The 56,651-nt window shown below is 68.0% G+C and carries 53 protein-coding genes and 2 pseudogenes (1 of these 55 running past the window's edge); 29 read left to right on the forward strand and 26 right to left on the reverse strand.

The features are described from left to right. Positions 1-288: 288 nt before the first annotated feature. A complete protein-coding gene (locus tag H512_RS22595) occupies positions 289-660 on the reverse strand; it encodes a response regulator (RefSeq protein ID WP_053239581.1) in 372 nt (123 codons plus the stop codon). A gap of 143 nt (positions 661-803) precedes the next feature. Here H512_RS22595 and H512_RS22600 point away from each other — a divergent pair, with 143 nt between their 5' ends. Continuing rightward, positions 804-1,565, forward strand: coding sequence for a Crp/Fnr family transcriptional regulator (locus H512_RS22600; protein ID WP_036790187.1), 762 nt, complete (start codon positions 804-806; stop codon positions 1,563-1,565). A gap of 3 nt (positions 1,566-1,568) precedes the next feature. Here H512_RS22600 and H512_RS0105175 read toward each other — a convergent pair whose 3' ends face one another. From H512_RS0105175 to H512_RS0105220, 9 genes are all read right to left on the reverse strand, one after another. Next, complete coding sequence (locus H512_RS0105175) at positions 1,569-2,258, reverse strand: pentapeptide repeat-containing protein (protein ID WP_026782564.1); 690 nt, start codon at positions 2,256-2,258, stop codon at positions 1,569-1,571. A 34-nt stretch (positions 2,259-2,292) separates the two neighbouring features. Then, positions 2,293-2,820 (reverse strand): adenine phosphoribosyltransferase, encoded by a 528-nt coding sequence (locus H512_RS0105180; RefSeq protein WP_026782565.1) that lies wholly within the window; start codon positions 2,818-2,820, stop codon positions 2,293-2,295. A gap of 180 nt (positions 2,821-3,000) precedes the next feature. Beyond that, on the reverse strand, positions 3,001-3,861 hold the full coding sequence (locus tag H512_RS0105185) for a cytochrome c1 (RefSeq protein ID WP_026782566.1): 861 nt from the start codon (positions 3,859-3,861) through the stop codon (positions 3,001-3,003). Between the two features lie 19 nt (positions 3,862-3,880). Further along, positions 3,881-5,158 carry a cytochrome b gene (locus H512_RS0105190; protein WP_026782567.1) on the reverse strand — a complete coding sequence of 426 codons (1,278 nt, stop codon included), beginning with the start codon at positions 5,156-5,158 and terminating at the stop codon, positions 3,881-3,883. A gap of 22 nt (positions 5,159-5,180) precedes the next feature. Beyond that, positions 5,181-5,738, reverse strand: coding sequence for a ubiquinol-cytochrome c reductase iron-sulfur subunit (petA, locus tag H512_RS0105195; protein WP_026782568.1), 558 nt, complete (start codon positions 5,736-5,738; stop codon positions 5,181-5,183). A gap of 295 nt (positions 5,739-6,033) precedes the next feature. Further along, positions 6,034-7,929, reverse strand: a complete 1,896-nt coding sequence (locus tag H512_RS0105200) for an ABC transporter ATP-binding protein (RefSeq protein WP_036790191.1) — start codon at positions 7,927-7,929, stop codon at positions 6,034-6,036. A gap of 457 nt (positions 7,930-8,386) precedes the next feature. Next, positions 8,387-8,779 carry a hypothetical protein gene (locus H512_RS0105205; protein WP_026782570.1) on the reverse strand — a complete coding sequence of 131 codons (393 nt, stop codon included), beginning with the start codon at positions 8,777-8,779 and terminating at the stop codon, positions 8,387-8,389. 96 nt (positions 8,780-8,875) lie between these two features. Beyond that, positions 8,876-9,268: a hypothetical protein gene (locus tag H512_RS0105210; protein WP_026782571.1), complete on the reverse strand. Its 393-nt coding sequence runs from the start codon at positions 9,266-9,268 to the stop codon at positions 8,876-8,878. A gap of 654 nt (positions 9,269-9,922) precedes the next feature. After that, the gene (locus tag H512_RS0105220; protein WP_156899368.1) at positions 9,923-11,767 is read right to left on the reverse strand and encodes an ABC transporter ATP-binding protein; all 1,845 of its coding nucleotides are present in this window, start codon (positions 11,765-11,767) and stop codon (positions 9,923-9,925) included. A gap of 342 nt (positions 11,768-12,109) precedes the next feature. Between H512_RS0105220 and H512_RS0105225 the strand changes: the two genes are divergently transcribed. The 8 genes from H512_RS0105225 (at position 12,110) to H512_RS0105260 (ending at position 17,737) form a co-directional block, all read left to right on the forward strand. Beyond that, positions 12,110-12,583, forward strand: coding sequence for a tRNA (cytidine(34)-2'-O)-methyltransferase (locus H512_RS0105225; RefSeq protein WP_026782573.1), 474 nt, complete (start codon positions 12,110-12,112; stop codon positions 12,581-12,583). A gap of 81 nt (positions 12,584-12,664) precedes the next feature. After that, positions 12,665-13,318: a glutathione S-transferase family protein gene (locus H512_RS0105230; protein ID WP_026782574.1), complete on the forward strand. Its 654-nt coding sequence runs from the start codon at positions 12,665-12,667 to the stop codon at positions 13,316-13,318. Between the two features lie 75 nt (positions 13,319-13,393). Next, positions 13,394-13,828 carry a BA14K family protein gene (locus H512_RS0105235; protein ID WP_026782575.1) on the forward strand — a complete coding sequence of 145 codons (435 nt, stop codon included), beginning with the start codon at positions 13,394-13,396 and terminating at the stop codon, positions 13,826-13,828. Positions 13,829-13,922: 94 nt separating this feature from the next. After that, positions 13,923-14,840 carry an oxygen-dependent coproporphyrinogen oxidase gene (gene hemF / locus H512_RS0105240; protein ID WP_053239582.1) on the forward strand — a complete coding sequence of 306 codons (918 nt, stop codon included), beginning with the start codon at positions 13,923-13,925 and terminating at the stop codon, positions 14,838-14,840. 97 nt (positions 14,841-14,937) lie between these two features. Then, complete coding sequence (locus H512_RS22605) at positions 14,938-15,261, forward strand: hypothetical protein (protein WP_053239583.1); 324 nt, start codon at positions 14,938-14,940, stop codon at positions 15,259-15,261. A 157-nt stretch (positions 15,262-15,418) separates the two neighbouring features. Beyond that, a complete protein-coding gene (locus tag H512_RS0105250) occupies positions 15,419-16,186 on the forward strand; it encodes a DeoR/GlpR family DNA-binding transcription regulator (protein WP_026782577.1) in 768 nt (255 codons plus the stop codon). Between the two features lie 20 nt (positions 16,187-16,206). Next, complete coding sequence (locus H512_RS0105255; protein WP_026782578.1) at positions 16,207-17,346, forward strand: MFS transporter; 1,140 nt, start codon at positions 16,207-16,209, stop codon at positions 17,344-17,346. Between the two features lie 10 nt (positions 17,347-17,356). Further along, positions 17,357-17,737, forward strand: coding sequence for a glyoxalase/bleomycin resistance/extradiol dioxygenase family protein (locus H512_RS0105260; protein ID WP_026782579.1), 381 nt, complete (start codon positions 17,357-17,359; stop codon positions 17,735-17,737). 3 nt (positions 17,738-17,740) lie between these two features. On the opposite strand, the gene epmA is transcribed toward H512_RS0105260, so the two are convergent. Continuing rightward, positions 17,741-18,790, reverse strand: a complete 1,050-nt coding sequence (gene epmA, locus H512_RS0105265; protein ID WP_026782580.1) for an EF-P lysine aminoacylase EpmA — start codon at positions 18,788-18,790, stop codon at positions 17,741-17,743. Positions 18,791-18,896: 106 nt separating this feature from the next. On the opposite strand from epmA, the gene efp reads away from it, so the two are divergent. From efp to ftsZ, 18 genes and pseudogenes are all read left to right on the forward strand, one after another. After that, a complete protein-coding gene (efp, locus tag H512_RS0105270) occupies positions 18,897-19,466 on the forward strand; it encodes an elongation factor P (protein WP_026782581.1) in 570 nt (189 codons plus the stop codon). 149 nt (positions 19,467-19,615) lie between these two features. Beyond that, positions 19,616-19,777 (forward strand): entericidin domain-containing protein, encoded by a 162-nt coding sequence (locus tag H512_RS0105275; protein ID WP_026782582.1) that lies wholly within the window; start codon positions 19,616-19,618, stop codon positions 19,775-19,777. A 532-nt stretch (positions 19,778-20,309) separates the two neighbouring features. Further along, positions 20,310-20,765 carry a division/cell wall cluster transcriptional repressor MraZ gene (gene mraZ, locus H512_RS0105280; protein WP_026782583.1) on the forward strand — a complete coding sequence of 152 codons (456 nt, stop codon included), beginning with the start codon at positions 20,310-20,312 and terminating at the stop codon, positions 20,763-20,765. Continuing rightward, a complete protein-coding gene (gene rsmH, locus H512_RS0105285; RefSeq protein ID WP_026782584.1) occupies positions 20,762-21,772 on the forward strand; it encodes a 16S rRNA (cytosine(1402)-N(4))-methyltransferase RsmH in 1,011 nt (336 codons plus the stop codon). The genes mraZ and rsmH overlap by 4 nt, the downstream gene beginning before the upstream one ends. After that, entirely contained in the window at positions 21,769-22,146 is a 378-nt protein-coding gene (gene ftsL / locus H512_RS22610) for a cell division protein FtsL (protein WP_053239584.1), read from the forward strand. The genes rsmH and ftsL overlap by 4 nt, the downstream gene beginning before the upstream one ends. Further along, positions 22,143-23,876, forward strand: a complete 1,734-nt coding sequence (locus tag H512_RS0105295; protein ID WP_026782585.1) for a peptidoglycan D,D-transpeptidase FtsI family protein — start codon at positions 22,143-22,145, stop codon at positions 23,874-23,876. Before ftsL ends, H512_RS0105295 begins: the two co-directional genes overlap by 4 nt. A 120-nt stretch (positions 23,877-23,996) precedes the next feature. Then, positions 23,997-25,433 (forward strand): annotated as a pseudogene (locus H512_RS27865) (UDP-N-acetylmuramoyl-L-alanyl-D-glutamate--2,6-diaminopimelate ligase); the annotation flags it as partial. A gap of 36 nt (positions 25,434-25,469) precedes the next feature. Then, positions 25,470-26,870: pseudogene (locus H512_RS27870) on the forward strand (UDP-N-acetylmuramoylalanyl-D-glutamyl-2,6-diaminopimelate--D-alanyl-D-alanine ligase); the annotation flags it as partial. 119 nt (positions 26,871-26,989) lie between these two features. Beyond that, positions 26,990-28,093 carry a phospho-N-acetylmuramoyl-pentapeptide-transferase gene (gene mraY / locus H512_RS0105305; RefSeq protein ID WP_026782587.1) on the forward strand — a complete coding sequence of 368 codons (1,104 nt, stop codon included), beginning with the start codon at positions 26,990-26,992 and terminating at the stop codon, positions 28,091-28,093. Between the two features lie 13 nt (positions 28,094-28,106). Further along, positions 28,107-29,516: a UDP-N-acetylmuramoyl-L-alanine--D-glutamate ligase gene (murD, locus tag H512_RS22615; protein ID WP_053239585.1), complete on the forward strand. Its 1,410-nt coding sequence runs from the start codon at positions 28,107-28,109 to the stop codon at positions 29,514-29,516. Beyond that, positions 29,516-30,673, forward strand: coding sequence for an FtsW/RodA/SpoVE family cell cycle protein (locus H512_RS0105315; protein WP_026782588.1), 1,158 nt, complete (start codon positions 29,516-29,518; stop codon positions 30,671-30,673). The genes murD and H512_RS0105315 overlap by 1 nt, the downstream gene beginning before the upstream one ends. A gap of 3 nt (positions 30,674-30,676) precedes the next feature. Further along, complete coding sequence (locus H512_RS0105320; RefSeq protein WP_026782589.1) at positions 30,677-31,804, forward strand: UDP-N-acetylglucosamine--N-acetylmuramyl-(pentapeptide) pyrophosphoryl-undecaprenol N-acetylglucosamine transferase; 1,128 nt, start codon at positions 30,677-30,679, stop codon at positions 31,802-31,804. Then, a complete protein-coding gene (murC, locus tag H512_RS0105325; RefSeq protein ID WP_026782590.1) occupies positions 31,801-33,213 on the forward strand; it encodes a UDP-N-acetylmuramate--L-alanine ligase in 1,413 nt (470 codons plus the stop codon). Before H512_RS0105320 ends, murC begins: the two co-directional genes overlap by 4 nt. After that, positions 33,213-34,157 carry a UDP-N-acetylmuramate dehydrogenase gene (gene murB / locus H512_RS0105330; protein WP_026782591.1) on the forward strand — a complete coding sequence of 315 codons (945 nt, stop codon included), beginning with the start codon at positions 33,213-33,215 and terminating at the stop codon, positions 34,155-34,157. The genes murC and murB overlap by 1 nt, the downstream gene beginning before the upstream one ends. A gap of 24 nt (positions 34,158-34,181) precedes the next feature. Further along, positions 34,182-35,105 carry a D-alanine--D-alanine ligase gene (locus H512_RS0105335; protein WP_026782592.1) on the forward strand — a complete coding sequence of 308 codons (924 nt, stop codon included), beginning with the start codon at positions 34,182-34,184 and terminating at the stop codon, positions 35,103-35,105. 8 nt (positions 35,106-35,113) lie between these two features. Next, positions 35,114-36,010 carry a cell division protein FtsQ/DivIB gene (locus tag H512_RS22620; RefSeq protein WP_053239586.1) on the forward strand — a complete coding sequence of 299 codons (897 nt, stop codon included), beginning with the start codon at positions 35,114-35,116 and terminating at the stop codon, positions 36,008-36,010. Then, complete coding sequence (gene ftsA, locus H512_RS0105345; protein ID WP_026782593.1) at positions 36,007-37,323, forward strand: cell division protein FtsA; 1,317 nt, start codon at positions 36,007-36,009, stop codon at positions 37,321-37,323. The genes H512_RS22620 and ftsA overlap by 4 nt, the downstream gene beginning before the upstream one ends. A 134-nt stretch (positions 37,324-37,457) precedes the next feature. Next, a complete protein-coding gene (ftsZ, locus tag H512_RS0105350) occupies positions 37,458-39,266 on the forward strand; it encodes a cell division protein FtsZ (RefSeq protein WP_026782594.1) in 1,809 nt (602 codons plus the stop codon). Positions 39,267-39,340: 74 nt separating this feature from the next. On the opposite strand, the gene H512_RS0105355 is transcribed toward ftsZ, so the two are convergent. From H512_RS0105355 to H512_RS0105365, 3 genes are all read right to left on the reverse strand, one after another. Further along, positions 39,341-40,291 carry an ABC transporter substrate-binding protein gene (locus H512_RS0105355; RefSeq protein ID WP_026782595.1) on the reverse strand — a complete coding sequence of 317 codons (951 nt, stop codon included), beginning with the start codon at positions 40,289-40,291 and terminating at the stop codon, positions 39,341-39,343. A gap of 91 nt (positions 40,292-40,382) precedes the next feature. Beyond that, positions 40,383-41,381, reverse strand: a complete 999-nt coding sequence (locus H512_RS0105360; RefSeq protein WP_053239587.1) for an ABC transporter permease — start codon at positions 41,379-41,381, stop codon at positions 40,383-40,385. Beyond that, positions 41,378-42,898, reverse strand: a complete 1,521-nt coding sequence (locus tag H512_RS0105365) for a sugar ABC transporter ATP-binding protein (protein ID WP_026782597.1) — start codon at positions 42,896-42,898, stop codon at positions 41,378-41,380. The genes H512_RS0105360 and H512_RS0105365 overlap by 4 nt, the downstream gene beginning before the upstream one ends. Before the next feature lie 440 nt (positions 42,899-43,338). Between H512_RS0105365 and H512_RS0105370 the strand changes: the two genes are divergently transcribed. Then, the gene (locus H512_RS0105370; protein WP_026782598.1) at positions 43,339-44,340 is read left to right on the forward strand and encodes a LacI family DNA-binding transcriptional regulator; all 1,002 of its coding nucleotides are present in this window, start codon (positions 43,339-43,341) and stop codon (positions 44,338-44,340) included. A 103-nt stretch (positions 44,341-44,443) separates the two neighbouring features. Here H512_RS0105370 and H512_RS0105375 read toward each other — a convergent pair whose 3' ends face one another. From H512_RS0105375 to H512_RS0105410, 8 genes are all read right to left on the reverse strand, one after another. Next, complete coding sequence (locus H512_RS0105375) at positions 44,444-44,743, reverse strand: AzlD family protein (RefSeq protein WP_026782599.1); 300 nt, start codon at positions 44,741-44,743, stop codon at positions 44,444-44,446. Then, entirely contained in the window at positions 44,740-45,456 is a 717-nt protein-coding gene (locus H512_RS22625; protein ID WP_053239588.1) for an AzlC family ABC transporter permease, read from the reverse strand. Before H512_RS22625 ends, H512_RS0105375 begins: the two co-directional genes overlap by 4 nt. 127 nt (positions 45,457-45,583) lie before the next feature. Then, complete coding sequence (gene pncA / locus H512_RS0105385; protein WP_026782600.1) at positions 45,584-46,207, reverse strand: bifunctional nicotinamidase/pyrazinamidase; 624 nt, start codon at positions 46,205-46,207, stop codon at positions 45,584-45,586. Between the two features lie 33 nt (positions 46,208-46,240). Then, the gene (locus tag H512_RS22630; RefSeq protein ID WP_084798316.1) at positions 46,241-46,765 is read right to left on the reverse strand and encodes a GNAT family N-acetyltransferase; all 525 of its coding nucleotides are present in this window, start codon (positions 46,763-46,765) and stop codon (positions 46,241-46,243) included. 32 nt (positions 46,766-46,797) lie between these two features. After that, positions 46,798-48,462 carry a DNA repair protein RecN gene (recN, locus tag H512_RS0105395; protein WP_026782601.1) on the reverse strand — a complete coding sequence of 555 codons (1,665 nt, stop codon included), beginning with the start codon at positions 48,460-48,462 and terminating at the stop codon, positions 46,798-46,800. Positions 48,463-48,471: 9 nt separating this feature from the next. Next, positions 48,472-49,299 carry an outer membrane protein assembly factor BamD gene (locus H512_RS0105400; RefSeq protein ID WP_036790197.1) on the reverse strand — a complete coding sequence of 276 codons (828 nt, stop codon included), beginning with the start codon at positions 49,297-49,299 and terminating at the stop codon, positions 48,472-48,474. Between the two features lie 216 nt (positions 49,300-49,515). Then, positions 49,516-50,445 (reverse strand): UDP-3-O-acyl-N-acetylglucosamine deacetylase, encoded by a 930-nt coding sequence (gene lpxC, locus H512_RS0105405; protein ID WP_026782603.1) that lies wholly within the window; start codon positions 50,443-50,445, stop codon positions 49,516-49,518. A gap of 227 nt (positions 50,446-50,672) precedes the next feature. Next, a complete protein-coding gene (locus H512_RS0105410; RefSeq protein WP_026782604.1) occupies positions 50,673-52,487 on the reverse strand; it encodes an aminopeptidase P family protein in 1,815 nt (604 codons plus the stop codon). Positions 52,488-52,831: 344 nt separating this feature from the next. Between H512_RS0105410 and H512_RS22635 the strand changes: the two genes are divergently transcribed. Next, positions 52,832-53,032: a hypothetical protein gene (locus H512_RS22635; RefSeq protein ID WP_036790203.1), complete on the forward strand. Its 201-nt coding sequence runs from the start codon at positions 52,832-52,834 to the stop codon at positions 53,030-53,032. Positions 53,033-53,042: 10 nt separating this feature from the next. On the opposite strand, the gene H512_RS0105420 is transcribed toward H512_RS22635, so the two are convergent. The 4 genes from H512_RS0105420 to H512_RS22645 all read right to left on the reverse strand — a co-directional run. Continuing rightward, the gene (locus H512_RS0105420) at positions 53,043-53,915 is read right to left on the reverse strand and encodes a 50S ribosomal protein L11 methyltransferase (protein ID WP_026782605.1); all 873 of its coding nucleotides are present in this window, start codon (positions 53,913-53,915) and stop codon (positions 53,043-53,045) included. A 404-nt stretch (positions 53,916-54,319) separates the two neighbouring features. After that, complete coding sequence (locus H512_RS22640) at positions 54,320-55,954, reverse strand: bifunctional metallophosphatase/5'-nucleotidase (RefSeq protein ID WP_053239589.1); 1,635 nt, start codon at positions 55,952-55,954, stop codon at positions 54,320-54,322. A gap of 90 nt (positions 55,955-56,044) precedes the next feature. Continuing rightward, complete coding sequence (locus H512_RS0105430; protein WP_026782606.1) at positions 56,045-56,575, reverse strand: dihydrofolate reductase family protein; 531 nt, start codon at positions 56,573-56,575, stop codon at positions 56,045-56,047. Positions 56,576-56,600: 25 nt separating this feature from the next. Beyond that, positions 56,601-56,651 carry the end of an ATP-dependent helicase gene (locus tag H512_RS22645; protein ID WP_053239590.1) on the reverse strand. It continues 2,373 nt past the right edge of the window, so the window shows 51 of its 2,424 coding nt (coding positions 2,374-2,424); its start codon lies beyond the right edge, outside the window; its stop codon occupies positions 56,601-56,603.

Genomic DNA, 56,651 nt, shown 5'->3' on the forward strand with positions numbered 1-56,651 from the left:
CTCATCAGCCTGCCAGCGGCAAGCTGACACGTTCCCGGCTCTGTCCGGAAGGCACGGCGAGCGCCGAAGCTACACCACGCCCTGGGACACGATCATTGGGGACGTTCAATTGGTGGGATTGGCAGAGAAGACGAAGCTTTGTCCCTTGAGAGCAAAACCATTCCAAGGCAGTCAATAGCACGGAAACCCTTCGGACGGACGACGCCGTCCTCTATCTCGCCTATATGAAGGTCCGGGTCGGTAGGCAGCCGGTTATGCGACAGACAATCCTTGAACAGCCGAGGCTGGCTATTCCCTCGTAGATCCCGCGGCAGCCCTGCCGGCAAGAAAGGTCAGCAGCTCCTTCACGTTCCAGACCTTGTGAATTACCAGCGATCCCGCGAGATCCGGCGGCAGAAGGTCCGGCGCGGTCATGCCGGTCGTGAACGCGAAGGGGATCTCCCGACGCTTCAGCTCGCGGCCGAGGTCGAAGGACGCCTCGTTCAGGTAGACGTCGAGCAGCGCCGCCTGGGGCTTCGTCCGGTCGAGACTGTCGAGAGCGCCGGTCGCGTTCGAGAATGGCCCGATGACCTTGAACCCCCGCGCGACCAGAAGATCCTCCAGATCCATGGCAATCAGCGGCTCGCCCTCCAGGACGAGAATTCGCATGCCGCCGATCATGTATCACCCCCGCGATCTTCATGGCGCTTGAAATATTTCTGACTTTGATATTAAGGATATTAGTCACGAAGATCGTTCCTGTATGTTCAAAAATGAACACAGCAAGTTGATCTTTTGCGGCTTTTACATCCGTAGGAGAACGTATGGCGGCGATCGCGACGTTCGAGGGCCGGACCGGCAACACGCTCATCGATGCGTTGCGCCCTCGGGAATGGAATCTTCTGGTTCCGCATTTGCAGACCTGGGCCGGCGCCATCGGCCGAACGATGCAGGCGCCGGGCAGTCAGGTGGAATGGGCCTATTTCCCGATCGGCAAGGCGATGGCCTCCTATCGGATCAGCTTCGGCGACGGGCGCGAGGTGGAGACCGCCGTCATCGGCCGGGAGGGCGCCGTGGGCGGCATCGTCAGCCACGGCCACCTGCCGGCCTTTGCGCTTGCCGTGGTGCTGTTCGGCGGCACGTTTGCCCGCGTATCGATCAAGGACCTCGAGACCCTGAAGGCCGAGGAGCCGGCCATCGCGGCGCTGTTCAACCGCTATGCCGACTGTCTCCTGGCCCAGGTGTTCCAGTCGAACGCCTGCAATGCCTCCCATACGCTGGAGCAGCGCGCCGCCCGCTGGCTGATTGCCGCCTGCGAGCGTACCGGCAGCGATGAACTGACCCTGACCCAGGAACAACTCGCCGGGCTGCTTGGCGTCGGGCGCAGCTACACGACGCGCGTCATCGGACGGTTCAAGGCAGAAGGCGTGGTCGAGACGCAGCGGGGACGTCTGACGGTGGTCGATCCCGAAAATCTGGCGGCCATGGCCTGCGACTGCAACACCATCATCCGCAGCCATTTCGATACCGTGCTGAAAGGCGTCTATCCGCGGCCCATGGGCGTTCCGGAGGTCGTCCCCTCCTGAGATCTACATCACCCTGAGGCCAAGCTCCTGCAACAGCATGGTCGCCTGAGCGCGGGAGATGACCGCACCGCGAAAGTGCGCGGCGTCGCCGAGCCGGATGCCGCCGAGATCGGCGCCCCGCAGGTCAGCGCCCTCGAAGCGGGCGCGTGTCAGCTGTGCGTCGCGCAGGCTGCAATTCTCGAAGACCGCGTCGCGGAAATCGGCGCCTTCCAGCAGGGCGCCGGACAGGTCGACCTGTACCAGGCGCCGGTCGCGGAACGACACGTTCGGCAGGCGGGCGTCGATCGCCATCACCTCATCGAAGGTCAGGTCGACGGTGCGGGCATCGGTGAAGTCGGCGCCGGTCAGCTTCACGCGGCGAAAGGCGGCGGAGGTGACAACGGTCTGGCGGAAGACGGCGTTGTTGAAGTCCGAGGCGACGATCTCGGCGTCCACCAGATCGGCGCGGCCGAAGTCGGCGAAGGCGGCCTTGCAGCCGGACCAGCGGGTCTCGGCCAGCCGCGCACGGGCGAACTTGCAGCGGCCGACGTTGCAGTTCTCGAACTGCCAGCCGCCGAGGTCGATCTCGCCGAAGGCGAGGCCGGCGAGTTCGGCGTGGAGGATGCGGCGCGGCGCGCCGGCCGAGAGCAGGCGGTCGAGGGCGGCCTGATCGACGCTCTCGCCGGCGAGATCGATGGTCGGCAGTTCGGTCATGGCCTTGCCCGTCTCGCGTGGGCGCCGCTTCGCCTCACTCGCCCTCGAAGGCGATCAGCGTGCGGACGGAGACGTTGAGGGCGCGGAGCCGGTCGGCGCCGCCGAGCGCCGGCAGGTCGACGATGAAGCAGGCCGCCTCCAGCTCGCCGCCCATCTGGCGGATCAGGTTGGCGGCGGCGCTGGCCGTGCCGCCGGTGGCGATCAGGTCGTCGACCAGCAGCACCCGCTCGCCGGGCAGGATGGCGTCCTTGTGCATCTCGATCTCGTCGATGCCGTATTCGAGGCTGTAGGCGATCGACACGGTTTCGTAGGGCAGCTTGCCCTTCTTGCGGATCGGCACGAAGCCGGCGCTGAGCTGGTGGGCGACGGCGCCGCCGAGGATGAAGCCGCGCGCCTCGATGCCGGCCACCTTGTCGATCTTGCCGCCCGCCCAGGGCTGCACCAGCTCGTCGACGGCGCGACGGAAGGCGCGGGCGTTGCCGAGCAGCGTCGTGATGTCGCGGAAGATGATGCCCGGCTTGGGATAGTCGGGGATCGCGCGAATGGTATCGGCCAGATTCATGGAGAGACGTCCCGGAGAAGTTACGGCCCGTTCTAGACAGCCGGGCCCCCGGCCGCAACATCTTCACACGGATCGCTGCCGCCGGAGGCGATTTTCTCCGGCGGTATTTTCCGGCGGACACGAAAAAGGGCCCGTCGCCGGGCCCTTTCACGAGAACGGTTGCCGGCCAGCTTCAGCCGGTCAGTGCGGAACGCCGCGCCAGACCTGCCGCTTCGCGAAGTAGAGGATGCCGGCGAAGACGATCAGGTAGAGCATCACCTTGAGGCCCAGCGCCTTGCGGGCGTCGAGATGCGGCTCGGCCGCCCACATCAGGAAGGCCGCGACGTCCTTGGCATACTGTTCCTTGGTCTGCGGCGTGCCGTCGGTGTACTCGAGCAGGTCGTCGTCGATCGGCGGCGGCATGCGCAGCGAGATGCCGTTCATGAAATGCGGGTTGTAATAGGTGCCCTCGGGCACCTCCACGCCCTCCGGCGGCGGGTCCTGGTAGCCGGTGAGCAGGCTGGCGATGTAGTCCGGCCCCTGCTCCTGATAGGGCCAGAACATGTCGAACACGAACTGGGGGAAGCCACGGTGCACGGCGCGCGCCTTGGCGATCAGCGACAGGTCGGGCGGTATGGCGCCACCGTTGGAGAAGCTGGCGGCTTTGTCGTTGGGATAAGGCGAGGGGAAGGGATCGGACGGCAGGCGCGGCCGCTCGAACATCTCGCCCTCGTCGTTGGGGCCGTCCATGATGGTGAATTCGGCGGCGAGCGCCTTCACCTGCTCCTCGGTGAAGCCCGGCCCGCCCTCGTCGGCGAGGTTGCGGAACTTGACCAGCTTCATCGAATGGCAGGAGGAGCAGACCTCCTTGTAGATGTGATAGCCGCGCTGAAGCTGCGCCTGATCGTACTGGCCGAAGAAGCCGGCGAATGACCACTCCTGGCGGGTGGGCTTCAGCAGCGGGAATTCGGTCGCCGTCTCCTCGGCGGCGGCGAACGAGGTGGAAAGCGCGATGCCGAGGCCGATCGCGGCGGCGGCCCAACGGATCATCTTGGCGGTCATGATTTCTCTCCGTCGGGCGTCAGTGGGCCGATCCCGCCGCCGATTTGGCGAGGATCGCATCGTTGATCGACAGGGGCAGCGGCTTCGGCTTCTCGATGTAGCCGAGCAGCGGCAGGATGATCAGGAAGTAGGCGAAGTAATAGGCCGTCGAGAGCTGCGCCCAGCGCACCGCCTGCATGCCGAGGATAATGTCGTCGGTCTTCACCGAGCCCAGATAGCCAAGGAACAGCGCGTTGACGGCGAACACCCAGAAGGCCACCCTGAAGATCGGCCGGAAGTTGCCCGAACGCACCTTGGAGGTGTCGAGCCAGGGCAGGAAGGCCAGCACGGCGATGGCGCCGAACATGGCCAGCACGCCGCCGAGCTTCGCATCGATCGGTCCGATATTGAAGTCGATGGCCCGGAGGATGGCGTAGAACGGCAGGAAATACCATTCCGGCACGATGTGGGCCGGCGTCGCCAGCGGGTTGGCCTCGATGTAGTTGTCGGGATGGCCGAGGAAGTTCGGCTGATAGAAGACAAACCAGCCGTAGAAGATCATGAACAGCACGATCCACAGCACGTCCTTCGACGTGGCGTAGGGCGTGAAGGGCACGGTGTCCTTGTCGCTCTTGACGTCGATGCCGAGCGGATTGTTCTGGCCGGCGACGTGCAGCGCCCAGATGTGCAGCACCACCACGCCGGCGATCAGGAACGGGATCAGGTAGTGCAGGGAGAAGAAGCGGTTGAGCGTGGCGTTGTCCACCGAGAAACCGCCGATCAGCAGCGTCTGGATCGGCTGGCCGATGATCGGGATGGCCGTGAAGAAGTTGGTGATGACGGTGGCGCCCCAGAAGGACATCTGGCCCCAGGGCAGCACGTAGCCCATGAAGCCGGCGGCCATCATCAGGAGATAGATGATGACGCCGAGGATCCACAGGATCTCGCGCGGGGCCTTGTAGGAGCCGTAGTAGAGGCCGCGGAAGATGTGGATGTAGACGGCGATGAAGAACATCGACGCGCCGTTGGAATGGAGATAGCGGATCAGCCAGCCCCAGTTGACGTCGCGCATGATGCCTTCCACCGACTGGAAGGCGACGCGGCTGTCGGCGGCATAGTGCATGGCCAGCACGATGCCGGTGACGATCTGCACCACCAGCATGGCGGACAGGATGCCGCCGAAGGTCCAGAGCGCGTTGAGATTGCGCGGCGTCGGATAGGAGACGGCGGTGTCGTGCAGGAGGCGAACGACGGGGAGACGCGCCTCGAACCACTTCCCAAGGGCGGTCTTGGGGACGTAGGTCGAATGACCGGACATGGATTACCTCGTCGGGAAGGGATCAGCCGATGCGGATCTTGGTGTCGGTGAGGAAGGCGTAGGGCGGGATCGGCAGGTTTTCCGGCGCCGGACCCTTCCGGATGCGGCCGGCCGTGTCGTAGACCGAGCCGTGGCAGGGGCAGAACCAGCCGCCGAACTCGCCGGACTCGTCGAGCGGAATGCAGCCGAGATGGGTGCAGACCTTGGTCATGACGAGGATGTTCTCCTTGCCGGCCGCGGCGCGGTTGGCATCGGTGGCGTCGGCGTTGGCGTCGGCATTGGCGTTGCGGGCCAGCGGGTCCTTGAGATCCTCAAGCTTGACCGCCTTGCCTTCCTCGACTTCCTTTTCGGTGCGGTTGCGGATCACCACCGGCTTGCCGCGCCACATGATGGTGATGGCCTGTCCGGGCTCGACGCCGGCGATGTCGACCTCGACGGCCGCCAGGGCGCGGGTGGAGGCATCGGGGTTCATCTGGTCGATGAACGGCCAGGCCGCGGCGGCAACGCCGACCACGCCGAAAGCACCGGCGGCATGCAGGAGAAAGTCGCGGCGCGTGGGTTCTGCCGGGGTCTCAGCCAAGATCGCTTCCTTTCGCGTGGGGCGGCGGCCAGGCACTCGGCCGGCGGCCGTTTCGCCATCCCGCCGGCGCCACCCCGTCCGTGACGGTCGATGCGGGATTGAAGAGGAGTCCAACAACACGTTCCAACCCGCCGCGGCCGGCGCGACTACGCCTTGCTACGGATGGCTGTCGGCCCTCTTTATGCATCAACGCGGAGCGTTGTCCAGTTGGTCCGCCTGAGAATTTGGTCTGATTTTTGGATTTATTCCAAAAAGGTGCGGGCGCCGTTGCCGGTGTCCGGCAGCCGGCGTCCGATCAGCCGACGTCTTCGTCCTCGAGGTCGAGGAAGCCGCCCGTCTGGCGGCTCCAGAGGCCGGCATAAAGACCGCCGCTCGCCACCAGCTCGGCGTGGCTGCCCATCTCGACGATACGACCGCGATCCATCACCACCAGGCGGTCCATGCGGGCGATGGTGGAGAGGCGGTGGGCAATGGCGATCACCGTCTTGCCCTCCATCAGCACGCCGAGACTTTCCTGGATCGCCGCTTCGACGTCCGAATCGAGCGCCGAGGTCGCCTCGTCGAGGACGAGGATGGGGGCGTTCTTGAGGAGCACGCGGGCGATGGCAATCCGCTGCCGCTGGCCGCCGGAGAGCTTGACGCCGCGCTCGCCGACATAGGCGTCGTAGCCGAAGCGGCCCTTGCCGTCTACGAGATCGGGGATGAACTCGTCGGCATGGGCCATGCTGACGGCGGCGTACATCTCCTCGTCGGAGGCAGTGGGGCGACCGTACTTGATGTTGTCGCGGATCGATCGGTGGAGAAGCGAGGTATCCTGGGTGACGACGCCGACGGCGGCGCGCAGCGAGTTCTGCGTCACGCCGGCGATATCCTGGCCGTCGATGCGGATGGCGCCCTGGTCGAGATCGTAGAGACGCAACAGCAGGCTGACCAGCGTCGATTTGCCGGCGCCGGAGCGGCCGACCAGGCCGATACGCTCGCCGGGCGCGATGTCGAGCGTCAGCGCATCGATGGCCCGCCGGCTGCCGTCGCGGCCGCCGCCATAGCCGAAGCCGACGTGATCGAACTCGACGCCGCCGCCCGTCACGGCGAGCGGCTTGGCGTCAGGGCGGTCGGTGACCAGCTGCGGCCTTGAGAGCGAGCGCACCGTGTCGTCGAGCGTGCCGACGCTTTCGAACACGTCGGAGAGGCTCATGGTGGCGAGGCGGGAAAGCTGCTGGATCTGCAAGGTCATGGCGATCACCGAGGCGATGTCGCCGGGCGTCGCGAGACCGTGGCTCCAGAGCAGCACGCCGACGAGGCCGCTGGCGGCGAGCAGCAGGCCGTTCAGGAAGGTGAGCAGGCTGGAGAGGCCGGTCAGGAGCCGCATCTGCTTGCCGGTGGCGGTGATGCCGCTTTCGAGCGCCTCGCGCACATAGGCGTCCTCGCGCGTCGAGGCGGTGAACAGGCGCACCGTCAGGTAATTGGAGTAGCCGTCGACCAGCCGGCCGGAGAACACCGAGGCGGTGTCGGCCACCTCGCGGGCGGCGGCGCGGCTCTTCGGCACGTAGGCGTAGACGAGGATGGCATAGGCCACGGTCCAGACGATCAGCGGCGCGGCGAACAGCGGATGCCGCACCAGCAGGTAGCCGACGACGCCGGCCATGTAGAGCGCGACGAACAGCAACTGGTCGGCGAACAGGCGGATCAGCGAGCGGATGGCCTGGCCGGTCTGCGTCACCTTGGTGGCGATGCGTCCGACGAAATCGTTCTGGAAGAAGGAGATGTCGGCGCGGGCGACGAACTCGTGGGTGCGCCAGCGGACGAGCGTGCCGATGTTGCGCGACAGCACCTGATTGCGGACGAGCTGGGCGAGGAAGGTGACCAGCGGCCGGGCGACCAGCAGCAGCAGGATGAACAGCACGACGATGCGCCAGTCGATGACGCGGGAGCCGCTCTTGTCGGCCGCCGTCACCGCGTCGATCAGCCAGCCGATGCTGATCGGCAGCACCACCTCGATCAGCGACAGCAGAAGCGTCAGCACCGCCATGACGGCCAGCGGCCAGCCGGTCTCGCCGAGGAAGAAGCGCAGGATGCGCCACTTGGTGGTGGGCGGCGTCAGCGGGTGCAGGCCGGCGGTCGGCTTGAACGGGTCGATGCGGCTCTCGAACCAGGCGAACAGGCGGGCGATGGGCGAGGGGAGCGACGGCATGAAGCGAATGTGGCCGTCTGGCGGGAGCGCGCAAGGGGGAGCTGCGGCATCGCGGAAAATTTCTCGTGAGGGGGGCCTGAGCGTCCGGCGCATCTCGGAGATCGCATATATTTGAGATGTGCATAGTGTGACCGGGAGCGGTGCACCACACCGGCAACAAGGTCTGCCTGCCCCCGGTTTCCAGCTGCTCCGACCGGTCGGGGTGGCCGGATTGCGCCCCGCTTCTGACGTTCTCAAACGCCGCGGGCAATCCCGAAAGCTACCATTCCATCATAGAGATGAAAGTCGAGGATCTAGCCGACGTCGCAGCGACGAGAACGGAGCGAGTACGGCGAAGAGTGCGTAATTTAGGCGGACGGCGGGGCGCGATATCGGCATCGCGCCCCGTCCTGCCTGAGGTCTTCGCCTTCGCGGGGATGACAATTTATTGATATAAAATAGAATTTTATGCGGCGCCCTAGCGGATCGCGCCCATGGCCCTAAGCCGTTCCATGCGGACACGAACAACCTCGTCCCAGGCGAGCTTCCAGGCTTTTTCCCGAGTTTCCACTGTAAAGCTACCCAGCTTCGAGATGGGCATGCCATCTGCCCTCGCGCGCATTTGGAATGTCAGTTCGGCCGCCTCGCACGCGTGATAGCCAGCAACGATCGGGACATCAAGGTCGTCGTTCTTGAACCATTGCGGGTTGTCAAAAGCCCGCTTTCTCGCCTGATCGACGACGCAGTCCACGTAGGTTTGGGCTTCCGGATAGTCGAAGGCGGACGCAAAATGGATTCTGGGTGTCGTATTGCACGATGTCAGAGCGAGACAGCCGGCCAACGCAAGACCGATAAAACCGAGTTTAGCCACGAATTTTCTCCCCCGAATGTGATCCCACGCTCGCCATATCCGCTGCCTGCCCCTCGACAGGTCTCCATGAAACTGTCGCGGTGGCGCCCCCTTGCCTCATCGGACCGCACCTTCGGCCTTGAGCTGCGCCAGGCGGATACGGGCGACCTCGTCCCAGGCAAGGTCCGAAGCCTTGGTTCGAAGTTCCACAGTAAAGTCGACAAGCTTGATCGTGGATATGCCGTCCGCTCTGGCGCGCTGTCTGAACTTCATCTCGACTGCCTCGCAGTCGTCATAGGTGTCGATGAGCACGGCATCGATGCCCTGGTTTTTCAATTGCTGCTTGTTGCCAAGAGCCCGCTTTCTCGCGTGATCGACGAAGCAACTCACGTAGGCGTTGGCTTCCGGATAGTTGAAGGCGGACGCAAGACGAAGTCTAGACGTCGAACTGCACGACGCCAGAGCGAGACAGCCGGCCAGCGCAAGACCGGTGAAGCCAAGTTTGGTCACGAAATCTCCCCCCGAATGTGATCCCCACTCTTGCCATATCCGCCGCCTCCCCTCGGCGAATACCTATGAACCAGACAAGCCCTGTTTGCATAGCCGGTTCGTTTCAATCGGACTAGAGAGCAATGCCAGCAAAATTGGGCATCAGTCTTTAGGCCTTGAACATCGCCGGGTGCGGCATGGAGAACCCGCCGCAATGACCGCCTTCGCGGCAATCCCGGCTCTCGTGACGCCAACGCTCGAAGCGCTCGGCAGCCTGGTTTTTAAGGTTTTTGAGCGATGGTGGACGCTCCCCCAAGCCATCCGATAACTGCATCTGGAGGGCAAGTCGGCGTGGCTACCTCCGCTTTTGCGGTATCTAGACACAAACCCACCCGTCCGCTCCCAGCCCCAAGCTACCCCTCAGAATTGGCCCACTTTGCGCTGGCTCTCTGTCATTCCAAATGGGCGAGCTTGCGAAGGGCCGAGACGAGAGAATTCCTGCCCAGCAGCCTTTTCGCGGAGCGCAATCCTTGAGCTTGTGCACTGCAGACAGTCGAAGACTGAAACAAGCCTCCGCCTTGTCCATCCGCCCGGAAATCGTCCGGCTTTCCGGGCGGATGGTGTTCTTTCACGCCGTCGCTTTATCCGAAAAGTCTGCAACTTTTCGGGCGGAGCTCAGGCCTCTACGCTGTCCTCCAGGTTGAGGAACCCTCCGGTCTGGCGGCTCCAGAGGCCGGCGTAGAGGCCGCCGCGCGCCACCAGTTCGGCGTGGCTGCCCATCTCGACGATGCGGCCGTGGTCCATCACCACGAGGCGATCCATGCGGGCGATGGTGGACAGGCGGTGGGCGATGGCGATCACCGTCTTGCCTTCCATCAACGCGCCGAGGCTCTCCTGGATCGCCGCCTCGACGTCCGAATCGAGCGCCGACGTCGCCTCGTCGAGGACGAGGATCGGCGCGTTCTTCAGAAGCACGCGGGCGATGGCGATGCGCTGGCGCTGGCCGCCCGATAGCTTGACGCCGCGCTCGCCGACGTGGGCATCGAAGCCGACGCGACCCCGGTTGTCGACGAGTTCGGGGATGAAGCCGTCGGCGTGGGCCATGCGGGCAGCCGCCTGCATCTCCTCGTCGGTGGCGTCGGGGCGGCCGTACTTGATGTTGTCGCGGATCGACCGGTGCAGGAGCGAAGTGTCCTGCGTGACGACGCCGATCGCTGCCCGGAGCGAGTTCTGTGACACCGCCGCGATGTCCTGGCCGTCGATGCGGATTGCGCCGCTCTCGATGTCGTAGAGACGCAACAGCACGTTGACCAGCGTCGACTTGCCGGCGCCCGACGGGCCGACCAGGCCGATCTTCTCGCCCGGCGCGATGGACAGGCTGACGCCGTCGAGTGCGCCCTTCGCCTTGCCGTAGTGGAAGGCGACGCGGTCGAAGGCAATGCCGCCGCCGCTGACCGCCAGCGGCGGCGCGTCCTTGCGGTCGACCACCGTCTGCGGCCTCGATATGGTGGTGATGCCGTCCTGCACCGTGCCGATGTTCTCGAAGATGCCGGTCAGCTCCCACATGATCCAGCCGGACATGTTGATGATGCGGACGATCAGGCCGCCGACCAGCGCGATGGCGCCGGTGGTGACCGCACCCTGCATGAACAGCCAGACCGACAGCACGCCGGTGATGACCATCAGCAGGCTGTTGATGGTGGTCAGCGACATGGTCATGCCGGTGATCAGCCGCTGCTGGGCGTAGAACACGGCGGTGTGGTCCTCAAGCGCCTCGCGGGCGAAGTCGTCCTCGCGCTCGGCGTGGGCGAACAGCTTCACCGTGTGGACGTTGGTGTAGCTGTCGACGACGCGGCCGGTCAGCAGCGAGCGCGCCTCCGACATCTCCTCCGACTTCCTGGCGATGGCCGGAATGAAGCGCCGGAGCACCATCAGGTAGACGACGATCCAGACGACGAGCGGCACGGCGAGGCGGACGTCGGCCTCAATGAACAGCACCAGCGCCGACACCGTGTAGATCAGAACGAACCAGATGGCGTCGGCCGCCTGCGTGGTGGATTCGCGCAAGGACGGGCCGGTCTGGATGATCTTGTTGGCGACGCGGCCGGCGAAGTCGTTGTTGAAGAAGGAGATCGACTGCCGGAGCACGTAGCGGTGGTTCTGCCAGCGGATGAGGTTGGTCATCCCCGGCGCGATGGTCTGGTGGATCAGCAGGTCGTGCAGCGCCTGGAAGATCGGCCGGGCGATCAGGATCACCAGGGCCATGCCGAGGAATTCCCAGCCGTGGCGGGCCATCACCTCGCCGGGCGGCGTCGAGCCGAGGTAGTCGACGATGGCGCCGATGTAGCGAAAGATCGATACTTCGATCAGCGCCACGAAGAAGCCCACCACCATGACGGCGGCGAAGCTCGGCCAGACCTGCCGCAGATAGTGCCAGTAGAAGGCGGTGAGGCGGTCGGGCGGCTGGCCGCCCGGCCCCTTGGCATAGGGGTCGATAAGGCGTTCAAAAAAGGCGAACATGATAGCACCGGTAGAAGGCGGTGAGCCGGCGGCCGGATGACCGCGGCAAAGTGCTGGAGGTGGAAATCAGGGGGCGATGGGGGTTCGGGACGGCGCGCGCCATGCGGGCGCGGTCCGGAACTGACCAACGATGCGCGGGCCGGAAATTCGGCCGGGCCGGGTCAGACTATGAGCAGAGAACCACCATTCGACGCTCCTCCTTGTGACTGGAGCGACGGCACGGTAGCAGAAGGCCGCTCGGGTGCAACAGGCCGGAGCCGGCGCGACAAAGACGATTCAAGGAGGGTGGCGGAAATGCCACTCTCCATCACGCCGATCGATCGATATCCATCGGAAACGCTGATGATCGACCTCGCCCTCTACCAGCCGGACATCGCCCAGAACACCGGCACGCTGATCCGCCTCGCCGCCTGCCTCGGCCGGCCGCTGCACGTCATCGGGCCGGCCGGCTTCGACCTTTCCGATCGCAACCTCCGGCGGGCCGGCATGGACTATGTCGAGCTTGCCACCGTGGTCCGGCATGTCGGCTGGACGGATTTCGAGGCATGGGCGACGGCGGAAGGCCGCCGGCTGGTGCTGGCGACCACCGGTGGCGCGCAGTCCTACACCGATCTCGCCTTCGAGGCCGGCGATATTGTTTTGATGGGGCGGGAATCGGCCGGCGTGCCGCCGGCGGTGCACGACCGCGCCGACCGCCGGGTAGCGATCCCGATGCAACCGGGCCTGCGCTCGATCAACGTGGCGCTCGCCGCCGCCATGATCCTCGGCGAGGCGCTGCGGCAGACCGGCGGCCTGCCGACGCTTCAGGCACGGTGATCGGCGGCATCAGGCAAATGCGTTGGACGGACGGACGGTTTCGGCCGATGCTGCCGGCGGACTTCCACCGGAGAGACGACAATGAAGCTGCTCATCGCCAACAAGGGCTATTCCTCCTGGTCGCAGCGCGCCTGGCTGGTGCTCAGGCATTTCGGCATTCCCTTCGAGGAGACGGTGCAGCCGATGTATGTCGAGGGCTGGAAGGAGGCCATCCTGAAGTGGTCGCCGACCGGCAAGGTGCCCTGCCTCGTCGACGGCGACATCACCATCTGGGAAAGCCTCGCCATCATCGAGTATCTCGCCGAGACCTTCCCCGACCGCGGCATCTGGCCGGCCGACAAGGCGGCGCGGGCGCACGCGCGGGCGATTTCGTCGGAGATGCACGCCGGCTTCCAGAATCTCCGCCGCGACTACACCTGCAACTGGCGCCGCACCTACGCCTGGAAGGTGCGTGGCGACGGCTCGGCGCAGGATGACGTGAAGCGGATCGTCGCCCTCTGGAAGGAGGCGCGGCAGCGCTTCGGTGCGGGCGGGCCGTTCCTCTACGGCGCCTTTTCGGCGGCCGACGCCATGTATGCGCCGGTGGTCGGCCGCCTCACCACCTATTCTTGGCCGGTCGACGCGGAGACGGATGCCTACATGGAGGCGGTGCGGCGGCTGCCGGCCTATGCCGAATGGGTGACGGCCGGCCGGGCCGAGCCCTGGACGATCCCGCAGTACGAACACGAGGCGTAACTGCGGGCATCGCGGGAACCGCTCGCGGGCGTGCCGAGTTGATGCATCATGTGCAATGCCGAGGAGGCTCCAACCATGATCAAGATCGTTGCCGCTACCGCCCTGTCCGCCATCATGGCGATCACCTCCGTCGTTCCCGCCGGGGCAATGCCGATTCCTCAGCCTGGCGGCTATACGACGCCGGTCGAGACTGTCCAGTATCGCGCCAGGCAGGGACACTGGGATCGCCCCGGCTACTGGCATGGCCATCGCGGCTACCGCCACGAGCGTCCGGGCTACCGTCGTCATAGCGATGGCTGGTGGTATCCGCTGGCCGCCTTCGGCCTCGGCGCGGCGATCATCGGCGGCATGGCCGCCCAGCCGGCACCGGCGCCCCAACTCGGTGTCCCGCTGCCGGCGGCGCATGTGCGCTGGTGCCAGGCGCGCTATCGCTCCTATGATGCCTACAGCAATACCTTCCAGCCCAACCGCGGGGCGCGCCGGGCCTGCGTGTCGCCCTATTACCGCTGATGACTGAAGGGGACGGCGGCCGCCGCCGTCCCCGACGCTTGGCAAGGGAGGGCGAAGCGCCTAAACCACGCTCCGTCAACCGGAGTGCCCGCCCATGCCGACCAGCGCCGCTTCCCTTGCGCCGACCGCGCTGCCGCCCGATCTCGACGGCAAGAAGGCGCTCGCCGCCGACTGGTTCGCCGAACTGCGCGATCGCATCTGCGCCGTCTTCGAGGAGATCGAGGACGAGGGTGCGGCGGCGGCCGGCCTGGACGCCGGCCGCTTCGTGCGCACGCCCTGGCAGCGCACCGACCATAGCGGCGCGCCGGGTGGCGGTGGGGTGATGAGCCTGATGCGCGGCGCCGTCTTCGAGAAGGCCGGCGTCCACGTCTCCACCGTGCACGGCGAGTTCGCGCCGGAGTTCCGGGCGCAGATTCCCGGCGCCGAGGAGGATCCGCGCTTCTGGGCGAGCGGCATCTCGCTGATCGCCCACACGCAGAACCCGCACGTCCCGTCCGTCCACATGAACACCCGCATGGTGGTGACCAGCCGCCAGTGGTTCGGCGGCGGCGCCGACCTGACGCCGATGCTCGACGCCCGCCGTATGCCGGACGATGCCGACGCCGTCGCCTTTCACGCGGCGATGCGGGCCGCCTCGGCCGCCCATCCGCACATCGATTACGCCGACTACAAGGCGTGGTGCGACGACTATTTCTTCCTGCCGCATCGCGGCGAACCGCGCGGCATCGGCGGCATCTTCTACGACTACCTGCATTCGGATGCCGGCTGGGCGGCGGACTTCGCCTTCAGCCGCGACGTCGGCCTCGCCTTTCTCGACATCTATCCGCGTCTCGTCCGCGCCAACATGCGCACGCCCTGGACGGCGGCCGAGCGGGAGGAGCAGCTCGGGCGGCGCGGCCGCTATGTCGAGTTCAACCTGCTCTACGATCGCGGCACCGTATTCGGCCTCAAGACCGGCGGCAACGTCGACAGCATCCTGTCGTCGATGCCTCCGGTGGCAAAATGGCCGTGAGCCGGCGATAGGCGGCGAGACCGAACGTCGGGAGTCGGCCGCAGCGTGCTGACCTGGGGCGTCCATCATCAAACGCCTGAGTCCGGCCCTGGCGGCGATGCCGGCTCTGGCCGGCTCGGCCGCCGCCCGGCAGCTTCTTGAATCCTGTCAGGCCCGTCTCGGCATCGGCGACCACTACAACCCGAACGGCGCGCAACTGGCCGGTCCCTCCGCCATCATCCGGCAGGACCGGGCCAATTTCCACGAGTCGGGCATCCGCGACACCCAGGACGAGGGCAACCGCTTCTTCGCCGTCAAGGCCAACCGGGCGCGCTTTGAGGCGATGCTGCGGGCCGGCCGCATGGACCGCTTCACCTGCCGCCATCCGGCGCCGCGCGCCGCTGGTGCTGGTCGAGGTCTACCGTCATTTCGTGGGGAGTGACGGCGGCCCGCTGAGCCCCGGATGATCGCGAGTATCCTGCACGAACGTGCATGATCGATGATGCGTGCGCCATCGAGAACTATGTACCGATTCAAAAAATCTGCCCTCGCACGATGATGCCTGTTGTCGTTCTCGTTTATGCACGATACAAGGGGGCATGGCTGATGAACTGCCGCTCGCCCGCCGTGATCTGATCGCCGCCCGTCTCGCCGAGGGACAGTCGGTGGCCTCGGTGCAGCTCGCCGCCGAGTTCGGCGTATCCGAGGACGCCATCCGCCGCGATCTCCGGGCACTGGCCGCCGAGGGGCGCTGCCGCCGCGTCTACGGCGGCGCGCTGCCGCTGCCTCTTTCGCCGATGTCGGCGCGGCTTGGCGAGGGGCTCGATGCCAAGCAGGCGCTGGCGACGGTGGCGGCGACGCTGGTCCGGCGGAGCGAGCTGATCTTCCTCGACGCCGGCAGCACGCACGTGGCGCTGGTCGAGGCCCTGCCGGAGGATTTCGGGCTGACGGTGGCCACCAATTCGGTCGACGTCGCCGCCGCCGCGCTCAGGCGGCAGGACCTTGACCTCCTGGTGATCGGCGGGGCGGTCGATCCGGCGATCGGCGGTGCTGTCGATGCCGTCGCCGTCGACGGTCTGTCGCGCCTCTCCATCGATATCGGCTTCGTCGGCGTCTGCGGCGTGTCCGCCGACGGCGTCGGCGCCCTGCATTTTCCCGACGCCACCTTCAAGCGCGCCCTGATGGCGCGCAGCCGGCGGACGGCGGCGCTGGTCACCACCGACAAGTTCGGCGCCCGCGGGCCTTACGGCGTCGCACCGGTTGGCGCCTTCACGCATTTCGTCGTCGAAGACGACGCGCCGGAGCCGCTGGTTGCCGCGCTGATGGCGGCCGGCGCCGAGGTTCTGGCGGCCGGCGATCCATCATGACACTTCCGGAGTTTTCGTCCATGACATCCGCAGACCGGCCGGCCACCCGGCTCGCCACGCGCCTCGCCTTCCTGGTGGCCGGCTTCGGCGTCGCCTGCTGGGCGCCGCTGATCCCCTATGCCAAGGCGCGCCTCGCCGTCGACGATGGCGTGCTCGGCCTGCTGCTGCTCTGCCTCGGGATCGGCTCGGTGGTGGCCATGCTGATGACCGGCGTCATCAGCGCCCGCTACGGCAGCAAGCCGATCATCGTCGCCGGCGCCATCGGCATGGCCGCCTTCCTGCCGCTGCTCGCCGTGGCATCGACGCCGCTCTCCCTCGGCCTTGCGCTGTTCGTGTTCGGCGGCGCGCTCGGCTCGCTCGACGTCGCCATGAACATCCACGCCGTCGAGGTGGAGAAGGCGGCGAAGAAGCCGCTGATGTCCGGCTTCCACGGCCTCTACAGCGTCGGCGGCTTCGTCGGCTCGCTGTTCGCCACCTTCCTGTTGTCGCTGGGCGTCGCGCCGCTGCCGGCCATGCTGCTCGCCGCCCTGCTGATGCTGGTCGCCACCGTGGTGATCATTCCGCGCCTTCTCGTGGCGGTGCGGGCCGAGGGCGGGCCGCTCATCGCCGTGCCGCGCGGCTTCGTGCTGCTGCTGGCCGTGCTGACGGCCATCGTCTTCCTGGTCGAGGGGGCGGTGCTCGACTGGGGCGCGCTCTACCTCACCGGCGCCGGCCTCACGGCGGCGGCGCAGGGCGGCCTCGGCTACATGCTGTTCTCCGTCGCCATGACGGTGATGCGGCTCCTGGGCGACGCGGTGGTCGGCCGCATCGGCGACCGGGCGACGCTGTTCTGGGGCAGCCTGATCGGCATCGCCGGCTTCGCCGTGGTGCTCTTGGCGCCGGTCGCCGTCGTCGCCATGGCCGGCTTCCTGCTGGTCGGCGTCGGCCTCGCCAACGTCGTGCCGGTGCTGTTCCGGCGGGCCGGCAGCCAGACCGACATGCCGGTCGGCCTCGCCGTCGCCGCCGTCACCACCGCCGGCTATGCCGGCGTGCTGCTGGGGCCGGCCGGCATCGGCTTCCTCGCCAAGCTGACCAGCCTGCCCGCCGCCCTGTGGCTGCTGACGGCGCTGCTGGCCCTGGTGACGCTGACGGCCGGCCGCGTCGCGGTCCGCCGGAACTGAGGAGAGGCCGATGCGCCTTGGCCATGTCGCGCTCTGGACCCAGGACCTCGACGCCGCCGCCGCCTTCTGGCGCCGATACTTCGGCGCCGAGGTCGGCGACCTCTACGAGAGCCGCAACCGACCGGGCTTCCGGTCGCGCTTCGTGACGCTGCCGGGCGGCGGCGACATCGAACTGATGGCCGGGCCATGGGTTGAGGCGGCGGCGCCGGCCGAGCGGGTCGGCTGGGATCACGTGGCGGTCTCGCTCGGCGGCAAGGCCGCCGTCGACGCGCTGGCCGGACGCTGCCGGGCCGATGGCTGCCTGATGTCCGGGCCGCGCACCACCGGCGACGGCTTCTACGAGGCGGTGATCTCCATGCCGGATGGCACGCGCATCGAGATCACCGCATAGCCGTCAGACCGGCGCCCACACCACATCGTCGATCGAGCGGGCGCCGCTCGCCAGCACCACCAGCCGCTCGAAGCCGAGGGCGATGCCGGAGGCCTCCGGCATATGGGCGAGGGCATCGAGAAAGTCCTCGTCGAGCGGGTAGCGCTCGCCGTAGATCCGCTCTTTGATCTCCATCTCCTCCTGAAAGCGCCGGCGCTGCTCGGCCGGATCGGTCAGCTCGCCGAAGGCGTTGGCCAGTTCGACGCCGCAGGCATAAAGCTCGAAGCGTTCGGCCAGCCGCGGGTCGCGAGCGACCGGGCGCGACAGGGCGGCTTCGCAGGCTGGATACTCGTAGAAGATGGTCGGCCTCTCCATGCCGAGGTTCGGCTCGATGCTCTCGACGAGGATGCGGGAATAGATGTCGGTCCAGCTGTCGTCGGCGACGACGCGGTAGCCGCGCGCCAGCGCCTGCGTCGCCAGCCCGTCGCGGTCGGGCGCGGCCGGATCGTCGGTCAGCGTCGCCAGCAGGTCGATGCCGGCGTGGCGGGCGAAGGCGTCGGCGACGGTCAGCTTTTCGGGCTCGGCGAAGGGATCGGCGGTGCGGCCGCGCCAGACGAAGGCATCGCGCCGCAGCGTTGCGGCGGCAAGTCGCATCAGCGCCACGGCGTCGTCCATCAGCGTCTCGTAGGGCTCGCCGGCGCGATACCATTCGAGCAGCGTGAATTCCGAGGAATGCAGCGGCCCCTTCTCGCGATTGCGGAAGACGCGGGCGAAATCGAAGATGCGCGTCTCGCCGGCGGCGAGAAGCTTCTTGGCCGTGAACTCCGGCGAGGTGTGGAGATAGCGCGGCTGCCGGCTGCCGTCCGGGTCGATCTTCTCGGTGGCGAAGGCGTGGAGATGCGCCTCGTTGCCGGGCGACACCTGAAGGGCGGGGCACTCGACCTCGGTGAAGCCTTGGGCCTCGAACCAGTCGCGCACTGCCCGCTTGATGCGGCCGCGCGCCTCCAGGAACGGGCGGCGGGCGAGATGCCGCTCGACCGACCACCAGGGCGATTCTCCGGCGGTTTCATGCATTCCGCCTCTTCCTTTTCGGCTTCAAAAATGTCAGGAGAGACGCGATCCGCGCCCGGAGCCGCCGCTCCGAGGCCGCGCCACCCGTTTTCAGGATATCCGATACGTCATGGTCAAGGTCATCGCTAGCCAAATCCGCAAGGGCAACGTCGTCGAGCTGGATGACAAGCTCCACGTCGTCCTGCTGGCCGAGAATTTCCATCCCGGCAAGGGCACGCCCACCACGCAGATCGACATGCGCCGCATCAACGACGGCGTGAAGGTGTCGGTGCGCTACAAGACCACCGAGATGGTCGAGAAGGCGATGATCGACGAGCGGCCCTACACCTTCCTCTACGAGGAGGAACACGGCTTCGCCTTCATGCAGATGGAGAGCTACGAGCAGATCTCGGTGCCCAAGGACGTGGTCGGCGATCGCGCCCCCTTCCTTGCCGAGAACATGGAGTGCCATATCGGCGTCTACAACGACGTGCCGGTGTCGATCGATCTGCCGCAGCGCGTGACGCTGGAAGTCGTCGAGACCGAGCCGGTGGTCAAGGGCCAGACGGCCGCCTCCTCCTACAAGCCGGCGCTGCTGTCCAACGGCGTCCGCTCGATGGTGCCGCCGTTCATCACCGCCGGCACCCGCATCGTGGTGATGACCGAGGACGCTTCCTACGTCGAGCGCGCCAAGGACTGAGTTTGATCGTCCATGACGATCCGACGCCCGGATGGCCCCGCCGTCCGGGCGTTTTTCTTTGGTGCAATGGAACCGAAGGCACGCTCTGCGAGTCTCACGGACAGGCCTGTCCGGCCGCGATTCAACAGGAAACAGGAAAGGTTCCTCCCATGTCCGCCAAGTCCGTCCTCGCCATTGGTGCCGTCGTCCTCTCGGTCGTCGCCTTCGGCGGTTGCGCCAACACCATCCGCGGGGCCGGCCAGGACGCCGCCAACGCCGTCAACGCCACCCAGGACGCCGGCAACCGCGTCGGCAACGCCGCCTCCCGCTGACCGCCCGCCGGCCCGGCCGGCCATGGGACGGCATGGGCGGCGACCCGGTCCGCCTTCCGAAGACCCCGCCGTTCGCGCCACGGCGGGGTCTTGCCGTTTCGAGCCGCCGGATCTTTTCCATGACCCGGCGTCCGGCAATCCCGGCCGCCGGCCCGCTTCCGCGCCGTGCCCAAACGACGCCGCCGGCGGTGGTGAACGACTTGTTAAGCCTAACGCCGCATAAATGCGGAGAGCCGTCTCTGAACGGTGCAAACGGCTTGGCTTTCGTTGACGCCCCACATGGTCCCATGCTATCCCAAATCATCCCGGCAATCAGGTGATCCGAGCCAGATGTCTCGTCGATTTCGAGAGTCGCGCGGTCCCTTGAGGCTGGGCGCGATCGGGGCATCGCATTGCAGAATGCAACAGTCGTCCCGGTCGCCGGTCGTGTCCGCGTCACGCGAGCCGCCAGGTCGGATCGCTTCGGAAGAAGCGGCGTTCGGGCCAACAGTTCTGGAGATGGGGCGCCGCTCGCGGCGGGCAGCGGGGATCGATGAACGGCTTCGTATCGCGCGTCACCAACAGGATCGACCGGAAGGGACGGGTCTCCGTCCCGGCACCGTTCCGGCAGGTGCTGTCGCGCGACGGTTTCGAGGGGCTCTACTGCTATCCGTCGATCGACATGGAGGCGGTGGACTGCGGCGGCAACCTGCTGTTGGCCGAGATCGAGCGCAACCTTGCCCGCTACACGCCGTTCTCCGAGGATCACGACCTGTTGTCGACCGCCTTCTACGGCTCCTCGGTGCATCTTTCCATCGACAGCGAGGGCCGCATCGGCCTGACGCCGGCGCTTCTGGAGATCACCGGTATTGCCAACGAAGTGACCTTCGTCGGTCAGGGCTACAAGTTCCAGATCTGGGAGCCCCAGCGCTTTGCCGCTTACGAGCTTGCGGCGCGCGAGCGCGCGCGGGCGCTGAGGCGGTCGCCGAGGCCGGAGGCCGCGTCATGACAGCGCTTCTCGGTATTCCCGCCACGCCTCATATCCCCGTGCTGCTCAACGAGGTGCTGGATGCCCTGTCGCCGCTCGACGGCGCCACGGTGGTCGACGGCACCTTCGGCGCCGGCGGCTACAGCCGGGCCATTCTGGCCGCCGGCGCCGGCCGCGTCGTCGCCATTGACCGCGATCCCACCGCCATCGACGCCGGCGCCGCGCTGGTCGCCGGCAGCGGCGGCCGGCTGAGCCTCGTTTCCGGCACCTTCTCGGCGCTCGACCAACTCGCGCTTGAAGCCGGCGCCGCGCCGGTCGATGCCGTGGTGCTCGACATCGGCGTCTCCTCCATGCAGCTCGACCGGGCCGAGCGCGGCTTTTCCTTCCGCGCCGACGGGCCGCTCGACATGCGCATGAGCCTTGCCGGCCCGACGGCGGCCGACGTCGTCAACACGCTGCCGGTCAAGGACCTCGCCCGCCTGTTCTGGGTCTATGGTGAGGAGCGGCAGTCGGGACGCATCGCCCGGGCGATCGTCGCCCGGCGGGCCGAGAAGCCGTTCAGCCGCACCGCCGAGCTGGCCGCCACCATCGAGAGCGTGCTCGGCGCCAAGCGCTTCGGCGAGATGCATCCGGCGACGCGCGCCTTCCAGGCGATCCGCATCCACGTCAACGGCGAGCTGGACGAGCTGACCGACGCGCTGGCCGCCGCCGAGCGCCTCCTGAAGCCGGGCGGCCGGCTGGTCGTCGTCACCTTCCATTCGCTCGAAGACCGCATCGTCAAGCGCTTCCTCGCCGACCGCTCGCGTGAGCGGGCCGGCGGCTCGCGCCATCTGCCGGAGGCGGAAGTACCGCCCGCCACCTTCCGTCTCTCCGGTCGCCAGCCGGTCGAGGCCGGCGCGGCGGAGCTTTCCGCCAACCCGCGCGCCCGCTCGGCCAAGCTGAGGGTCGGCATCCGCACCGACGCGCCGGCGCGCGCCGTCGACCGGGCGGCGCTCGGCGTGCCGAGCCTTTCGGGAGGGAGGCCATGACCCGCTACATCAACGCCCTCCTGGTGTTCCTGATGGTGCTGTCCGCCGCCGCCGTCTACGACATGAAATACGAGGCGGAGATCGCCGCCGAGAACATCAACAAGAAGCAGGCGGCGATTGCCCAGGCGCGCGAGGACATCTCGCTGCTCAAGGCGGAATGGGCGCTGCTGACGCGGCCGGCCCGCATGCGCGACCTGCTCGAACGCCATCATGACATCCTCGATCTCACGCCGATGACCTCCAACCACATCGGCACGCTCGCCGACATTCCGGCGAAGCCGGTGGTGCCGGCGGCGGTCCAGCCGGCCGAGCGCTCGGCCGACGGCTCGGCGACGCTGCCGCCAATCCAGGATCAGACGAGGCGGGTGCAATGAAGTTCCGGGTTGGCCTGCCGTTCCGAAAGTCCGCCGAGCCGACGGCCCCCGCCGCCGGGCGGGATTTTCGCGCGTCCTCCCGGCGCGGCGCCGGCGACACCATGCGCAACCGGCTGATCCTCGCCTCGGCCTGCTTCGTGCTGGTCTACGGCGCCATCATCGGCCGCCTCGTCCAGATGGGTCTCAGCCTGCCGCAGGAATCGGTGACGCTCGGCAACGCCCAGGCGGCGGTGTCGGCGGCCCGCCCCGACATCCTCGACCGCAACGGCGAGATTCTGGCCACCGACATCAAGTTCGCCTCGCTCTATGCCGAGCCGCGCCGCGTCGTCGATCCCGACGAGGCGACCGAGCAGCTCGCCACCGTCTTCCCTGACCTCGGCACCGACGCGGTGCGCCAGCGTCTCGCCTCCAAGCAGGGCTTCATCTGGCTGAAGCGCGAGATCACGCCGGCCCAGCAGGCGGCGGTGCACGCCCTCGGCATCCCCGGCGTCGGCTTCCTCACCGAGAACAAGCGCTTCTATCCGTCGGGGCGGACGGTGGCCTTCGTCACCGGCCACGTCAACATCGACAACCAGGGCATCGCCGGCATCGAGAAATACATCGACGACCAGTGGCTCGGCGACCTGCAGAAGGCCGGCATGGCCTCGAACAACCTCGAGCCGATCCGCCTGTCCATCGACCTTCGCGTGCAGCAGGTGCTGCACGACGAGATCACCGCGGCCATGCAGCGCTACACGGCCAAGTCGTCGGCGGCGGTGGTGATGAACGTCAAGACCGGCGAGGTCGTCGGCATGACCTCGGCGCCCGACTACGATCCGATGAACCCGGTCGAGGCGCTCGACCCGGACCGCATGAACCGCGCCTCGGCGGCAGTCTACGAGATGGGCTCGACCTTCAAGATCTTCGCCACCTCGATGGCGCTCGATTCGGGCAAGGTGAAGCTGACCGACAGCTTCGACGCCACCCAGGGCCTGACCATCGGCGGCTTCACCATCCACGACTTCCACGGCAAGCACCGGGTGCTGACCGTGCCGGAGATCTTCATCTATTCGTCCAACGTCGGCACCGGCCGCGAGGCGCTGAGGGTCGGTTCGGAGGGGCAGCAGGAGTTCCTCAAGCGCATGGGCCTGATGGACAAGGTGCCGACCGAGCTGCCGGAGATCGCCCGGCCGATCCTGCCCAAGCGCTGGTCGGACCTCGTCACGGTCACCGTCTCCTTCGGCCACGGCATCTCGGTGTCGCCGCTGGCCACCGCCACGGCGGCGAGCGCGGTGATGAACGGCGGCATCCTGATCCCGCCGACCTTCTTCCCGCGCAGCGAGGAAGAGGCGCGCCTCCTCGGCAAGCGGGTGCTGAAGCCGTCGACGTCGGAACAGATGCGCTACCTGATGCGCCTCAACGTGCTGGCGCCCGGCGGCTCGGGCAAGTCGGCCGACATCCCCGGCTACCGCATCGGCGGCAAGACCGGCACCGCCGAGAAGGTGGAGAACGGCCGCTATTCCAACAACAAGCGCTTCAACGCCTTTGTCGCCACCTTCCCGATCGACGACCCGCAATATCTGGTGCTGGTGGTGCTCGACGAGCCCAATCCCGAGCGGCCCGGCCTGCCGGCCACCGCCGGCATGAACGCCGGGCCGACGGCCGGCAACATCATCGGCCGCATCGCGCCGATGCTCAACGTGGAGCCGCGCTTCGACGACGTGGACGTGCCGCTGATGGCCGCCTACTGACGGGCGCCGCCCTTCGCCGGGGGCGAGGCGAAGGCGGTGTGGATAGTGTGAGTTGTCCTCATTTCGATCGCAAATCGAGGACAGTGTGCGGCGTTCCAGCGATCAACCATGGACGGACAGATGAAGCTCGCCGAACTTGCGCCCGATATCCTCACGCTCGACCCGGCGTTGCGCCGCATCCCGATCACCGGGGTCACCGCCGACAGCCGCGAGGTGGCGCCGGGCTCCCTGTTCGTGGCGCTGCCCGGCACGCGGGCCAAGGGCGCCGACTTCATCCCCGAGGCGATCGAAAAGGGCGCGGCGGCGGTGCTCGCCGATCTCGACGACGAATTGCCGGCCGGCCTCACCGTGCCGGTGCTGCGCGATCCCGACCCGGCCCGCCGCTTCGCCCGCATGCTCGCCCGCTTCTACGCGCCGCAGCCGAAGACCGTGGTGGCGGTGACCGGCACCAACGGCAAGACCTCGGTCGCCGCCTTCGTCCGCCAGATATGGCTCTCCGCCGGCCACGAGGCGGCGTCGATCGGCACGGTCGGCGTGACGACGCGGGCCGGCAACGCCTACGGCAACATGACGACGCCCGACGCGGCGACGCTGCACCGCACGCTGCACGAGCTGGCCGCCGATGGCATCGACCACGTCGCCATGGAAGCCTCCTCGCACGGCCTGATCCAGCGCCGGCTCGACGGCGTCGAGGTGGCGGCCGGCGCCTTCACCAACCTGTCGCGCGACCATCTCGACTATCACGGCACGATGGAAGCGTATATGGCCGCCAAGATGCGGCTGTTCGACACCATTCTGGCGCCCGGCGCCGGCGCCGTCGTCAACCTCGACGATCCCTACGGCGAGGCCTTCGCCTCGGCGGCGCGCATCTCCGGCCTCGACCTGATGACCGTCGGCGCGGCCGGCGCCTTCGTCCGCATCCTCGACGTCGCCCGCGACGGCTGGGCGCAGATCGCCACCGTCGACATCGGCGGCGGGCCGCGGCCGGTGCGCATTCCGCTGGTCGGCGCCTTCCAGGTGTCGAACGCCCTGGTCGCCGCGACGCTGGCCGCCGCCGACGGCTCGGTGTCGCTCGGCGACGCGCTCGACGCGCTCGAAGGCATCAAGGGCGCCAAGGGCCGGCTGGAGCTGGTCGGCTACGCGCCGTCCGAAGCGCCGGTCTTCGTCGATTTCGCTCACACGCCGGCCGCCCTTGAGGTGGCGCTTCAGACGCTGCGGCCGTTCACCTCCGGCCGCCTCGTCGTCGCCTTCGGCGCCGGCGGCGACCGCGACAAGGGCAAGCGGCCGCAGATGGGCGAGGTCTGCGCCCGACTGGCCGACGTCGCCATCGTCACCGACGACAATCCACGCACCGAGAACGCGGCGACCATCCGGTCGGAAGTGCTGGCCGGCTGCCCCGGCGGCATCGAGGTCGGCGACCGGACGACGGCGGTGCGCGAGGGCATCGCCATGCTCGGCCCTGACGACGTGTTGCTGATCGCCGGCAAGGGCCACGAGACCGGCCAGATCATCGGCCGCGAGACGGTGCATTATTCCGATCACGAGGCGGTGCTGGCGACGCCGGGCGTCACGCCGGCCGACCGGTCGCTGTGGCCGGAAGGCGATTTCGTCAAGGCGCTCGGCGGCCGCACCGAGGGAACGGTGACGGCCATCGACGGCATCTCGATCGACAGCCGCACCGTCGCCAGGGGCGACGCCTTCTTCGCCATTGCCGGCGATCGCTTCGACGGCCACGATTTTGTCGCGGCGGCCTTCGAGAAGGGCGCGGCGGTGGCCGTGGTGTCGGAGGAGAAGCGCGCCGCCGTTCCCGACGGCGCCGGGCCGCTCGTCGTGGTCGACGACGTGCTGGCCGGCCTGCGGCGGCTGGGCATGCGGGCACGGACCCGTACCGCCGCCAAGGTGATCGCCGTCACCGGCTCGGTGGGCAAGACCTCGACCAAGGAGGCGCTGCGCGAGGCGCTGGCGCCCTCCGGCGCGGTGCACGCCTCGGCCGCGTCCTTCAACAACCACTGGGGCGTGCCGCTGACGCTGGCCCGCATGCCGGCCGGCAGCCGCTATGGCGTGTTCGAGATCGGCATGAACCACGCCGGCGAGATCACGCCGCTGGTGCGCATGGTGCGGCCGCATGTCGCCGTCGTCACCACGGTGGCGCCGGTGCATCTCGAACACTTCTCATCGGTCGAGGCGATCGCCGAGGCCAAGGCCGAGATCTTCGCCGGGCTGGAGCCGGGTGGCACCGCCATCATCAACCGCGACGGCGAGTTCTCCCGGCTGCTCGCCGAGCGCGCCCGCGCCCACGGCGCCAACGTGGTGTTCTTCGGCGAGCATCCCGAGGCTGAGGCGCGGCTGATCAAGTGCTCGCTGCACGAGGATTGCACCACGGCCACCGCCGACATCCTCGGCGAGAACGTCACCTACAAGCTCGGCGCGCCGGGCCGGCACATCGCCCAGAACTCGCTGGCCGTGCTGGCGGCGGTGAAGATCGTCGGCGGCGACCTGACGCGGGCGCTGCTCGCCCTCCAGGCGCACCAGCAGCCGAAGGGGCGTGGCAAGCGCCACCTGCTCGCCGTGCTCGGCGGTACGGCGCGGCTGATCGACGAGAGCTACAACGCCAATCCCACCTCGATGCGGGCGGCGATCGCGCTGCTCGGCGCCGCCGCGGTGGACGGGCAGGGCCGCCGCGTCGCCGTGCTCGGCGACATGCTGGAACTCGGCCCCGAGGCGCCCAAGCTGCACGCCGGGCTGATCGAGCCGCTGAAGGCGGCGAAGGTCGACACGGTGTTCTGCGCCGGGCCGCTGATGCACAACCTCTGGCAGGAGCTGCCGCGCGCCATGCGCGGCGCCTATGCCGAGACGTCCAGGGAGTTGAGGGAGGCGCTGCTCGACGACGTCAGGGCCGGCGACGTGCTGATGGTCAAGGGCTCGCTCGGCAGCGCCATGGGGCCGCTGGTCGATGCGCTGCTCGGCCGCTTCGGTCAGGAAACGCACGGCTGAGTTGCCGTGCCCCGGCACGGGTAGGCAAGGCGGGGCAGAGGGACTAATACGGGCCGCGCCGATTCGAGAATGAGACCGGGCCGATGGCCCGGCGGCGGGTTTACGGAGAGCTTGGGAAAATGCTGGTCTATCTGGCCGATCTGGCGGGGCAGTTGTCGGTTCTGAACGTCTTTCGCTACATCACCTTCCGCACCGGCGGGGCGGTGATCACCGCGCTGTTGTTCGTCTTCCTGTTCGGGCCGGCCATCATCTCCTCGCTGCGCATCCGCCAGGGCAAGGGCCAGCCGATCCGCGACGACGGGCCGCAGAGCCACCTCGCCAAGAAGGGCACGCCGACCATGGGCGGCCTGATGATCCTCTCCGGCATCCTGGTGGCGACGCTGCTCTGGGCCGACCTCAAGAGCCCCTATGTCTGGACGGTGCTGCTGGTCACCGTCGCCTTCGGCTCCATCGGCTTCTACGACGACTATCTCAAGGTGACCAAGCAGTCGCACAAGGGCCTTTCCGGCCGGGCGCGGCTGATGCTGGAGGCGGTGATCGCCATGCTGGCGTGCCTCGTCATCATGTCGGCCGGGCAGGCCGGCGCCGTGCCGAGCGAGGAGCATCTGGCGACGTCCCTGACTTTCCCCTTCGTCAAGGACCTGATGATCAACCTCTGGTACTTCTACGTGCCGTTCGGCGCCTTCGTCATCGTGTCGGCCGGCAACGCGGTCAACCTGACCGACGGCCTCGACGGCCTCGCCATCGTGCCGGTGATGATCGCCGCGGCGAGCTTCGCGCTGATCTCGTATCTCGCCGGCAACTACGTCTTTTCGAGCTACCTGCAGATCCATTTCGTGGTCGGCACCGGCGAACTGTCGGTGATCTGCGGCGCGGTGATCGGCGCCGGTCTCGGCTTCCTGTGGTTCAACGCGCCGCCGGCCGCCATCTTCATGGGCGACACCGGTTCGCTGGCGCTCGGCGGCCTGATCGGCACGGTGGCGGTGGCGGTGAAGCACGAGATCGTGCTGGCCATCGTCGGCGGCCTGTTCGTGCTGGAGGCGGTGTCGGTGATCATCCAGGTCACCTCCTATCGCCTCACCGGCAAGCGCGTCTTCAAGATGGCGCCGATCCACCATCATTTCGAGCAGCTCGGCTGGACCGAATCGCAGGTGGTGATCCGCTTCTGGATCGTCGCCGTGGTGCTGGCGCTGATCGGCCTCTCATCCCTCAAGCTACGCTGACGGAGCCCCGGCGATGATCCCCATTACCTCCATGAAGGGCAAGCGCGTCGCGGTGTTCGGCCTCGGCGGCTCCGGCCTCATCACCGCCGAAGCGCTGGTGGCCGGCGGGGCGGAGGTCATCGCCTGGGACGATTCGGAGGAAGCGCGCGCCGCCGCCGAGGCGCGCGACATCCAGGTCACCGACTGGCGCGGCACCGAGTTCGGCGCCTATTCGGCGCTGGTGCTGGCGCCCGGCGTGCCGCTCACCCATCCCGAGCCGCACTGGTCGGCGAAGATCGCCCGCGAGGCCGGCGTCGAGGTGATCGGCGACATCTGCCTGTTCGCCCGCGAACGCAAGTTCCGGGGCTCGACGGCGCCCTTCGTCGCCATCACCGGCACCAACGGCAAGTCGACGACGACGGCGCTCATCCACCACATCCTGAAGTCGGCCGGCAAGGATGTGGAGATCGGCGGCAACTTCGGGCCGGCGGTGCTCGGCCTCAGGGATCTGGCGCCCGACCGCTTCTACGTCATCGAGTGCTCCTCCTTCCAGATCGACCTCTCCCCCGGCATCGACCCGACGGTCGGCGTGCAGCTCAACCTCACCGAGGATCACATCGACCGCCACGGCTCGATCGAGGGCTATGCGGCGGTGAAGGCCAAGCTGGTCGACGGTGCCAAGGTGGCGGTGGTCGGCATCGACGACGCCTACAGCGCCGCCATGGCGTCGCGGCGCGAATCGAAGGGCCTGGAGACGTTGCGCATCTCGACGCGCGGTTCGGTGGCGCAAGGCGTCTGGGCGGTGTCGGGCCGCATCATCGAGCCGATGGGCCTGTCCCAGACCGTGGTCTACGACCTGCACGGCCATCCGGTCCTGAAGGGCGTCCATAACGCCCAGAACGTGGCGGCGGCGGTGGCGGCGACGCGCCGGCTCGGCCTGACGCTCGATCAGGTGAGGAAGGGCATCGAGACCTTCCCCGGCCTCGCCCACCGCATGGAGCCGATCGGCCGCGCCGGGCCGGTGATTCTGGTCAACGACAGCAAGGCGACCAACGCCGACGCGGCGGCCAAGGCGCTGGCCAGCTTCGACAACATCTACTGGATCGCCGGCGGCAAGCCGAAGAGCGGCGGCATCGCCCCGCTCACGCCGTTCTTCCCGAAGATCGCCAAGGCCTACCTGATCGGCGTCGCCGCCGAGGAGTTCGCCGCCACCATCGGCGACGCCGCGCCGCACGCCGCTGTCGGCACGCTCGACCACGCCGTCACCGACGCGCTGACCGACGCGCTGGCCGACACGGCGCAAAGCGGCCGCGAGGCGGTGGTACTGCTGTCGCCGGCCTGCGCGTCCTACGACCAGTTCAAGAACTTCGAGGTGCGCGGCGACCATTTCCGCGAACTCGTGCTCACCGATCCCCGCGTCACGCCGTTCCGGGAGAAAGCCTGATGGTCTCGCGCGCCGAACGCAACCCGGTCGCCGACTGGTGGTTCACCGTCGACAAGCTGCTGTTGATCGCCTTCCTGGCGTTGATCTTCGGCGGCATCGTGCTGTCGCTGGCGGCCAGCCCCGCGGTCGCCGAGCGCATCGGCATCGCCGACAGCTATTATTTCGTCAAGCGTCAGGCGATGTTCGCCATTCCCGGCATCATCACGCTGATCGGCGTCTCCTTCCTCACGCCGAAGCAGATCCGGCGGATGGCGCTGATCGGCTTCGTCGTCTGCGTCGGCCTCTTGATCCTGACGCTGCTGATCGGGCCGGAGGTTAAGGGTTCGCGCCGCTGGATCACCATCCTGGGCGTGTCGGTGCAGCCGTCGGAATTCATGAAGCCGATGTTCGCCGTCCTCGTCGGCTTCCTGCTGGCCGAGGGCCAGAAGCGGCCTGATCTGCCTGGCCGCAGCTTCTCCATGCTGCTGCTCGGCATCGTGGCGGCGCTGTTCGTCGCCCAGCCCGACTTCGGCCAGACCATGCTGATCTGCCTCGTCTGGGCCGGCCTGTTCTTCATCTCCGGCATGAGCTGGATGTGGATCCTGGTGTTCGCCGGCGCCGGCGCCGGCGGCATCCTCTCGGCCTACACGCTGGTGCCGCACGTCCGCTCGCGCATCGAGCGCTTCATGAACCCCGAGGCCGGCGACACCTTCCAGGTGCAGACGGCGCAGGAAGCCTTCATCAACGGCGGCTGGTGGGGGCAGGGACCGGGCGAGGGAACCTTCAAGCGCATCCTGCCCGACAGCCATACCGACTTCGTGTTCGCGGTGCTCGGCGAGGAATTCGGCCTCATCCTCTGCATGTTGCTGGCGCTGGTGTTCGCCTTCGTGGTGCTGCGCGGCCTCAGCCATGCCCTCAAGGAGAACGATGGCTACGTCCGCCTCGCCGCCACCGGCCTGATCATGCAGTTCGGCCTGCAATCCTGCATCAACATGGCGGTGAACCTGCACCTGATGCCGGCCAAGGGCATGACGCTGCCCTTCATCTCCTACGGCGGCTCGTCGCTGGTGGCGGTGGCGCTGTCCATGGGCATGCTCTTGGCGCTGACCCGCAAGCGGCCCGACCAGACGCGCTTCGTGGCGCCGATCGAATTCTCGCCGCTGCCGAGCCGAGGCTGAACCATGAGCCGCACCATCCTGATCGCCGCCGGTGGCACCGGCGGCCATCTGTTCCCCGCCGAATCGCTGGCCTACGCGCTCGCGCCGCGCGGCTTCGAGGTCCATCTCGCCACCGATCACCGCGCCAACAATTACGGCTCGGAGTTCCCGGCCCGCGAGATCCACATCATCGCCTCGGCCACCTTCGGCGACCGCTCGCCGCTCGGCCTCGCGAAATCGGCGGCCGCTCTGGCACGCGGCGAACTCCAGTCGCTCGCCCTCGTCCGCCAGCTCGATCCCAACGTGACCATCGGCTTCGGCGGCTATCCGACGCTGCCGCCGCTTGTCGCGGCGTGGCTGACTGGCCGCCCCACCATCGTGCACGAGGCCAACGCGGTGATGGGCCGGGCCAACCGCTTCCTCGCCCCGCGCATGACGGCGATCGCCACCACCTTCAAGAACACCGGCCTGATGGGCAAGGGCGCCTCGCGCGCCGTGGTCACCGGCAATCCGGTGCGGCCGAAAGTGCTGGCCGCCGTCGCCCCCTATCGTCAGCCGGTGCCGGGCGGCAAGATCGATCTCCTGGTGTTCGGCGGCAGCCAGGGCGCCCGGGTATTCGGCGAACTGATGCCGCGGACGGTCGAGAAGCTGCCGGCCGACGTCGCCGCCCGGCTCCACCTGGTGCAGCAGGTGCGGCCGGAGGACTTCGACCGGGTCGGCGCCGTCTACGACCGGCTCGGCCTCGATCACGAGATCGCCCCGTTCTTCGCCGATCTGCCGGCCCGCATTGCCGACGCCCATCTCGTCGTCTGCCGCTCCGGTGCCTCGTCGGTGGCCGAGCTGACGGTGATCGGCCGGCCGTCGATCCTGGTGCCGCTGCCGCACGCCCTCGACAACGACCAGAAGACCAACGCTCTCGGCCTCGAGAAGGCCGGCGGCGCCGTCATGGCCGAGCAGGCGTCGCTGACGCCGGACAGGCTCGCTGATCTCATCGTCGATCTCACGCGATCACCCGATCGCCTCGCCGCCATGGCCGCCGCCGCCAGCGGCGAGGGCCGGCCCGACGCGGTGGAGCGGCTGGCCGATCTCGTCGAATTCATCGCCTCCGGCGGCAAGCCCGCCGATTTTTCTCCCAGGGAAATACGTCCATGAAAATGCCCCGTGACATCGGGCCGGTCCATTTCGTCGGCATCGGCGGCATCGGCATGAGCGGCATCGCCGAGGTGCTGCAGGACCTCGGCTATCGCGTGCAGGGCTCCGACCAGGCCGAAAGCGCCAACGTCGAGCGCCTCAGAACGTCCGGCATTCCGGTGGCGATCGGTCACAAGGCCGAGAACCTCGGCGCCGCCGAGGTGCTGGTGGTGTCCTCGGCCATCAGGCGCGACAATCCGGAACTGGTGGCGGCACGCGAGCGGCACCTTCCCATCGTCCGCCGGGCCGAGATGCTGGCCGAGCTGATGCGCTTCAAGCAGGCGATCGCCATCGGCGGCACCCACGGCAAGACCACCACCACCTCGCTGGTGGCGGCGCTGCTCGACGCCGGCGGCCTCGATCCCACCGTCATCAACGGCGGCATCATCAATGCCTACGGCACCAACGCCCGCATGGGCGCCGGCGACTGGATGGTGGTGGAGGCCGACGAGAGCGACGGCACCTTCGTCAAGCTGCCGGCCGACATCGCCATCGTCACCAACATCGATCCCGAGCACCTCGACCATTACGGCACCTTCGATGCCGCCCGCGCCGCCTTCCGGCAGTTCGTCGAAAACGTGCCCTTCTACGGCTTTGCGGTGATGTGCCTCGACCATCCGGAGGTGCAGGCGCTGGTCTCCAGGATCGAGGACCGCCGCATCATCACCTACGGGCAGAACCCGCAGGCCGACGCCCGCTTCACCGATCTGCGCATCGAGGGCGGCCATTCGCGCTTCGCGGTGGAGATCCGCGACCGCGTCACCGGCATCGAGACGATCATCCCGGCGCTGGAACTGCCGATGCCCGGCCGGCACAACGTCTCCAACGCCACGGCGGCGATCGCCGTCGCCCACCGGCTCGGTATCTCCGCCGAAGCGATCCGCAAGGGGCTCGGTGCCTTCGGCGGCGTCAAGCGTCGCTTCACCCGCACCGGCGAGTGGAACGGCGTCGCCATCTACGACGACTACGGCCACCACCCGGTGGAGATCATGGCGGTGCTCCGGGCCGCCCGCGAGGGCGCGGCCGGCAAGGTGGTGGCGGTGATGCAGCCGCACCGCTACAGCCGCCTCTCTTCGCTGTTCCCCGACTTCTGCAAGGCGTTCAACGACGCCGACACGGTGATCGTCGCCGACGTCTACCCGGCCGGCGAACAGCCGATCGCCGGCGCCGACAAGGCGCACCTCGTCTCCGGCATCAAGGCGGCCGGCCACCGCGACGCTCGCGCCCTCGAAGGTCCGGACAAGCTGGCGGCGACGGTGGCGTCGGTCGCCCGTCCCGGCGACATGGTGGTCTGCCTCGGCGCCGGCAACATCACCCAGTGGGCCTATGCGCTGCCCGGTCAGCTCAAGACGCTGGCGGAGGGCGAGTGATGTCGCTTCGCGCCCGCCTCGGCGACACCTCGCACATCCGCGGACCGATCGAGGACAACCGGCCGCTCCGCGACCTCGTGTGGTTCAAGGTCGGCGGACCGGCGGAAATCCTCTACCAGCCGGCCGACGAGGCCGACCTCCAGGCTTTCCTGAAGCTGCTGCCCGAGGACGTGCCGGTCACCGTCGTCGGGCTCGGCTCCAATCTGCTGATCCGCGACGGCGGCATCGGCGGCGTGGTGATCCGCCTGTCGGTGCGCGGCTTCGGCGGCACCGAGGCGCTGTCGCCGACCCGCATCCGGGCCGGCGCCGCCATTCCCGACAAGTTCCTGGCCGCCAAGGCGCTTGAGCTGGGTCTTTCGGGCTTCGCCTTCTACCACGGCATTCCCGGCGGCCTCGGCGGCGCGCTGACCATGAACGCCGGCGCCCACGGCTCGGAGACCGCCGAGCGGGTGGTCGAGGTACGCGGCGTCAGCCGTCAGGGCGAGATCATCACGCTGCCGGCCGCCGCGCTCGGCTATTCCTACCGCCATTCGGCGCCGCCGCCCGGCTTCATCTTCACCTCGGCGGTGCTGGAAGGCGTCCCCGCCGACAAGGAGAGCATCGCCCAGGCGATGAAGGCGGTGACCGAGCACCGCGAGGCGGCGCAGCCGATCAAGGCGCGCACCGGCGGCTCCACCTTCAAGAATCCGCCGGGCCAGTCGGCCTGGAAGCTGATCGACGCCGCCGGCTGCCGCGGCCTCAAGGTCGGCGACGCCCAGGTGTCGGAACTGCACTGCAATTTCCTGATCAACACCGGCGAGGCGACGGCCCACGACGTGGAGTTGCTCGGCGAGACGGTGCGGGCACGGGTGTTCGAGACAAGCGGCATCCGCCTCGACTGGGAGATCAAGCGGCTCGGCGCCTTCCTGCCGGGGGCCGAGGTCGAGCCGTTCCTCGGAAAGTAAATCGGCGCGGGAAAGGAAAACGCGATGGCCAAGCATGTAGCGGTATTGATGGGCGGCTGGTCGTCCGAGCGGCCGGTCAGCCTCAACTCCGGCAAGGCCTGCGCCGACGCGCTGGAGGCGCGCGGCTACCGCGTCACTCGCGTCGACGTCGACCGGACCATCGCCGCCGTGCTCGACGAGCTGCGTCCCGACGTCTGCTTCAACGCCCTGCACGGCATCTACGGCGAGGACGGCACCATCCAGGGCATCCTTGAGGTGATGGACATTCCCTACACCCATTCGGGCGTGCTTGCCTCGGCGCTGGCCATGAACAAGCCGAAAGCCAAGCACGTGATGAAGGCGGCCGGCATCCCGGTGGCCGAGCACAGGCTGGTCGACCGGCTGGAAGTGGTTAACGAGCACGTGCTGGAGCCTCCTTACGTGGTGAAACCGCCGGCCGAGGGATCGAGCTTCGGCGTGATCATCGTGCCGGCCGGCGCTGCCCGTCCGCCGCAGGAACTGGGCCGTCCCGACTGGCGGTTCGGCGATATGGTGATGGTGGAAAAATACGTTCCGGGACGGGAACTTACCTGCGGCGTGATGGGCGATCGCGCCCTCGACGTCATCGAGGTGCTGCCGCAGGGCGAAGCCTTCTACGACTATGACGCCAAGTATCGGCCGGGCGGTTCAAAACATGTACTTCCGGCCCGGCTTTCACCGTTTATTTACCAAAATATTCAAACATTGGCCCTCGAAGCGCACCGGTCGCTTGGCTGCCGCGGCGTCAGCCGGGCCGATTTCCGCTTCGACGACAAGGGCGACGGCACCGGGCCTGTCGTCTGCCTCGAAGTGAATACGCAACCGGGAATGACCGCGACCTCGCTCGTGCCGGAGATGGCCGCCCATGCGGGCATCGGCTTCGGCGAGCTGGTCAGTTGGATGGTGGAGGACGCAAGTTGCAGGCGATGACGACAGGCATGGCGAAGCCGGCGGGGCAGCGGAGGTTCTTCCTCTTCGGCCGTCGCGGTGTTTCGCGCCTGCGTCGCAAGCCCGTCTGGCGGCCGGCCGGCCTGATCGCGGCGCTGCCGCGCGGTGCCGGCCTTGCCATGGCCACCGCCTATCTCCTCGCCTGGGGCGCCTACGGCATGGTGCTGTCGGGCCGTACCGTCGAGGTCATGAACGACACCACCGCCGAGCTGGGCTTCCGCATTTCCGCCGTTCGCATCACCGGCCAGCGCGAGATCGACGAGGGCGACGTGCTCGATACGCTGTCGATCCACTCGGGCCAGTCGCTGTTCTTCTACGATGCCGCCGCCGCCCGCGAGCGCCTGCAATCCATCCCCTGGGTTCAGGACGTGTCGGTGATGAAGCTCTATCCGGGCACGCTGCGCGTCATCATCGAGGAGCGCTTGCCGGCCGCCCTGTGGCAGCCGTCGATCGACGCGCCGGTGGTGGTGGTGGACAGCGCCGGCAAGGTGATCACCGACCGGCTGGAAACCCGCTACGCCCGCCTGCCGCGCGTGGTCGGCGCTGGCGCCGAGCAGCGCGTCGCCGAAATCACCTCGCTGCTCGACGACGTGCCGGAGCTGCAGAAGAAGGTACGCGCCTCGATGCTGGTGTCGAACCGGCGCTGGGACCTGTTCCTCGACAACGGCGTGCAGGTGATGCTGCCGGAGACCAACCCGCAGAAGGCGGTAGCCGAGCTGGAGGAGACCGACAAGGCGTCGGGCCTGCTCGATCGCGACATCACCGTCGTCGACCTCCGGCTGGCCGACCGGCTGGTGGTCCGCCTCAGCGACGACGCGCGCAAGGCCCGCGACGAGCTGGTGTCGGCGCGCAACAAGGCCCTCAAGAAGCGGGAGCAGGACGCATGACCCACGCCTCCGATTCCCGTATCCAGCGCATGCGGCCGCTGCCGCCCAAGCGGCCGGTCATCGTGTCGGTGCTCGACGTCGGCACCTCGAAGATCTGCTGCGTCATCGCCCGGCTGACGCCGCGCCCCATCGGCGACGTGCTGCCCGGCCGCACCCATCTGATCGAGGTGCTGGGCTTCGGCTACCAGCGCTCGCGCGGCATCAAGGCCGGCGCGGTGGTCGATCTCGACCAGGCCGAGAAGGCCATCCGCCTCGCCGTCGACGCGGCCGAGCGCATGGCCGGCCTGACCGTCGAATCGCTGATCGTGTCGCTCAGCTGCGGCCGGCTCGGCTCGGAGACCTTCTCGGTCAAGTACGACCTGTCCGGCTCGGAGGTCACCGAGAACGACATCCAGCGGGTGCTGGAGATCGGTTCCTCCTACAAGGTGAAGGACGGCCGCACCGTCGTCCACGCGCTGCCGATCGGCTACGCGCTCGACAGCGACCGCGGCATCCGCGACCCGCGCGGCATGATCGGCTCGGCGCTGTCGGTCGACACCCATCTCGTCTCGGCCGATGCCGTGCCGCTCCGCAACCTCGAGATATCCGTCAACCGGGCGCATCTCGAAGTCGAGACCATGGTGGCGACGCCCTACGCCTCCGGCCTGTCGACGCTGGTCGACGACGAAACGCAGATGGGCGTCGCCTGCGTCGACATCGGCGGCGGCACCACCAAGATTTCCGTCTTTGCCGACGGCCAGTGCGTCCACGTCGACGCCTTCGGCCTCGGCGGCCATCACGTCACCATGGATCTGGCGCGGGCGCTGTCGGCGCGGCTGGTCGATGCCGAGCGCATCAAGGCGCTCTACGGTTCGGTGATCGCCACCGACAGCGACGAGCGCGACATGGTCACCGTCGAGCCGGTCGGTGACGACGACGTCGCCCATCAGGTGACGCGCGCTCAACTGGTGGAGATCATCCGGCCGCGCGTCGAGGAGACGCTGGAGGTGGTGCGCGACCGCCTGCACGCTTCCGGTTTCGCCGGCCGGGTTGGCCGCCGCGTCGTGCTGACCGGCGGCGCCAGCCAGCTCACCGGCCTGCCGGAGCTGGCGCGCAAGGTGCTCGGCCGCAACGTGCGGCTCGGCCGGCCGGTCGGCATCGCCGGGCTGCCGGAAGCGGCGCGCGGGGCGGCCTTCGCCACGGCGGTGGGGCTGATGATCTACCCGCAGGTGGCGCAGATCGAGCAGTTTTCCGGGCGGCGCAAATCAATGGCGCTGGCCGCCAACGGTGGCTTCGTCTCCCGCATGGGGGCGTGGTTCCGGGAGAGTTTCTAGGAAGGTTTCCGATCCGGCGGCGGGCCGGATCGGTGCGTAACAGGCGTAAAGTCGAGTGCGGTTGCAGCGGCGGCCGCTGATCTGAGGACAGAGGACGTATCGGCGAGAGCCGCTTGCAGAATGACGAGGCAACCATGACGATTAACCTTAAGATGCCCGACCTCACGGAGCTCAAGCCGAGGATCACCGTCTTCGGCGTCGGCGGCGCCGGCGGCAACGCCGTCAACAACATGATCCAGTCCGGCCTGCAGGGCGTCGAGTTCGTCGTGGCGAACACGGATGCGCAGGCTCTGGCGTCCTCGCGGGCCGAGCGCATCATCCAGATGGGCGTGGCGGTCACCGAGGGCCTCGGCGCCGGCTCGCAGCCGGAAGTCGGCCGCGCCGCCGCCGAGGAAGTGATCGACGAGATCAACGACCATCTCGCCGGCAGCCACATGGTGTTCATCACCTGCGGCATGGGCGGTGGCACCGGCACCGGCGCGGCGCCGGTGATCGCCCGCGCCGCCCGCGAGCACGGTATCCTCACCGTCGGCGTCACCACCAAGCCGTTCCAGTTCGAGGGCGCCCGGCGGATGAAGATCGCCGACGCCGGCATCAAGGAATTGCAGGCGTCGGTCGACACGCTGATCTGCATCCCCAACCAGAACCTGTTCCGCATCGCCAACGAGCGGACCACCTTCGCCGACGCCTTCGCCATGGCCGACCAGGTGCTCTACTCGGGCGTCGCCTGCATCACCGACCTGATGGTCAAGGAGGGCCTGATCAACCTCGACTTCGCCGACGTCCGCTCGATCATGCGCGGCATGGGCAAGGCGATGATGGGCACCGGCGAGGCCTCCGGCGAGAAGCGCGCCATCCAGGCGGCCGAGGCGGCGATCGCCAATCCGCTCCTCGACGAGGTGTCGATGCAGGGCGCCCAGGGCCTCCTGATCTCGATCACCGGCGGCAAGGATCTCACCCTGTTCGAGGTGGACGAGGCGGCGACCCGCATCCGCGAGGAAGTCGATCAGGAAGCCAACATCATCCTCGGCGCCACCTTCGACGACACGATGGAAGGCATGATCCGCGTCTCCGTGGTGGCCACCGGCATCGAGCCCGAGCTGGTCCGCCAGGAAGCCGTGGTGCGCAATTCCAGCGCCGACGCCATTGGCCGTGCCGCTCCCCGGCCGGTTCAGGTGACCACCTCGGCGGCCGCTGTGGCGGCACAGGAGGTGCGGCAGCCTTTTAACCAGCCGGCCGTGCGCCCGGCGGTGATCCGCGAGGCCATGCCGGCCGCGTCGATCGCCCCGGCGCCCGCGCCGGTTCCGAACTACGCCCAGGCCGCCGCCGCAGCCGCGCAGGTCTCCTCCGTCGAGGCCATCGAGGCGGCGCTGTCGCTGCCGGAGGCGGCCTACGAGCCGGAACCGATGCGCGCCGTGACGCCGCAGGATCCGCGGGTGTCGATCGAACCCTACGAGCCGGCGATGACCCACTACGAGGAGCCGGTTGCCCAGCCGCAGCCGTCGCGCGCCGCCGAGCCGGCGCCGGTGCATCAGCCCTACGTGCCGCCGGTCGCCGAGCGTCCGTCGGCCGCCGTGCAGAGGAGCCGCGTGCCGTCGATCGAGGAGTTCCCGCCGATCGCCCAGCGGCAGGCCGCCTCGGTGCAGGTGCACCCGGAAGACCACGAGGGCGAGCGGCGTCCGCTCGGCCTCTTGCGCCGTCTCGCCACGGTCGGCCTCGGCCGGCGCGAGGACGAGGCGCAGCCCGAGGCGCCGCGCGCCGCCCAGCCGCAGCCGGCCGTGCGGCCGTCGGCGGCCAGCGAGTTCGTCAAGCAGCGTCCGGCCGCTCCGGCGCCGCAGGGCGCCGCCGGTCGCCTCGACCCGCAGGGCCGGCTGGCGCCGCAGCCGGCGCCGCGCGCCGCCGACGACGACATGGAGATCCCGGCCTTCCTGCGCCGCAAGTGATCCTGGTCCTCAACTGAAACCAACAGGCCCGCGAAGGCGACTTCGCGGGCCTGCTGCTTTTCATGCGGATGCGCTCAGTCGTAGAGAACGGCGGAGATTTCCGGCGTGTCCATGTTGGACTTGTCGTAATAGTAGAAGCCGGTGTCGATGGTCTTGGGCACGGCCTCGCCCTTGACCGCGGCGACGGCCGCCTTGACGGTCTCGTAGCCGATGCCGATCGGGTTCTGGGTGATCGCCCCGGCCATGATGCCGTCGCGGATCGCCTGCTTCTGGGCGGCGCCGGAATCGTAACCGATGATGACGACGTCGGTACGCCCGGATTCACGGACGCCGTTGACGACGCCGATGGCCGACCCTTCGTTGGCGCCGAAGATCCCCTTCAGATCGGGATTGGCCTGCAGGATCGACTTGGTGATTTCGGTCGACTGCAACTGGTCGCCGGCGCCGTACTGGATCGAGACGATCTCGATGTCCGGATAGGCTTCCTTGATCCGGTTGACGAAGCCGTCGCGGCGATCGATGCCGGTGCGGGACGTCTGGTCGTGCACGACCACCGCCACCTTGCCCTTGTTGCCGATCAGCCCGGCCATCTTGTCGGCGGCGAGCGCCGCGGCGGCGAGGTTGTTGGTGGAGGCGGTGGCCAGCGGGATATCGCTGTCGACGCCGGAGTCGAAGGCGATCACCGGAATCTTGGCGTCCTGCGCCTGCTTGAGCAGCGGGATGGCCGCCTGGCTGTCGAGCGCCGCGAAGCCCAGGGCGGCCGGGTGCTTGGCGAGCGCGGCGGCGAGCATGTCGATCTGCTTGTCGACCATGGTCTCGTTGTCAGGCCCCTCGAAGGTGACGTTGACGCCCAACTCGGCCGCCGCCTTGTCGGCGCCGGCCTTGACCGCCTGCCAGAACTGGTGCTGGAAGCCCTTGGAGATGAGCGGGATGTACAATTTGTCCTGGGCCTGGGCGAAGCCCGCAGAGGTGGCGAGAATGGCCGTGGCGCCGATGGCGCCGAGCACGTGACGTCTGGTGAACATGTTTTCCTCCTGATGTTGTTCGTATGGACAGCCGAACTGCGGAGTATTCTCCTACTCTCTTGTCGTTGCGCCCCTCCTCGGGCGAAGGTCGTCAATTGCCGCGGCGGCGCATCATGTCGGCGTAGACGGCGACGATGATGATCGACCCGGTGAGCACCGTCTGCCACTCCTGGGCGACCGACAGGATGCGCAGGCCGTTGAGCAGCACCGACATGATCAGCGCGCCGATGATGGTGCCGAGGATGGTGCCGCGGCCGCCCGACAGCGACGTGCCGCCGATAACCACGGCAGCGATGGCGTCGAGTTCGTAGCCTTGGCCGAGCGCCGGCTGGGCGGAATTGAGCCGCGAGGCAATCAACAGGCCGGCGATGCCGCAGATGGCGCCGGTCAGCGCGTAGATCGCCATCTTCCAGCCGTCGGTGTTGACGCCGGACAGGCGTACGGCTTCCTCATTGGAACCCAGCGCGAAGCAGTAGCGGCCGAGCACCGTGCGGCTCAGGACGTAGGACACCGCTCCGGCCACCAGAAACAGGATGAGCACACCGTTGGGGATCGGCAGCCCCGGCACGACGGCGCCGATCAGCGAACCGGTGGAAATGGTCGGAAAGCTCGGCGTGCCGTTGAAGTAGATCGGCTTGGTGCCGGAGATGACCAGTGACAGCCCCTTGAGGATCAGCATCATGCCGAGCGTGGCGATGAAGGGCGGAATCCGCATCTTGGCGACCAGCGTGCCGGAAATCAGGCCGCAGACCGCGCCGGCGGCGATGGCCGCCACGATGCCGAACGGCAGCGGCAGCCCCCAATAGGTGAGAACCACGCCGGCGATCACCGCGCAGAAGGTCATCAGCGTTCCCACCGAGAGATCGATGCCGCCGGTGATGATGACCAGCGTCGCGCCGATCGCCAGCACGCCGTTGACGCTGGTCGCCTGCAGGATGGCGATGATGTTGGATGTCTGCAGGAAATTGGGCGAGGCCAGGCTGAAGACGACGATCAGCGCCACCAGGCTCGCGAAGGCCAGGAGCTTCTGGTAGGCGCCCGATGATTTCAGTCCCGCGTCCCATCCGGGTTTGATCGCGTTGACGCTCATGCTGCGTGTTCCTTCGAGGTCGTGTCGCGCTGAGTGGCAAGGTGCATGATATCTTCCTGGCTGGTCGCTGCGCCGCCGGGCAGGATGCCGGTCAGGCGGCCTTCGCACATCACTGCGATGCGGTGGGAGACGCGGAGGATTTCCGGCAGCTCGGAGCTGATGACGATCAGCGCCTTGCCCTGTTCGGCGAGCGAGGCCAGCAGGCGGTAGATCTCCGCCTTGGCGCCGACGTCGATGCCGCGGGTCGGTTCGTCGAAGATCAGCACGTCGCAGTCGCGCAGCAGCCACTTGGCGACGACCACCTTCTGCTGGTTGCCGCCCGACAGGAGACGCACCTCCTGACGGTCGGACGGCGTGCGGATCGCCAGCGAGGCGACGTATTTCCGGGCGGCGACGGCCAGCCCCTTCTCATCGATCCGGCCAAGGCCGTCGGAGTAGCGCTTCAGCGTCGCCATGCCGATGTTGGCACGCACGTCCATGCCGAGCGCCAGGCCGAAATTCTTCCGGTCCTCGGACAGGTAGCCGATCCCGGCGTGCACGGCCTCCCGTGGCGAGCGGATATTGCGCGGCTGGCCATCGACGATGATCTCGCCGCTGTCGCGCGGATCGGCGCCGAAGATGGCGCGCGCCACTTCGGTGCGGCCGGCGCCCATCAGGCCGGCAAAGCCGAGGATCTCGCCCCGCCGCAGGGTGAAGCTGACGTTCCTGATGGCGCGGCCGCGCGACAGATTGCGAACCTCCAGCGCCGTCGGCGCATGCGTGAGGTCGGGAACCCTGACGGCCTCGTCGGTCAGCGCCCGCCCCACCATCATCGAGATGATGGTCGACACCGGCGTCTCGGCGGCGCCGACGGTGCCGACGAACTCGCCGTCGCGCATGACGGTCACCCGGTCGGCGATGCGCTTCAGCTCGTCCATCTTGTGCGAGATGTAGACGATGCCCACGCCCTCGGACTTGAGCACGCGGATGATGGCGAACAGCTCGGCAATTTCCGAGTCGGTCAGCGCGGCGGTCGGCTCGTCCATGATCAGGATGCGCGACCGGTTGGAAAGCGCCTTGGCGATTTCGATCATCTGCTGGCGGGCAATGGTCAGCCCGGACACCAGAGTGCGCGGATCGATGTTCATGTGGATCGAGGCCAGCGCCGCCGCCGCCCGCCGGTTCAGCTCGCCTTCGTCGAGGCGGCCGAACGACTTGCGCGGCTCGCGGCCGATCATGATGTTCTGGGCTACGGTCAGGTCTTTCATCAGGGACAGTTCCTGATGGATGATGCCGATGCCGAGCGCCTGGGCGGCGCGCGGCCCGGCGACGGTAACCTCCTCGCCGGCGACCTCGATCTTGCCGGCATCGGGCTGATAGATGCCGGCCAGCACCTTCATCAGCGTCGACTTGCCGGCACCGTTTTCTCCCATCAGGGCATGCACTTCCCCCGGCTGAAGCTCGAATCGGGCGTCCCGCAGCGCGTGAACGCCGGGAAAGTGCTTGTCGATGCCCGTCATCCGGACCAGGTAGCTCATCCCGCCTTCCCCTATCGATCAGGTCTCGGCCGCAAATATCCGGCCAGGTCTTTCGTGGGGGAGGGGGCTTGCCGCGGTGCCCGGCCAGGCGAAGCTGACGCGGCAGACCGCATGGAATAGCTGATCACCGGAACGGCGCAAGCAACCGCATGCCGACCAATGCCGACCGGACTGCTCGCCGCAACCCAGGGGACAAGTATGGCGCTCATGATGTCGGCGGCCTCCCTTCCGCCTCGTCACAACGTCCTGAATGCTAGTCTAAACGTTTAGAAGGAGCCACCATCCTTTGTGATAAGTCAGCCTTCCGTACCGGTCGTTTGCTCAATTTTGTTGCATTATTGAGCGGAAAAAGCCAAACTCAAGCTAGAAAAAGGTATGAAACGTTTAGAGAAATGGCTTCGATACCAACCAGGACCAATGGGAAGTCAAGGGCGCCGACCATGCTCGACGTAGCAAGGGCCGCGCAGGTGTCGGTCGCCACCGTCTCGGCGCTGATCAATGGTACCACCAGGGTCAGTCCCGCGCTGACGCAGCGCATCGAAGCGGCCATTTCCGCCATCGGGTACGAGCGCAACGCCATCGCGCGCAGCCTGAAGCTCGGCGCCACCAAAACGATCGGGCTTTTGGTGACCGACATCCGCAATCCGTTCTTCGCCGACATCGTGGCGACCATCCAGTATGCCCTCAACCGGGTCGGCTACGCCGTCATGGTGTGCAGCAGCGATGAAGACACCGCGTTGCAGGACATGCAGATCAAGCTGCTGCTCGATCGCGCCGTTGACGGCCTGATCATCGCGCCGGCCGGCGAGGATGTCATGCTGAAGGATTTCCTGGCCTCGGTGCGCCGGCCGATGGTGATCATCGACCGCACGTGCGAGGGGCTGGACGCCGATACCGTTACGCTTGACAACCGCAAGGCCGTGCTGGACGCGACGAGCTACCTCGTCGGCCTGGGGCATCGCCGCATCGGCTATATCGCGGGCCCGCTGATCACCTCGACCGGCCGCGATCGCCTGTCCGGTTACCGCGACGCTCTGACGGAAGCAGGGGTTCCCTATGTCGAGGAGCTGGTTCAAGGCGGCGATTCCCGCGAGGCGGGCGGCTACCGCGCCGCGATGCAGCTTCTCACCCAGCGGGACCGGCCGAGCGCCATCTTCTCGGCCAACAACCTGATGACCATTGGCACCATGCGGGCCATCCGCGACGCCGGCCTTTCCTGCCCCGACGACATATCGGTCGCCTGCTTCGACGACTTCCCCTGGGCCGACGTGTTCCGCCCGCACCTGACCACGATTGCCCAGCCGGTGCAGGCCATCGGCGAATATGCTGCCAACCTGCTGCTCGACCGCCTGTTCGGCCAGGCCGACGAGGCGCCGCGCCGGCTGGTCGTCCAGGGCCGGCTGATCGTCCGCGAATCCTGCCGGGCGCTGGCAAGGCCGTGACCCCGGATCGCCCAGCGCCCTGACGGAGGCAGTGGGACGATCCGGGCTTTCGTTGTCGCATCACATGTCCCGGAACCGGGATGCCACCAACCGGTCCGGCGCCTCAGCCGAAAGCCAGCCGCAGCAGGGCGACGAGGCCGACGCCCACCACCACCACGCCGATCAGCGGCAGGCGGAAGGCGAGGAGCAGCGTCGCGAGGCCGGCGACGGCCTCGATCGGCCCGGACAGGACGATCGGCGCGACGACGGCCACCAGCACGGCGGGCGGCAGCGCGTCGAGCGCGACGCGCACCGGGCCGGACTTCGGCAGCCGGTCGGCGATCAGGAAGCCGGCGATGCGCGTGAGATAGGTGACGATGCCCATCGCCAGGATGGCGGCGAGATTGACGGGATCGATGGTCACGGCGTCGCCTCCTCGGCAGCGGCCGGCGTGGCGCGGGGCGCCGCGAGCACGGCGGCGACGATGCCGGCCAGCGCGCCGGCGATGACGTACCAGGCGCCGGGCACGGTGGCGTGGACGATGACGGCGACGGTGGCGCTGGCCGCCAGCACCGGGCCGGTACGGCGGGCGCCCTTCCAGAAGCCGAGCGCCAGGGCGATGAAGATGGCCGGGAAGGCGAAGTCGAGCCCCAGCGCCTCCGGGTGTTCGAGGTGGGCGCCCAGCAGGGTGCCCAGCACCGAGGCGACCTGCCAGAAGCCGAACAGCGTCAGCGCCACGGTGAAATAGAAGGCGCGGCTGATCGGCTGGTCGATGGCGCGGCGCTCGCTGAGCGCCCAGGCCTCGTCGGTGAGCAGGAAGGCGGCCAGCGGCCGGAGGCGGCCGAAATGGGCGATCTTGCCCGACAGCGAGGCGCCCATCAGCACATGGCGGAGATTGACCAGCAGCGCCATCAGCGCCAGCGCGGCGATCGGCGCCGGCTGGCTCCACAGGCCGACGGCGATCAGCTGCGACGAGCCGGCGAAGACGATCGACGACATGGCCAGCATCTCGGCGGGGGAGAGGCCCTTGGCCGTCGCCTGCTGGCCGAGGATGAGCGCGAAGGGCACGACGGCGACAACGGGCGGAAAGACGGCGATCAGCCCGGCGCGGACGTCGGCAAGGGGCGAGGTTGTCATGGTTCAGCCTTCCTTTAGGTCATTAATACTGACCTTTATAGGTCAGTGTTTATGACCTAATTTGCGGACGCTGTCCACCCGAAAAGCGCAATATCCGCCAATTTCGCCGGAACAGACCGCAATAATCCTAAAGGATGCGGTCGCCGGTGGTGCGCGTCACGCCGGCGGCGGCGAGATCGGCCCAGGCGCGCTTCAGCGAACCGCGCAGGTCGATGGCGCGGCAGGCGTCCTCGATTACCGCGACGCGGAAGCCGGCGTCGGCGGCGTCGAGGGCGGTCCAGGCGACGCAATAGTCGGTGGCGAGGCCGACGACGTGTACCTCCTCGACGCCACGCTCGCGAAGGTAGCCGGCGAGGCCGGTCAGCGTCGTGCGGTCGGCTTCGCGGAAGGCGGAGTAGCTGTCGACGCCGGCGTGCCAGCCCTTGCGGATGATCAGTTGGGCCGGGGTGACGCGGAGGTCCGGATGCAGCTCGGCGCCGGGCGTGCCCTGCACGCAATGGTCTGGCCACAGCACCTGCGTGCCGTAGGGCATCTCGGTGGTGTCGAAGGGCTCGCGGTCGTGATGGGCGGAGGCGAAGGAAGCGTGCCCCTTGGGGTGCCAGTCCTGGGTGACCACCACCTGCTCGTAGCGGGGCACCAGCGCATTGATCACCGGCACCACCTCGGCGCCGCCGCCGACCGCCAGCGGGCCACCGGGGCAGAAGTCGTTCTGGACGTCGACGACGATGAGGGCGGTGGCGGACGAGGGCATGGCGGGACTCCGAGCGGGATGTTCGGAGCGGATTTATGGCATCCGCCCGAGGAGGCGGCAAGCGCCGGACACGACCTTGGCGAGCGCGTCTGGTCCTTGCAGGGACTTCTTCATGGGCTGGCCGGACAGCTTTCCCCAGAATTCGGGCTGGCCGGCATCCTCATACCCGGCCGCCAGGTAGAAGGCATGGGCGGTGCGGGTGCTGGTCAGCCTGCTTTGGGCGCATCCCAGGTCGCGAAGACAGGCTTCGAGCGACGCGAGGATTGCCTTGCTGACGCCTTTGAAGCGGGCCTCCGGCGCCACATAGTTCAGGGTGATCACGCCGCCGCGGGAAGCTCCTCCGACACCGAGAATGACACCGCCCTGTTCGGCCACCACGATGCGCCCGTCCGGGGCCTCGATCCACGACCGCACATGGCCCGGCGTCTTGTTGCCGAGCCACTGGCCGAGCGCTTTCTCGTCCCCGCCATGATCGAGGGCGCACAGTTCCCGGATGGACCGTCTGGGAACCGAGGCGGCCGCTTCGGCATCCGTGACATCGGCGGAGCGGATCAGCATCCGGCTTGCTCCTTCCGAAACGCCGTTGGTGCTCAATGCCCCTTCAGCAGACGCTCGGCGGCGGCGCGGGCTTCCTCGGTGATGCGGCTGCCGGCCAGCATGCGGGCGATCTCCTCGCGGCGGTGTCCGGCGGGCAGTTGCGCCACCGAGGTGGCGACGCGGGCGCCGTCGTCGACGCTGTCCTTGGCGATCAGGAAATGATGATCGGCGCGGGCGGCCACCTGCGGCGCATGGGTGACGGAGAGCACCTGCACCTTGCGGGAAAGCCGGGCGAGGCGGGTGCCGATCGCCTCGGCCACGGCGCCGCCGACGCCGGTGTCGATCTCGTCGAAAACAAGAGTCGAGGCCGAGCCCTTGTCGGCCAGCGACACCTTGAGCGCCAGCAGGAAGCGGCTGAGTTCGCCGCCCGAGGCCACCTTCATCATCGGCCCCGGCCGGGTGCCGGGGTTGGTCTGCACCCAGAATTCCAGCGTGTCGATGCCGTCGGCGGTACGCGTCTCCGGATCGGCCAGCTGGTTGACGATGAAACGGGCGCGCTCGAGCTTAAGGGCCGGCAGTTCGGCACCGACGGCGTCTTCAAGCTGGCGGGCCGCCTTCTCGCGCGCCGCCGACAGCTTCAGGGCCAGCCGGTCGTAATCGTTTCGCGCCGTTGCGGCCGCGCCGGCCAGCGCGTGGAGCCGGTCCTCGCCGGCGTCGAGGTCGGCGAGGTCGGTGGCCATGCGGGCGGAAAGCGCTCCCAGCTCGTCGGGCGGCACCGAGTATTTGCGGGCGGCGGCGCGGATGGCGAACAGCCGCTCCTCGGTGCGTTCCAGTTCGGCCGGGTCGAAGTCGGCGGCGCGCAGCGCCGCTTCGAAGACGGTGCGGGCGTCTTCCAGCGCGTCGAGCGCCGTGGAGATCGATTGCAGGGCCGGGCCGGCCAGCACCGCCACCTCGCCCTTGCGTTCGAGGCGGCGCATCAGGCCGGACAGCTCCGGCACCGGCGATCCCGAGCCGTTGAGATAGTCGTGGGCCTCGCGCAGGTCGACGGCCACCTTCTCGGCGCGCATCATCGCCTGCCGGCGCTCGGCGAGCGCCGTCTCCTCGCCCGGCTCGGGAGCGAGCTTCTGCAACTCCTCGACGGAGGCGCGCAGGTAGTCGCCCTCGCGGCGGGCGTCGGCGATGCGGCGTTCGAGGTCGGCCAGCGCCTTCTCGGCGTCGCGCCAGGCACGGTGGGCAACTGCAACCGCCTTCACCTCGGCTTCGAGGCCGCCGAAGGCGTCGATCAGGCCGCGATGGATGGCCGGATCGACCAGCGCCCGGTCATCGTGCTGGCCGTGAATCTCGACCAGCGCCGCGCCGAGCTGGCGCAGCAGGTTGGCGGATACCGCCTGGTCGTTGACGAAGGCGCGGGTACGGCCGTCGGCGGTCTGGACGCGGCGGACGATCAGCTCGCCATCGTCGTCGATGGCGTTGTCGGCGAGCAGCCGCCGCGCCGGGTGGCCGGCCGGCAGATCGAAGACGGCGGTGATCTGGCCCTGGTCGGCGCCGTGCCGGACGAGACCGGCGTCGCCGCGCCCGCCGAGGGCGAGCGACAGCGCGTCGAGCAGGATGGACTTGCCGGCGCCGGTCTCGCCGGTCAGCACGGTCAGACCGTCGGAGAAGGCGATCTCAAGCCGCTCGATCAGCACGATGTCGCGGATTGCGAGCGTCTGAAGCATGGCTTTCCGTCAGAGCAGGGCGGCCTTGAATGCCTTGGAGATCCAGGACTGGCTGTTTTCGCGCGGCTCGAGGCCGTTGGTGTTGAGGAGCTTATAGGCATCCTTGTACCAGCGGCTGTCAGGATAGTTGTGGCCGAGCACGGCAGCGGCGGTCTGCGCCTCGTCGACGATGCCCATGGCGTAGTAGGCTTCGGTCAGGCGTTCCAGCGCTTCCTCGATGTGGCGCGTCGTCTGGTACTCCTGCACCACCGTCTTGAAGCGGTTGATGGCGCCGATGTACTGGCGACGGGCCAGATAGTAGCGGCCGACTTCCATCTCCTTGCCGGCCAGCTGGTCGCGGGCGATGTCGAGGCGCTTGCGGCCCTCGGCGGCATACTGGCTGTCGGGGTAACGGTCGACCAGCTCCTGCATGGCCTGCATGGCCTGCTGCGTCGCCTTCTGGTCGCGGGTGATGTCCGGCATCTGGTTGAAATAGGACTGGGCGATCATCCACTGGGCATAGGCGGCGTCTTCCGAGCCGGGATAGAGCGCCAGGTAGCGCTTGGCCTGGGTGATGGCCTCGGTGAAGTTGCCGCGCGTGTAGTTGGTGTAGGTGGTCATGATGAGGGACTTGCGGGCCCACTCCGAATAGGGGTGCTGCTCGTCGACCTCGGCAAATTTCTTGGTGGCGTTCTTGTAGTCGCCCTGCTGCAGATAGGCGATGCCGGCGTTGTAGGACTGCTCCGCCGGGATTTCGACGAAGGGCTCCAGCGGCTCCTTGGACGAACAGCCGCCAAGGGCGACGGCGCCTCCGAGGAGAGCGAGCAAGGCGGCCACACGAACGAAACTCTGCCTCATGAAAACCCCATCACCGAACGCGGGCCTTTGGCGGCCGCCCATCCATCACGCCGTGTCCACCTGCGGCTCCGCCCGGCGCCGGGCGCACAGCCCAACGCCCCGGCGCGAGTCAGCCCACCCCGGACAACAGGAAGCTCTTTTATCGCAAAGCCGTCGCGGATGCTACGTGCCCGTGATGTTCGGCCACATTATGGCGGCGGAGCGGCGGGCCGGCGATCAGTCGCGCGAGGGCGCCAATGCCGCCGCCTGGAGGATGCCGCCGGCCTGTTCGCGGACGGACAGCGGGTCATGGACGATCTCGAAGGCGGACGCGTCGGCGACCAGCGCCTTGACGGCCATCCAGTTGAGCTTGTGGCCGCCCTTGTAGGAGCGGAAGTGGCCGATGAACGGCATGCCGATCAGCGAGAGATCGCCGACCGCGTCGAGCGTCTTGTGGCGGACGAACTCGTCGGTCCAGCGCAGGCCCTCGGGGTTGAGGATGCGGCCGTCGCCGATCGCCACCGAATTCTCCAGCGACGAGCCGAGCGCGAAGCCCATCTTCCACAGCTTCTCGACGTCGGCCATGAAGCCGAAGGTACGGGCGCGGGCGATGTCACGGGCGAAGGCGGCCGGGTTCAGGTCGAGCATGTAGGACTGGCGACCGATCAGCGGGTTGGAGAAGTCGATGGTGACGTCGTAGCGGGTGCCGTCGTGCGGCAGGAACTCCAGCACGGCGTCGCCGACCTCGAGCCGCACCGTCTTGACGACGCGCAGGAGCTTGCGCGGGGCGGCAAGACGGCGCAGGCCGGCCTCCGTGAGCAGGTCGAAGAAGATGGCCGAGCAGCCGTCGGCGATCGGCATTTCCGGACCATCGATCTCGACGACGACATTGTCGACGCCGAAGGCGGCGAGCGCCGCCATCAGATGCTCGATGGTGGCGACGGTGCGGCCGCCAATGCCGATCATCGTGCAGAGTTCGGTGGCCACGACATGGTCGTGGCGGGCGGCGATCTCCACCTCCTCGCCGTCGGTGCGCACGAAGACGATGCCCCGGTCGGCCTCGGCGGGATGCAGGACGATGGTCGCCGGCTTGCCCGAATGGACGCCGATGCCGGAAAACCGGACGCTTTCGCCGAGAGTGGTCTGCTTGCCGTAGGACGTGCGCATCAAAAACTTCCGAAAGAGCCGGCGGCGCCTGCTGCCGCCGGGCTGACATGCCGATCCGGCACATTTTCATAAAGCACGAGGCGAGCGTCCCAGGAAAGTCACTCTTTCTTACCGAGTGTTACGTCGGCGAGCGTCCATTTTCTCCTTGTTGCTCAAAGGGATATCAAGAAGTATTCCCGCGCGGCAAAAAGCCGCGCGACGGGAGGCGAAAGCGGCGAATCGTCAGCTCACGCCGAAAGCGGCGCCGTCGCGGCGACGAGCCAGGCGCGATCGGCGTCGTCGTCGATCAGCGACAGCAGCTTGTCCCGCACCTCGGCGTGATAGGCGTCGAGCCAGGCGCGTTCGCGCGGCGCCATCAGATCCGGGCGGATCAGCCGGCGGTCGATGGGAGCGAGCGTCACCGTCTCGAAGCCCATCATCGGCCGTTCGCCGCCGTCGATCGCCTCGGGGGCGGTGACGATGACAAGGTTCTCGATGCGGATGCCCCAGGCGCCGGCCTTGTAGTAGCCGGGCTCGTTGGAGAGCAGCATGCCCGGCTCCAGCGGTACATGGCCGGCCTTGGCGATGCGGGCCGGCCCCTCGTGGACGGAGAGATAGTGGCCGACGCCGTGGCCGGTGCCGTGGTCGAAGTCGAGGCCGGCTTCCCACAATGTCTCACGGGCAAGGATATCGAGATGGGCGCCGGTGGTGCCCTTGGGGAAGCGGGCCAGTGCCAGGCGGATATGGCCGATCAGCACGCGGGTGAAGCGGTCGGCCATTTCCCCGGTCGGCGTGCCGACGATCATCGTGCGGGTGATGTCGGTGGTGCCGTCCTCATATTGGGCGCCCGAATCGACCAGCAGGATGCCGTCCGGCTCGACCTTGCGGTTGGAGGCGGTGCTGACGTGATAGTGCGGGATGGCGGCGTTGGGGCCGGCGCCGGCGATCGTGTCGAAGGAGATGTCGCGCAGGGCGCCGGTGGCGACGCGGAATTCCTCGAGCTTCTTGGTGACGGCGATTTCGTCGAGCCCGCCTTTCGGCGCCTCGCGGTCGATCCAGGCGAGGAAGCGCACCATGGCGACACCGTCGCGGACATGGGCGGCGCGGATGCCGGCAAGTTCGGTGGGGTTCTTCAGCGCCTTGGGCAGCACGACCGGATCGGCGCCGGCCACCACCTTGCCACCGCCGGCCTCGATGCGGCGCGCCACCTCGTAGGCGGCCGACGCCTTGTCGACCAGCACCGGACAGGCGAGCGCCGAGAGCGCCGGGGCGAGAGCGGCCGGCGGCTCGACGGCGGCGATCTGCTCGAGGCGGTCGCGGACGGCGTTGTCGAGCTTGCCGCCGTCGATGAACAGCGACGGCCGGCCCGCCTTGCGCAGGATGGCGAAGGACAGCGCCTCCGGCGTGTGCGGCACGTCCGCCCCCCGGATGTTGAAGGCCCAGGCAATGGAATCGGGGCGGGTCAGCACGGCGGCGTCGGCGCCGGCTTTTCCGATCGCCTCGGCGAGGCGGGCCAGCTTGGCCTCCGCGCTTGTGCCGGCAAGACTCTCCGGGAACAGCGACACGCGGCCCTGTGGCGGCGGCGGCTGGTCGGCCCAGACGGCGTCGACCGGGTTGCCCTCGGTGGCGACCAGTTCGGCGCCGACGGCAGCAAGCGCCGTCTCGAAGCGCTCGACCTCGGCGGCGGTCATGAGCCAGGGGTCGAAGCCGATGCGGTCACCTTTCCCGACGACGGTCTTCAGCCAGCCGTGCGGCGGTTCCTCGACGAGATGATGCGGCTCGATGACCTCAAGATCGACCTGCTCGCGCACCTGCAAGGTATAGCGGCCGTCGACGAAGATGGCGGCGCGGTCCTTGAGCACCACGGCAAGGCCGGCCGAGCCGGCGAACCCGGTCAGCCAGAGGAGGCGGCGGGCCGAGGCGGGGATGTATTCGCCCTGGTGCTCGTCGGCGAGCGGCACCAGGAAGCCCTGAAGGCCGCGCCGATCGAGTTCGGCCCGCAAGGCGGCCAGCCGCGTCTTGCCGTGGCTGGGATCGTTGACGTTGTCGAATGTCTGGAACACCTCTGTCACTCCGCCGTGCTCGAATGGCGGGAGTTGTGGCTCCGGCCTCTGCCTCCCGTCAAGCCTCAACCGCCGGCGGGTCTGCCTGCCTCCGGCTTCAAGGCGCCGGACGATCTCCAGCATTCACGCTTCCGGCGGAATTCCGTCTGCGGTCGCCGGTTGTGGCGAAAGGGAGGCAACAGCCATGAGTCTGTCGCAGGGGAGGGCTGCGCCACCGTTTGTTCATACGAAAGTAGTAGTCGGCTAGTATGGAGATGTTCGGAGGGCTGGTTTCGCGTCCCATGAGGATAACGGCGCTTTTGTGAACGGTCGGCGTGAGCTGACGGCAGTCAAGAGGTGCTAGAATGAGCCGATTTACCCCGACCACCGCCCCGTCCAATCGCAGCGGTCTCATCCGCCGGACCTACGAGACCACGCTCGGCACGCGCGAGCGGCAGGCCCAGCGCTATCTGGGCCCTTATCTGGCGTCGCTCGACGATCAGGCGGCGCGCGAGCACGGCCATCGCTCCGCCGGCGTCAAGCGGGCGGTCGACGCAGCGTTGTGAGAGGTACGCCTCAGCCGGCGTAGCGCAGCACCAGCGTGCTCCACTCGTCCTTGACGAGGTGCCGTTCGCCGGCGAAGCCCTGCGCCTCGAAGGCGGCCTGCACGTCGTCGGCCTGCGTCCTCAGGATGCCCGAGAGCACCACGGCGGTGCCCGGCTGGGCATGGGCGCGGAAGTCCGGCGCCAGCATCTTCAAGGGATCGGCCAGGATGTTGGCGACGACGAGGTCGAACTTGCGCCCGGCGATGGCCGGGTGGTCGAAGCCGGTCGCCGTCACCGCCGTGACGAGGGGGGCGGCGCCGTTGATTTCGGCATTCTCCAGCGCGATCTCGACGGCCAGGGGATCGATGTCGGAGGCGAGCACCGGCCGCCCGGTGGCCAGCGCGATGCCGATGGCCAGCACGCCCGAGCCGGTGCCGAGATCGAACACGCTGTCGAAGCGGGACGCGGCGAGCAGATCCGTCAGCGCCGTCAGGCAGCCCCAGGTGGTCGGATGATGGCCGGTGCCGAAGGCCTGGTTGGCCTCGATCTGCAAGCCGATCAGGTCCTTGGGAATATGGTCGCGATCGTGGGCGCCGTGCACGACGAAGCGGCCGGCCACCACTGGCTTCAGCCCTTCTAGGCTTTTCGCCACCCAGTCGACATCCTCCGGCACCGGCTCGACGGTCAGCGCGGCGGCCTCGGCCATGCCGGCAAGGGCGGCGCGGGCGGTTGCCGCGATCTCCTCGGCGCCGTCGGCAAAGAAGAAGCCGTCCACCGCCCAGCCGCCATCCGTCTCGTACCAGGAGACCGGCCCCGCCTCCTCGAAGGCGGCCTCGACCGCGTCGGCAATCACCTCGGCGCGGGTCGCATCGGCGGCGGCAATGTGGAGCTGATACTGGGGCATGGCGGTTCCGGAAGCTGACGAGGGCTGCGCCGGTTTAGTCGGAGGCCCGAAACTTGTCAAAGCGGGACCGCATTGCCGCGACCATGCAATCCGGGACAACCGTGAGATGATCTCGCCGTCACGGGCGAACGCAGCATGACGCCGGACCAGCGGCGTCGCCGGGGAAGACGGGCGCCCCCGGCTGGAAACGGGCGACAGCCTCGGCCTCGTGACAACGGAGGTGAAGAGATGCGGAAACTGCCGCTGATCTTCGCACTTACCTTGAGGAAGACCCGGACGGGCTGGTCTGTCACCGCCTAGATCACTCTTAGGTAAGCAAAACGTCGGGCGGAGCGCCAACTCCGCCCGACACTCCGAATATAGCGCCGGAGCCGCTGTTTTCCAAGACGGCTGCCGGCCTTGCCCTACTTCTTCGGCGGCACGTAGCCGGCCGGCGTCGCGTCGGTGATGCGGCCGTCGATGTAGGGCTTGTAGGGATTGTGGGTGGTCAGGTACTCGGCCACCACGTCTTCGAGGTTGGGGCCGAAGTCGTAGGCATTGGCGGCCTTGTCGGCGAAGGTCTTGAAGCCGTCGCCGCCGGCGCGGACGTAGTTGTTGGTGACGACGCCGTAGACCTTGGCCGGGTCGAGCGGCACGAAGGCGTCGCCCTCCTTCACCTCGACGGCGGTGATGCGGCTGCCGGCCGGCTTCGACCGGTCGAAGGTGTATTTCAGGCCGGCGACCTGCGGGAAGCGGCCGGCGCCCTCGTCGACCTGGCTGACGCCGTTCTCCAGCGCCTCCTTGAGACCGGCGCCGTCGACCTGGAAGGTGGCGAGCGTGTTCTGGAACGGCAGCACCGTCAGCACCTCGCCCATGGTGACGTCGCCGGCGTCGATCGACGCCCGGAGGCCGCCGCCGTTGGCGATCGACACGGTGACGCCCTGGCCGGCGACGCGGTCGAGCGCCGCGTCGGCGACGAGGTTGCCCATGGTGCATTCCCGGACGCGGCAGGAGGTGCGATCGCCGTCGATGATCTCCGACGCGGCGCCCACCACCTTGGCCTTCAGCGCTTCCAGCGGCTTGCCGAGTTCCTCGACCCGCGCGGCATAGCCTTCATCGGGCGTCACCGTGGCGTCGAGCAGCAGCGGCGCACCGGTCGCCGCCGTGACGACGCCCTTGTCGTCGAAGGTGACGGCGAGGTCGCCAAGATACTTGGAATAGGCGTAGGCGGTGACGATCGGCACGTCGATGCCGGACGGGTTCTTGACCAGCGTCGGATAGGGGCCGGCCGCCTTGTCGTCGGTGGAGGACAGATAGGTGTGGCTGTGGCCGCCGACGATGACGTCGATACCATCGACCTTGGCGGCGATCTCCTGGTCTTTCAGGTAGCCGACGTGGGTGAGGGCGACGATCTTGTCGACGCCCGTCGCCTCGATCTCCTTCACCGCCTTCCGGAGATAGGCGATCTCGTCCTCGAAGGTGATGTCCTTGCCGGGCGACGAGGTTTCGGCGGTGTCGGTGGCCAGCACCGAGACGATCGCCACCTTGTCGCCGCCGATCTCCTTGATCACGTAGCCCTTGTACTTGCCGTCGAGCAGCGAGCCCTTGGCGGCAATGGTGTTGCCGGAGAGGATCGGGAACTTCACCGCGCCGATCAGCTTGTCGAGTTCCGCCGGGCCGTCGTCGAACTCGTGGTTGCCGATGGCCATGGCGTCGAAGCCGATGCCGTTCATGAACTCGGCGACCGGGCCGCTCTTGAAGCTGCTGTAGTAGAGCGAGCCCTGAAACTCGTCGCCGGCGTCGAGCACCATGAGGTTGGCGCCCTTGAGTTGCTGGCGCTTGCCGTCGATGGCGCCTTTCACGCGGGCGATGCCGCCGAAGCACTCGCCCGCCTTGGCTTCCTTGGCCGAGCAGGTGGAATCGAACTTGTTGATCGGCTCGATGCGGGAATGCAGGTCGTTGATGTGCAGGATGGTGAGATGGAAGTCGGCCAGCGCCGTTCCCGCCGAAAAGGCGAGCGCGGTGGCCGCGAGAATGCCAAGGACCAGTCTGTTCGTCATGCTCAAGTCTCCCCCCGTGTCGCGGCCGCGGCCCGAGGCCTCAGCCGCATGGCAATATGGCGCGCATCGGCCCCAGGCGGATCGGGCTGATCACGCCGGAACGTAGGTCAACCTCACCACGTCCTCGCCCATCGGGTCGCTGGCCACGAGGCGGAGCGGCGGCCGAGGGGCGGTGAAATACGGCTTGCCGTGGCCGAGCACCACCGGGTGGAGGTAGATGCGGTATTCGTCGATGAGTCCGAGGTCGGTCAGGCTTCGCGCCAGATCCGGTCCGCCGACCTCGATCTCCCCGGCGAGTTGTTCCTTGAGCCGGCGCAGGGTGGTTTCCATGTCGTCGCCGACCAGCGTGGCGTTGGGGCCGACCGACGTCAGGGAGCGCGAGACGACCCATTTCGGCTGGCGCCGCCAGGCTGTCGCGAAGTCGCGCTCCGCCGCGTCCCATTCGGGATGCTCCTCGTCCCAATAGCGCATGATCTCGTAGAGGCGGCGGCCGTAGACGCTGCCCGCCTGGCCGCGCGCCTCTTCGATGAAGTGCCGGAACAGCGCCGGGCCCGGCGCAAACCCCGTGTGGTCGACGTAACCGTCGAGGGACTGGTTCATTCCGAAGACGAACTTCGCCATGATGCAAATCCTCCGCTGCGAGCCCTCAGGCCTTGTCGAGGAAGCTGTCCACCACCCGTTTCTGGCCGGCCTTGTC

Origin of the sequence: Pleomorphomonas koreensis DSM 23070, assembly GCF_000425185.1 — a bacterium.
Taxonomy (GTDB): Bacteria; Pseudomonadota; Alphaproteobacteria; order Rhizobiales; family Pleomorphomonadaceae; genus Pleomorphomonas; species Pleomorphomonas koreensis.

Coding starts and splice junctions, on each gene's coding strand:
- H512_RS22605 (WP_053239583.1), top strand. CDS start 14,938: ATGCCGGCTCTGGCCGGCTCGGCCGCCGCCCGGCAGCTTCTTGAATCC.
- H512_RS22600 (WP_036790187.1), top strand. CDS start 804: ATGGCGGCGATCGCGACGTTCGAGGGCCGGACCGGCAACACGCTCATC.
- H512_RS0105175 (WP_026782564.1), bottom strand. CDS start 2,258: ATGACCGAACTGCCGACCATCGATCTCGCCGGCGAGAGCGTCGATCAG.
- H512_RS22620 (WP_053239586.1), top strand. CDS start 35,114: ATGGCGAAGCCGGCGGGGCAGCGGAGGTTCTTCCTCTTCGGCCGTCGC.
- ftsZ (WP_026782594.1), top strand. CDS start 37,458: ATGACGATTAACCTTAAGATGCCCGACCTCACGGAGCTCAAGCCGAGG.
- H512_RS0105355 (WP_026782595.1), bottom strand. CDS start 40,291: ATGTTCACCAGACGTCACGTGCTCGGCGCCATCGGCGCCACGGCCATT.
- H512_RS0105225 (WP_026782573.1), top strand. CDS start 12,110: ATGATCGACCTCGCCCTCTACCAGCCGGACATCGCCCAGAACACCGGC.
- murB (WP_026782591.1), top strand. CDS start 33,213: ATGTCGCTTCGCGCCCGCCTCGGCGACACCTCGCACATCCGCGGACCG.
- H512_RS0105335 (WP_026782592.1), top strand. CDS start 34,182: ATGGCCAAGCATGTAGCGGTATTGATGGGCGGCTGGTCGTCCGAGCGG.
- H512_RS0105370 (WP_026782598.1), top strand. CDS start 43,339: ATGCTCGACGTAGCAAGGGCCGCGCAGGTGTCGGTCGCCACCGTCTCG.
- H512_RS22595 (WP_053239581.1), bottom strand. CDS start 660: ATGATCGGCGGCATGCGAATTCTCGTCCTGGAGGGCGAGCCGCTGATT.
- ftsA (WP_026782593.1), top strand. CDS start 36,007: ATGACCCACGCCTCCGATTCCCGTATCCAGCGCATGCGGCCGCTGCCG.
- H512_RS0105180 (WP_026782565.1), bottom strand. CDS start 2,820: ATGAATCTGGCCGATACCATTCGCGCGATCCCCGACTATCCCAAGCCG.
- murD (WP_053239585.1), top strand. CDS start 28,107: ATGATCCCCATTACCTCCATGAAGGGCAAGCGCGTCGCGGTGTTCGGC.
- H512_RS0105260 (WP_026782579.1), top strand. CDS start 17,357: ATGCGCCTTGGCCATGTCGCGCTCTGGACCCAGGACCTCGACGCCGCC.
- H512_RS0105200 (WP_036790191.1), bottom strand. CDS start 7,929: ATGCCGTCGCTCCCCTCGCCCATCGCCCGCCTGTTCGCCTGGTTCGAG.
- murC (WP_026782590.1), top strand. CDS start 31,801: ATGAAAATGCCCCGTGACATCGGGCCGGTCCATTTCGTCGGCATCGGC.
- H512_RS0105250 (WP_026782577.1), top strand. CDS start 15,419: ATGGCTGATGAACTGCCGCTCGCCCGCCGTGATCTGATCGCCGCCCGT.
- H512_RS22640 (WP_053239589.1), bottom strand. CDS start 55,954: ATGACGAACAGACTGGTCCTTGGCATTCTCGCGGCCACCGCGCTCGCC.
- rsmH (WP_026782584.1), top strand. CDS start 20,762: ATGACAGCGCTTCTCGGTATTCCCGCCACGCCTCATATCCCCGTGCTG.
- H512_RS0105275 (WP_026782582.1), top strand. CDS start 19,616: ATGTCCGCCAAGTCCGTCCTCGCCATTGGTGCCGTCGTCCTCTCGGTC.
- efp (WP_026782581.1), top strand. CDS start 18,897: ATGGTCAAGGTCATCGCTAGCCAAATCCGCAAGGGCAACGTCGTCGAG.
- H512_RS0105190 (WP_026782567.1), bottom strand. CDS start 5,158: ATGTCCGGTCATTCGACCTACGTCCCCAAGACCGCCCTTGGGAAGTGG.
- H512_RS0105255 (WP_026782578.1), top strand. CDS start 16,207: ATGACATCCGCAGACCGGCCGGCCACCCGGCTCGCCACGCGCCTCGCC.
- H512_RS0105315 (WP_026782588.1), top strand. CDS start 29,516: ATGGTCTCGCGCGCCGAACGCAACCCGGTCGCCGACTGGTGGTTCACC.
- recN (WP_026782601.1), bottom strand. CDS start 48,462: ATGCTTCAGACGCTCGCAATCCGCGACATCGTGCTGATCGAGCGGCTT.
- H512_RS0105230 (WP_026782574.1), top strand. CDS start 12,665: ATGAAGCTGCTCATCGCCAACAAGGGCTATTCCTCCTGGTCGCAGCGC.
- H512_RS0105360 (WP_053239587.1), bottom strand. CDS start 41,381: ATGAGCGTCAACGCGATCAAACCCGGATGGGACGCGGGACTGAAATCA.
- H512_RS0105430 (WP_026782606.1), bottom strand. CDS start 56,575: ATGGCGAAGTTCGTCTTCGGAATGAACCAGTCCCTCGACGGTTACGTC.
- mraZ (WP_026782583.1), top strand. CDS start 20,310: ATGAACGGCTTCGTATCGCGCGTCACCAACAGGATCGACCGGAAGGGA.
- pncA (WP_026782600.1), bottom strand. CDS start 46,207: ATGCCCTCGTCCGCCACCGCCCTCATCGTCGTCGACGTCCAGAACGAC.
- hemF (WP_053239582.1), top strand. CDS start 13,923: ATGCCGACCAGCGCCGCTTCCCTTGCGCCGACCGCGCTGCCGCCCGAT.
- H512_RS0105365 (WP_026782597.1), bottom strand. CDS start 42,898: ATGAGCTACCTGGTCCGGATGACGGGCATCGACAAGCACTTTCCCGGC.
- H512_RS0105400 (WP_036790197.1), bottom strand. CDS start 49,299: ATGAGGCAGAGTTTCGTTCGTGTGGCCGCCTTGCTCGCTCTCCTCGGA.
- epmA (WP_026782580.1), bottom strand. CDS start 18,790: ATGCATGAAACCGCCGGAGAATCGCCCTGGTGGTCGGTCGAGCGGCAT.
- mraY (WP_026782587.1), top strand. CDS start 26,990: ATGCTGGTCTATCTGGCCGATCTGGCGGGGCAGTTGTCGGTTCTGAAC.
- lpxC (WP_026782603.1), bottom strand. CDS start 50,445: ATGCGCACGTCCTACGGCAAGCAGACCACTCTCGGCGAAAGCGTCCGG.
- H512_RS0105320 (WP_026782589.1), top strand. CDS start 30,677: ATGAGCCGCACCATCCTGATCGCCGCCGGTGGCACCGGCGGCCATCTG.
- H512_RS0105220 (WP_156899368.1), bottom strand. CDS start 11,767: ATGTTCGCCTTTTTTGAACGCCTTATCGACCCCTATGCCAAGGGGCCG.
- H512_RS0105420 (WP_026782605.1), bottom strand. CDS start 53,915: ATGCCCCAGTATCAGCTCCACATTGCCGCCGCCGATGCGACCCGCGCC.
- H512_RS0105235 (WP_026782575.1), top strand. CDS start 13,394: ATGATCAAGATCGTTGCCGCTACCGCCCTGTCCGCCATCATGGCGATC.
- H512_RS0105185 (WP_026782566.1), bottom strand. CDS start 3,861: ATGACCGCCAAGATGATCCGTTGGGCCGCCGCCGCGATCGGCCTCGGC.
- H512_RS22630 (WP_084798316.1), bottom strand. CDS start 46,765: ATGCTGATCCGCTCCGCCGATGTCACGGATGCCGAAGCGGCCGCCTCG.
- H512_RS22625 (WP_053239588.1), bottom strand. CDS start 45,456: ATGACAACCTCGCCCCTTGCCGACGTCCGCGCCGGGCTGATCGCCGTC.
- H512_RS22635 (WP_036790203.1), top strand. CDS start 52,832: ATGAGCCGATTTACCCCGACCACCGCCCCGTCCAATCGCAGCGGTCTC.
- ftsL (WP_053239584.1), top strand. CDS start 21,769: ATGACCCGCTACATCAACGCCCTCCTGGTGTTCCTGATGGTGCTGTCC.
- H512_RS0105295 (WP_026782585.1), top strand. CDS start 22,143: ATGAAGTTCCGGGTTGGCCTGCCGTTCCGAAAGTCCGCCGAGCCGACG.